Annotated in this window: 59 protein-coding genes, 1 rRNA gene and 2 pseudogenes (1 of these 62 only partly in view); 25 read left to right on the top strand and 37 right to left on the bottom strand. The window is 36.6% G+C overall.

Going from position 1 to position 51,665, the window contains the following annotated elements:
* A 16S ribosomal RNA gene (locus tag AC1DKZ_RS18025) occupies positions 1–71 on the bottom strand; the annotation flags it as partial.
* Between the two features lie 553 nt (positions 72–624).
* On the opposite strand from AC1DKZ_RS18025, the gene AC1DKZ_RS18020 reads away from it, so the two are divergent.
* Positions 625–1,305, top strand: a complete 681-nt coding sequence (locus AC1DKZ_RS18020) for an MgtC/SapB family protein (protein WP_002067957.1) — start codon at positions 625–627, stop codon at positions 1,303–1,305.
* A gap of 374 nt (positions 1,306–1,679) precedes the next feature.
* On the top strand, positions 1,680–2,675 hold the full coding sequence (locus tag AC1DKZ_RS18015; RefSeq protein ID WP_476996771.1) for a potassium channel family protein: 996 nt from the start codon (positions 1,680–1,682) through the stop codon (positions 2,673–2,675).
* Here AC1DKZ_RS18015 and AC1DKZ_RS18010 read toward each other — a convergent pair.
* Complete coding sequence (locus AC1DKZ_RS18010) at positions 2,662–3,075, bottom strand: YugN-like family protein (RefSeq protein ID WP_476996770.1); 414 nt, start codon at positions 3,073–3,075, stop codon at positions 2,662–2,664. The two genes, AC1DKZ_RS18015 and AC1DKZ_RS18010, sit on opposite strands and share 14 nt — an antisense overlap.
* Before the next feature lie 108 nt (positions 3,076–3,183).
* Positions 3,184–4,536, bottom strand: a complete 1,353-nt coding sequence (locus tag AC1DKZ_RS18005) for a glucose-6-phosphate isomerase (protein ID WP_002015845.1) — start codon at positions 4,534–4,536, stop codon at positions 3,184–3,186.
* A gap of 283 nt (positions 4,537–4,819) precedes the next feature.
* Here AC1DKZ_RS18005 and AC1DKZ_RS18000 point away from each other — a divergent pair, with 283 nt between their 5' ends.
* The gene (locus AC1DKZ_RS18000; RefSeq protein ID WP_002089278.1) at positions 4,820–5,053 is read left to right on the top strand and encodes a DUF378 domain-containing protein; all 234 of its coding nucleotides are present in this window, start codon (positions 4,820–4,822) and stop codon (positions 5,051–5,053) included.
* 112 nt (positions 5,054–5,165) lie between these two features.
* On the opposite strand, the gene yugI is transcribed toward AC1DKZ_RS18000, so the two are convergent.
* From yugI to AC1DKZ_RS17985, 3 genes are all read right to left on the bottom strand, one after another.
* Positions 5,166–5,510, bottom strand: coding sequence for a S1 domain-containing post-transcriptional regulator GSP13 (gene yugI / locus AC1DKZ_RS17995; protein ID WP_002015848.1), 345 nt, complete (start codon positions 5,508–5,510; stop codon positions 5,166–5,168).
* A gap of 252 nt (positions 5,511–5,762) precedes the next feature.
* Positions 5,763–6,953: an aminotransferase gene (locus AC1DKZ_RS17990; protein WP_476996769.1), complete on the bottom strand. Its 1,191-nt coding sequence runs from the start codon at positions 6,951–6,953 to the stop codon at positions 5,763–5,765.
* Complete coding sequence (locus AC1DKZ_RS17985; RefSeq protein ID WP_002067952.1) at positions 6,950–7,447, bottom strand: Lrp/AsnC family transcriptional regulator; 498 nt, start codon at positions 7,445–7,447, stop codon at positions 6,950–6,952. Before AC1DKZ_RS17985 ends, AC1DKZ_RS17990 begins: the two co-directional genes overlap by 4 nt.
* 118 nt (positions 7,448–7,565) lie before the next feature.
* On the opposite strand from AC1DKZ_RS17985, the gene AC1DKZ_RS17980 reads away from it, so the two are divergent.
* Positions 7,566–8,558 carry a 2-hydroxyacid dehydrogenase gene (locus AC1DKZ_RS17980; RefSeq protein WP_476996768.1) on the top strand — a complete coding sequence of 331 codons (993 nt, stop codon included), beginning with the start codon at positions 7,566–7,568 and terminating at the stop codon, positions 8,556–8,558.
* Between the two features lie 110 nt (positions 8,559–8,668).
* Positions 8,669–9,508, top strand: a complete 840-nt coding sequence (locus tag AC1DKZ_RS17975; RefSeq protein WP_476996767.1) for an alpha/beta fold hydrolase — start codon at positions 8,669–8,671, stop codon at positions 9,506–9,508.
* 178 nt (positions 9,509–9,686) lie between these two features.
* Here the strand turns inward: AC1DKZ_RS17975 and AC1DKZ_RS17970 are convergent, their stop codons facing one another.
* Complete coding sequence (locus AC1DKZ_RS17970; RefSeq protein WP_002015854.1) at positions 9,687–9,938, bottom strand: YugE family protein; 252 nt, start codon at positions 9,936–9,938, stop codon at positions 9,687–9,689.
* A gap of 117 nt (positions 9,939–10,055) precedes the next feature.
* Between AC1DKZ_RS17970 and AC1DKZ_RS17965 the strand changes: the two genes are divergently transcribed.
* The gene (locus tag AC1DKZ_RS17965; RefSeq protein WP_002139353.1) at positions 10,056–11,207 is read left to right on the top strand and encodes a MalY/PatB family protein; all 1,152 of its coding nucleotides are present in this window, start codon (positions 10,056–10,058) and stop codon (positions 11,205–11,207) included.
* Between the two features lie 118 nt (positions 11,208–11,325).
* On the opposite strand, the gene sodC is transcribed toward AC1DKZ_RS17965, so the two are convergent.
* Together sodC and AC1DKZ_RS17955 are read right to left on the bottom strand one after the other, a co-directional pair.
* The gene (gene sodC, locus AC1DKZ_RS17960) at positions 11,326–11,865 is read right to left on the bottom strand and encodes a superoxide dismutase [Cu-Zn] (RefSeq protein ID WP_431183237.1); all 540 of its coding nucleotides are present in this window, start codon (positions 11,863–11,865) and stop codon (positions 11,326–11,328) included.
* 68 nt (positions 11,866–11,933) lie between these two features.
* Positions 11,934–12,110 carry a hypothetical protein gene (locus AC1DKZ_RS17955; RefSeq protein WP_000982764.1) on the bottom strand — a complete coding sequence of 59 codons (177 nt, stop codon included), beginning with the start codon at positions 12,108–12,110 and terminating at the stop codon, positions 11,934–11,936.
* Positions 12,111–12,281: 171 nt separating this feature from the next.
* On the opposite strand from AC1DKZ_RS17955, the gene kapB reads away from it, so the two are divergent.
* A complete protein-coding gene (gene kapB, locus AC1DKZ_RS17950) occupies positions 12,282–12,665 on the top strand; it encodes a kinase-associated lipoprotein KapB (RefSeq protein ID WP_431183236.1) in 384 nt (127 codons plus the stop codon).
* A gap of 40 nt (positions 12,666–12,705) precedes the next feature.
* Here kapB and kapD read toward each other — a convergent pair whose 3' ends face one another.
* Entirely contained in the window at positions 12,706–13,329 is a 624-nt protein-coding gene (kapD, locus tag AC1DKZ_RS17945; protein ID WP_219301097.1) for a 3'-5' exonuclease KapD, read from the bottom strand.
* 290 nt (positions 13,330–13,619) lie between these two features.
* On the opposite strand from kapD, the gene AC1DKZ_RS17940 reads away from it, so the two are divergent.
* Entirely contained in the window at positions 13,620–14,945 is a 1,326-nt protein-coding gene (locus AC1DKZ_RS17940; protein WP_002145115.1) for an ArsB/NhaD family transporter, read from the top strand.
* Between the two features lie 103 nt (positions 14,946–15,048).
* Here the strand turns inward: AC1DKZ_RS17940 and AC1DKZ_RS17935 are convergent, their stop codons facing one another.
* Complete coding sequence (locus AC1DKZ_RS17935) at positions 15,049–15,516, bottom strand: hypothetical protein (protein ID WP_002034556.1); 468 nt, start codon at positions 15,514–15,516, stop codon at positions 15,049–15,051.
* Positions 15,517–15,613: 97 nt separating this feature from the next.
* Here AC1DKZ_RS17935 and AC1DKZ_RS17930 point away from each other — a divergent pair.
* Positions 15,614–16,271 (top strand): annotated as a pseudogene (locus AC1DKZ_RS17930) (DNA alkylation repair protein).
* A 345-nt stretch (positions 16,272–16,616) separates the two neighbouring features.
* Entirely contained in the window at positions 16,617–17,993 is a 1,377-nt protein-coding gene (locus AC1DKZ_RS17925) for a glycine--tRNA ligase (protein ID WP_113938358.1), read from the top strand.
* 39 nt (positions 17,994–18,032) lie between these two features.
* Here the strand turns inward: AC1DKZ_RS17925 and AC1DKZ_RS17920 are convergent, their stop codons facing one another.
* A complete protein-coding gene (locus AC1DKZ_RS17920; RefSeq protein ID WP_404441858.1) occupies positions 18,033–18,416 on the bottom strand; it encodes a hotdog fold thioesterase in 384 nt (127 codons plus the stop codon).
* 96 nt (positions 18,417–18,512) lie between these two features.
* Between AC1DKZ_RS17920 and AC1DKZ_RS17915 the strand changes: the two genes are divergently transcribed.
* Complete coding sequence (locus AC1DKZ_RS17915) at positions 18,513–19,256, top strand: DUF3298 and DUF4163 domain-containing protein (RefSeq protein ID WP_476996766.1); 744 nt, start codon at positions 18,513–18,515, stop codon at positions 19,254–19,256.
* A gap of 50 nt (positions 19,257–19,306) precedes the next feature.
* On the top strand, positions 19,307–19,900 hold the full coding sequence (locus AC1DKZ_RS17910; RefSeq protein WP_002015867.1) for a biotin transporter BioY: 594 nt from the start codon (positions 19,307–19,309) through the stop codon (positions 19,898–19,900).
* Between the two features lie 45 nt (positions 19,901–19,945).
* Here the strand turns inward: AC1DKZ_RS17910 and galU are convergent, their stop codons facing one another.
* Together galU and AC1DKZ_RS17900 are read right to left on the bottom strand one after the other, a co-directional pair.
* Complete coding sequence (galU, locus tag AC1DKZ_RS17905; protein WP_002015869.1) at positions 19,946–20,833, bottom strand: UTP--glucose-1-phosphate uridylyltransferase GalU; 888 nt, start codon at positions 20,831–20,833, stop codon at positions 19,946–19,948.
* Positions 20,834–20,985: 152 nt separating this feature from the next.
* The gene (locus tag AC1DKZ_RS17900; RefSeq protein WP_476996765.1) at positions 20,986–22,710 is read right to left on the bottom strand and encodes a phospho-sugar mutase; all 1,725 of its coding nucleotides are present in this window, start codon (positions 22,708–22,710) and stop codon (positions 20,986–20,988) included.
* A 143-nt stretch (positions 22,711–22,853) separates the two neighbouring features.
* On the opposite strand from AC1DKZ_RS17900, the gene cdaS reads away from it, so the two are divergent.
* On the top strand, positions 22,854–23,459 hold the full coding sequence (cdaS, locus tag AC1DKZ_RS17895; RefSeq protein WP_002067925.1) for a sporulation-specific diadenylate cyclase CdaS: 606 nt from the start codon (positions 22,854–22,856) through the stop codon (positions 23,457–23,459).
* A 188-nt stretch (positions 23,460–23,647) separates the two neighbouring features.
* Here cdaS and pepA read toward each other — a convergent pair whose 3' ends face one another.
* The 5 genes from pepA to AC1DKZ_RS17870 all read right to left on the bottom strand — a co-directional run bounded on the left by pepA (position 23,648) and on the right by AC1DKZ_RS17870 (position 28,270).
* Positions 23,648–25,132 (bottom strand): cytosol aminopeptidase, encoded by a 1,485-nt coding sequence (gene pepA, locus AC1DKZ_RS17890; protein ID WP_476996764.1) that lies wholly within the window; start codon positions 25,130–25,132, stop codon positions 23,648–23,650.
* Positions 25,133–25,408: 276 nt separating this feature from the next.
* On the bottom strand, positions 25,409–26,035 hold the full coding sequence (locus AC1DKZ_RS17885; protein ID WP_002143595.1) for a 3D domain-containing protein: 627 nt from the start codon (positions 26,033–26,035) through the stop codon (positions 25,409–25,411).
* An 86-nt stretch (positions 26,036–26,121) separates the two neighbouring features.
* Entirely contained in the window at positions 26,122–26,439 is a 318-nt protein-coding gene (locus AC1DKZ_RS17880; RefSeq protein ID WP_476996763.1) for a YuiB family protein, read from the bottom strand.
* Positions 26,436–26,942, bottom strand: a complete 507-nt coding sequence (locus AC1DKZ_RS17875; protein ID WP_476996762.1) for an NUDIX hydrolase — start codon at positions 26,940–26,942, stop codon at positions 26,436–26,438. Before AC1DKZ_RS17875 ends, AC1DKZ_RS17880 begins: the two co-directional genes overlap by 4 nt.
* 119 nt (positions 26,943–27,061) lie before the next feature.
* Positions 27,062–28,270 carry an NAD(P)/FAD-dependent oxidoreductase gene (locus AC1DKZ_RS17870; RefSeq protein WP_476996761.1) on the bottom strand — a complete coding sequence of 403 codons (1,209 nt, stop codon included), beginning with the start codon at positions 28,268–28,270 and terminating at the stop codon, positions 27,062–27,064.
* A 464-nt stretch (positions 28,271–28,734) separates the two neighbouring features.
* Between AC1DKZ_RS17870 and AC1DKZ_RS17865 the strand changes: the two genes are divergently transcribed.
* From AC1DKZ_RS17865 to AC1DKZ_RS17855, 3 genes are all read left to right on the top strand, one after another.
* Positions 28,735–29,724 (top strand): NAD(P)/FAD-dependent oxidoreductase, encoded by a 990-nt coding sequence (locus tag AC1DKZ_RS17865; protein WP_061690105.1) that lies wholly within the window; start codon positions 28,735–28,737, stop codon positions 29,722–29,724.
* A 178-nt stretch (positions 29,725–29,902) separates the two neighbouring features.
* On the top strand, positions 29,903–30,379 hold the full coding sequence (locus AC1DKZ_RS17860) for a GyrI-like domain-containing protein (protein ID WP_476996760.1): 477 nt from the start codon (positions 29,903–29,905) through the stop codon (positions 30,377–30,379).
* A gap of 329 nt (positions 30,380–30,708) precedes the next feature.
* Complete coding sequence (locus tag AC1DKZ_RS17855; protein WP_002015879.1) at positions 30,709–31,956, top strand: MFS transporter; 1,248 nt, start codon at positions 30,709–30,711, stop codon at positions 31,954–31,956.
* A 17-nt stretch (positions 31,957–31,973) separates the two neighbouring features.
* Here the strand turns inward: AC1DKZ_RS17855 and AC1DKZ_RS17850 are convergent, their stop codons facing one another.
* Positions 31,974–32,855: a helix-turn-helix domain-containing protein gene (locus AC1DKZ_RS17850; RefSeq protein WP_476996759.1), complete on the bottom strand. Its 882-nt coding sequence runs from the start codon at positions 32,853–32,855 to the stop codon at positions 31,974–31,976.
* A gap of 219 nt (positions 32,856–33,074) precedes the next feature.
* Between AC1DKZ_RS17850 and AC1DKZ_RS17845 the strand changes: the two genes are divergently transcribed.
* Positions 33,075–33,536 carry a 2-thiouracil desulfurase family protein gene (locus AC1DKZ_RS17845; protein ID WP_476996758.1) on the top strand — a complete coding sequence of 154 codons (462 nt, stop codon included), beginning with the start codon at positions 33,075–33,077 and terminating at the stop codon, positions 33,534–33,536.
* 30 nt (positions 33,537–33,566) lie between these two features.
* Here the strand turns inward: AC1DKZ_RS17845 and AC1DKZ_RS17840 are convergent, their stop codons facing one another.
* From AC1DKZ_RS17840 to AC1DKZ_RS17820, 5 genes are all read right to left on the bottom strand, one after another.
* Complete coding sequence (locus AC1DKZ_RS17840) at positions 33,567–33,920, bottom strand: YxeA family protein (RefSeq protein ID WP_061690102.1); 354 nt, start codon at positions 33,918–33,920, stop codon at positions 33,567–33,569.
* A 177-nt stretch (positions 33,921–34,097) separates the two neighbouring features.
* Positions 34,098–34,283, bottom strand: a complete 186-nt coding sequence (locus AC1DKZ_RS17835) for a hypothetical protein (RefSeq protein ID WP_242247796.1) — start codon at positions 34,281–34,283, stop codon at positions 34,098–34,100.
* A gap of 164 nt (positions 34,284–34,447) precedes the next feature.
* The gene (locus AC1DKZ_RS17830) at positions 34,448–34,801 is read right to left on the bottom strand and encodes a HesB/IscA family protein (RefSeq protein ID WP_002034566.1); all 354 of its coding nucleotides are present in this window, start codon (positions 34,799–34,801) and stop codon (positions 34,448–34,450) included.
* A 41-nt stretch (positions 34,802–34,842) separates the two neighbouring features.
* Positions 34,843–35,709, bottom strand: coding sequence for a diaminopimelate epimerase (gene dapF, locus AC1DKZ_RS17825; RefSeq protein ID WP_002015893.1), 867 nt, complete (start codon positions 35,707–35,709; stop codon positions 34,843–34,845).
* 328 nt (positions 35,710–36,037) lie between these two features.
* Complete coding sequence (locus AC1DKZ_RS17820; protein WP_002015892.1) at positions 36,038–36,277, bottom strand: YuzB family protein; 240 nt, start codon at positions 36,275–36,277, stop codon at positions 36,038–36,040.
* Positions 36,278–36,705: 428 nt separating this feature from the next.
* Between AC1DKZ_RS17820 and AC1DKZ_RS17815 the strand changes: the two genes are divergently transcribed.
* The 3 genes from AC1DKZ_RS17815 (at position 36,706) to AC1DKZ_RS17805 (ending at position 39,477) form a co-directional block, all read left to right on the top strand.
* On the top strand, positions 36,706–37,776 hold the full coding sequence (locus AC1DKZ_RS17815) for an NAD(P)/FAD-dependent oxidoreductase (RefSeq protein WP_002015890.1): 1,071 nt from the start codon (positions 36,706–36,708) through the stop codon (positions 37,774–37,776).
* 263 nt (positions 37,777–38,039) lie between these two features.
* A complete protein-coding gene (locus AC1DKZ_RS17810; RefSeq protein WP_002034567.1) occupies positions 38,040–38,699 on the top strand; it encodes an ABC transporter ATP-binding protein in 660 nt (219 codons plus the stop codon).
* Positions 38,683–39,477 (top strand): ABC transporter permease, encoded by a 795-nt coding sequence (locus AC1DKZ_RS17805; RefSeq protein WP_476996757.1) that lies wholly within the window; start codon positions 38,683–38,685, stop codon positions 39,475–39,477. The genes AC1DKZ_RS17810 and AC1DKZ_RS17805 overlap by 17 nt, the downstream gene beginning before the upstream one ends.
* 50 nt (positions 39,478–39,527) lie before the next feature.
* Here the strand turns inward: AC1DKZ_RS17805 and phnA are convergent, their stop codons facing one another.
* From phnA to AC1DKZ_RS17790, 3 genes are all read right to left on the bottom strand, one after another.
* Positions 39,528–39,869 carry an alkylphosphonate utilization operon protein PhnA gene (phnA, locus tag AC1DKZ_RS17800; protein WP_002089332.1) on the bottom strand — a complete coding sequence of 114 codons (342 nt, stop codon included), beginning with the start codon at positions 39,867–39,869 and terminating at the stop codon, positions 39,528–39,530.
* A gap of 281 nt (positions 39,870–40,150) precedes the next feature.
* Complete coding sequence (locus AC1DKZ_RS17795; protein WP_427279135.1) at positions 40,151–40,924, bottom strand: DUF2628 domain-containing protein; 774 nt, start codon at positions 40,922–40,924, stop codon at positions 40,151–40,153.
* 358 nt (positions 40,925–41,282) lie between these two features.
* A complete protein-coding gene (locus AC1DKZ_RS17790) occupies positions 41,283–41,657 on the bottom strand; it encodes a hypothetical protein (protein WP_219301056.1) in 375 nt (124 codons plus the stop codon).
* Between the two features lie 88 nt (positions 41,658–41,745).
* On the opposite strand from AC1DKZ_RS17790, the gene AC1DKZ_RS17785 reads away from it, so the two are divergent.
* Both AC1DKZ_RS17785 and AC1DKZ_RS17780 read left to right on the top strand, forming a co-directional pair.
* Positions 41,746–42,222, top strand: coding sequence for an SMI1/KNR4 family protein (locus AC1DKZ_RS17785; protein ID WP_219301055.1), 477 nt, complete (start codon positions 41,746–41,748; stop codon positions 42,220–42,222).
* A gap of 194 nt (positions 42,223–42,416) precedes the next feature.
* Positions 42,417–42,773, top strand: a pseudogene (locus AC1DKZ_RS17780) (DUF4304 domain-containing protein); the annotation flags it as partial.
* A 2-nt stretch (positions 42,774–42,775) separates the two neighbouring features.
* Here the strand turns inward: AC1DKZ_RS17780 and AC1DKZ_RS17775 are convergent.
* The 5 genes from AC1DKZ_RS17775 to AC1DKZ_RS17755 all read right to left on the bottom strand — a co-directional run bounded on the left by AC1DKZ_RS17775 (position 42,776) and on the right by AC1DKZ_RS17755 (position 46,302).
* Positions 42,776–43,579, bottom strand: a complete 804-nt coding sequence (locus AC1DKZ_RS17775) for a leucine-rich repeat domain-containing protein (RefSeq protein WP_476996756.1) — start codon at positions 43,577–43,579, stop codon at positions 42,776–42,778.
* Positions 43,580–43,590: 11 nt separating this feature from the next.
* Positions 43,591–44,259 carry a hypothetical protein gene (locus AC1DKZ_RS17770; protein WP_476996755.1) on the bottom strand — a complete coding sequence of 223 codons (669 nt, stop codon included), beginning with the start codon at positions 44,257–44,259 and terminating at the stop codon, positions 43,591–43,593.
* A gap of 113 nt (positions 44,260–44,372) precedes the next feature.
* Positions 44,373–45,050: a lysostaphin resistance A-like protein gene (locus AC1DKZ_RS17765; protein WP_476996754.1), complete on the bottom strand. Its 678-nt coding sequence runs from the start codon at positions 45,048–45,050 to the stop codon at positions 44,373–44,375.
* Positions 45,051–45,146: 96 nt separating this feature from the next.
* Positions 45,147–45,941 carry a nucleotidyltransferase domain-containing protein gene (locus AC1DKZ_RS17760; protein WP_476996753.1) on the bottom strand — a complete coding sequence of 265 codons (795 nt, stop codon included), beginning with the start codon at positions 45,939–45,941 and terminating at the stop codon, positions 45,147–45,149.
* Between the two features lie 52 nt (positions 45,942–45,993).
* Positions 45,994–46,302 (bottom strand): YuzD family protein, encoded by a 309-nt coding sequence (locus AC1DKZ_RS17755; protein WP_085312697.1) that lies wholly within the window; start codon positions 46,300–46,302, stop codon positions 45,994–45,996.
* A gap of 206 nt (positions 46,303–46,508) precedes the next feature.
* On the opposite strand from AC1DKZ_RS17755, the gene AC1DKZ_RS17750 reads away from it, so the two are divergent.
* Together AC1DKZ_RS17750 and AC1DKZ_RS17745 are read left to right on the top strand one after the other, a co-directional pair.
* On the top strand, positions 46,509–46,745 hold the full coding sequence (locus AC1DKZ_RS17750; RefSeq protein WP_000431159.1) for a NifU family protein: 237 nt from the start codon (positions 46,509–46,511) through the stop codon (positions 46,743–46,745).
* 315 nt (positions 46,746–47,060) lie between these two features.
* Positions 47,061–47,276 carry a hypothetical protein gene (locus AC1DKZ_RS17745; protein ID WP_001137788.1) on the top strand — a complete coding sequence of 72 codons (216 nt, stop codon included), beginning with the start codon at positions 47,061–47,063 and terminating at the stop codon, positions 47,274–47,276.
* Between the two features lie 59 nt (positions 47,277–47,335).
* Here the strand turns inward: AC1DKZ_RS17745 and yutH are convergent, their stop codons facing one another.
* Positions 47,336–48,337 carry a spore coat putative kinase YutH gene (gene yutH, locus AC1DKZ_RS17740; protein ID WP_476996752.1) on the bottom strand — a complete coding sequence of 334 codons (1,002 nt, stop codon included), beginning with the start codon at positions 48,335–48,337 and terminating at the stop codon, positions 47,336–47,338.
* A 120-nt stretch (positions 48,338–48,457) separates the two neighbouring features.
* Between yutH and AC1DKZ_RS17735 the strand changes: the two genes are divergently transcribed.
* The gene (locus tag AC1DKZ_RS17735; protein ID WP_002015902.1) at positions 48,458–48,949 is read left to right on the top strand and encodes a phosphatidylglycerophosphatase A family protein; all 492 of its coding nucleotides are present in this window, start codon (positions 48,458–48,460) and stop codon (positions 48,947–48,949) included.
* Positions 48,950–49,123: 174 nt separating this feature from the next.
* Here AC1DKZ_RS17735 and AC1DKZ_RS17730 read toward each other — a convergent pair whose 3' ends face one another.
* From AC1DKZ_RS17730 to AC1DKZ_RS17720, 3 genes are all read right to left on the bottom strand, one after another.
* On the bottom strand, positions 49,124–49,603 hold the full coding sequence (locus AC1DKZ_RS17730) for a GNAT family N-acetyltransferase (RefSeq protein WP_476996751.1): 480 nt from the start codon (positions 49,601–49,603) through the stop codon (positions 49,124–49,126).
* A gap of 583 nt (positions 49,604–50,186) precedes the next feature.
* The gene (locus tag AC1DKZ_RS17725; RefSeq protein ID WP_219301046.1) at positions 50,187–50,951 is read right to left on the bottom strand and encodes a TIGR01457 family HAD-type hydrolase; all 765 of its coding nucleotides are present in this window, start codon (positions 50,949–50,951) and stop codon (positions 50,187–50,189) included.
* 107 nt (positions 50,952–51,058) lie between these two features.
* Positions 51,059–51,665, bottom strand: the 3' portion of a protein-coding gene (locus tag AC1DKZ_RS17720; RefSeq protein WP_476996750.1) for a helix-turn-helix transcriptional regulator. It continues 26 nt past the right edge of the window; 607 of the gene's 633 nt are visible here — the last part of the coding sequence; its start codon lies beyond the right edge, outside the window — the gene reads right to left on this strand; it ends in the stop codon at positions 51,059–51,061.

Genomic DNA, 51,665 nt, shown 5'->3' with positions numbered 1-51,665 from the left:
ATTCGCTCGACTTGCATGTATTAGGCACGCCGCCAGCGTTCATCCTGAGCCAGGATCAAACTCTCCAATAAAGTTAGTTTGTCTAGCATCTAAAAATAAAAATTGACGTTCACGTTGTTTGTTTCGTTCAGTTTTCAAAGAACTTATCTGCCGCTTCAGAAGCGACTTCATCATATTAACATCTTCATCTTTCGATGTCAACTATGTTTTTCAATTTCTTTTTTGTCGTTTTCTGCGTTTCTGCATCAGCGACGTTTATTAATATATCATGTGAAAAAATGAAATGCAACACCTTTTGAAAACTTTTTTGAAACCAACTACATTTCTTTTTTAATATCATATACTTAAACGAAACATCCCTTTCATTTCTAAGTAATTCCTACATATATTCTATAGAAAGTCCCTCTGTCACAAAACGTTTCTTTCTATATAAAGTGAAACTTTAATCAGTGTGGGGGTGTTCATCCCCCACTGATTATTAGCCTTCACCAATCGGGCATTTACGGGCAGTTGTCTCCCACCTATCTTTCTCACATTCGGCGAATTTTGAGGCGGGGCTTACTGCCCGCAAATAGTGGGATAAACGTTTTATTCATATACCATATCATACAAGGAGGAATACACATGGACTACACCGACTTATTAATAAAACTAGGTCTCTCGGCTATTTTAGGATTCGCTATCGGTTTAGAGCGCGAATTAAAACGTAAACCACTCGGCTTAAAAACTTGTTTAGTTATTTCTATTATTAGTTGCCTCCTAACCATTGTTTCTATTAAAGCAGCTTACAACTTACCACATACCGATCATATGAATATGGATCCACTTCGACTTGCCGCTCAAATTGTATCAGGAATTGGTTTTTTAGGTGCCGGTGTAATTTTACGCAGAGGAAACGATAGTATTGCGGGATTAACGACCGCCGCTATGATTTGGGGTGCTTCTGGCATCGGCATTGCCGTTGGAGCTGGTTTCTATATCGAGGCTATTTTCGGAATGTGTTTCCTTATGATTAGTGTAGAACTTATACCATTAGCGATGAAATACGTCGGTCCTAGATCATTTCGCCAACGTGATATCGCAGTGAAACTCGTTGTACGAAATATGGACAATATCCCGACCGTAATTGAAGAAATAAAAGAAATGGATATAAAAGTTAAGAACATGAAGCTCAAAACATTGGAAAATGGTTCGCACTATTTACATTTGAAATTGTCTATCGATCAAAAAAGACATACCGCTGATGTTTATTATGCTCTTCAGCATCTTGAAAGTGTTCAACAAACCGAAGTGGAGAGTATGTAACATAAAGAAAAACGTTACTACTCAGCCATACCTTTCATTTAGAAGTTAGGTAAGGAGTATTACTCCCGCAAAAATACGTACCTTATTACCTATAGAAAGTTATTTTCATTTTTCAGCATATAGATTACTGCCATGGAGATAAAATGGTCCTCTACCTTTCTTTGTTTTAAAACTTCGCGCATGGCAGGAAAATACACTGACCGATCCTATACATAACCAGTCCCTCTCGGTCATTTTAAAAAATGCTTTTCTGGCGTTTTTTCATAGAGTGACTGAGTAGTTAAAGAAAAACTCTCTTTTTAATTAGAGAGTTTTTCTTTTTTCTATAATGGTAACAATGAATGTAGTCCTGAAAAGTAAGGAGGAATAGGAACTTGAAATCCCGTCCGAATTTAGTAGATACATTTCGTGATTCCATTATTTTTCGTTTAATTTGTTTTATTATTGTACTTACTGCCTTCTCCGGCTTTCTTATACATATATTAGAGCCATCTCACTTCACCACATGGTTCGACGGGGTTTGGTGGTCAATCGTTACCATTTTCACCGTTGGATACGGCGATTTCGCCCCCCATACAACGATAGGAAAACTTATTGGTATATGTATTATTTTATTAGGGACGGGATTTTGTTCTTATTATATGGTTCTATTCGCTACCGACATGATTAATAAACAATATATGAGAATTAAAGGTGAAGCAGCTGCTACCTCTAATGGTCATATGATTATCGTTGGCTGGAATGAGCGTGCAAAACATGTTGTAAAACAAATGCACATATTACAACCGAACCTTGATATCGTTTTAATTGATGAAACACTTTCTTTACTTCCAAAGCCATTTCATCATTTAGAATTTATAAAAGGTTGTCCGCATCACGATCAAACTTTATTAAAAGCTAACATTACAACAGCTCACACTATATTAATAACAGCGGATAAAGAGAAGAACGAAAGCTTAGCAGATACACAGTCCATTTTAAATATTTTAACTGCAAAAGGACTTAATCCAAACATTCACTGCATCGCTGAACTTCTTACTTCTGAACAAATCCAAAATGCAACGAGAGCTGGCGTATCAGAAATTATAGAAGGAAATAAATTAACGAGCTATGTATTTACCGCTTCTCTTTTATTCCCTTCCATTTCAGGTGTACTATTCTCACTTTACGATGAAATCTCTGATAACAAATTACAACTGATGGAGATTCCCCCGTCCTGCACCGGACAATCCTTTACAAATTGTAGCTATACTCTTTTAAAGCAAAACATTCTCTTACTAGGTGTAAAGCGCGACGAACAATATATGATCAATCCAGTTCATTCTTTCATTCTCATCGAAAGCGACATACTCATCGTTATTCACCATTAAAAAAATGATTTTCTAGTTCTTGTACCAATACTTTACCAATATTGACATACTTTTTTTTCACATCTCCATCTGGATCTTGCGGCTCCGCAAATTGATCCAATCCACTCGTTCCAGCTGTTAAAGCATTAACATTATCATCTAGTTCGTCTTGATATACGTGCGAAAGAATATACGGTGTTTCAAGACGGACTATTACACCAGGCACATCTAGTTCCCCATCCACCGCTGTAAATGGTACGCGTAAAAATTGATACCCTTCTTCTTCGTCGATTTTATAATCAAGGCATCCTTTATCATAATCCCAATTGCCGCCAATACTATATCCAAGTGGTTTCATAACCTCTTCTAACTTATATAACGCATATGTACATCCTTCTAATTTTGATTGAATCGGAATCAAGCCCATCCCTCCTAGACTTTTCCTTTAGCATACCCATTCTAGTTTGAATATACCGATGTACCTTTCAATAAAATAATAAAAAGCGACCGGAGACCCGATCGCTTTTCATTATTTTAAACGCTCTTCTAATTCTGCTTTTAATTCTTCAAATCCTGGTTTACCAAGTAAAGCAAACATGTTTTTCTTGTATGCTTCTACTCCTGGTTGGTCAAATGGATTTACGCCTAATAGGTAGCCGCTCATCGCACATGCTTTTTCGAAGAAGTATACAAGGTAACCGAATGTGTACTCATTTAATTCAGGGATGTTTACGATTAAGTTTGGTACTCCGCCATCGCTATGTGCAAGTAATGTACCTTCGTATGCTTTTGTGTTTACGAAGTCTATCGTTTCACCAGCAAGGTAGTTTAATCCATCTAAATCGTTGTCGTCTAATTCGATTTTTAGTTCGTGTGTAGATTTACCTACTTTAAGAACTGTTTCGAATAGGTCACGACGACCTTCTTGAATGTATTGACCTAATGAGTGTAAGTCAGTTGAGAAGTTTGCTGAAGATGGGAAAATACCTTTTTGATCTTTTCCTTCACTTTCACCAAATAACTGTTTCCACCACTCAGAGAAGTAGTGAAGTGCTGGCTCATAGTTAACAAGCATTTCAATTGTTTTCCCTTTATTATATAGAGCATTACGAACTACTGCGTATTGGTAAGCTGGGTTTTCTTCAAGTTCTGATTTCGCGAAATCATTATGACCAGCAGCTGCACCTTTCATCATCTCTTCAATGTTTAGGCCACTTACAGCGATTGGCAATAAACCTACTGGTGTTAATACAGAGAAACGACCGCCAACATCATCTGGAATAACGAACGTTTCGTAGCCTTCATTATCAGATAATGTTTTTAAAGCACCGCGCGCTTTATCTGTAGTCGCATAGATACGTTTGCGTGCTTCTTCTTTTCCATACTTTTCTTCTAATAATTTACGGAAAATACGGAATGCGATTGCAGGCTCTGTTGTTGTACCTGATTTGGAAATAACGTTAATAGAAAAGTCTTTACCTTCTAGTACGTCCATTAAATCTTTCATGTAAGTGGAGCTAATGTTTTGTCCAACAAATAGCACTTGTGGAGTTTTACGTTGTTCTTTAGAAAGCGTGTTATAGAAAGAATGGTTTAACATTTCAATTGCTGCGCGTGCTCCTAGGTAAGAACCACCAATACCTACAACAAGTAAAATATCAGAGTCATTTTTAATTTTTTCTGCGCATTTTTGAATACGAGCGAATTCTTCTTTATCATATTGAAGCGGAAGCTCTACCCACCCAAGGAAATCGTTCCCAGCTCCAGTTTTTTCGTGGATTGCATGATGTGTTACTTTTACTGCATCACGTAAATAAGTTAGTTCATTTTCACCGATGAAGGATAACGCTTTAGAATAGTCGAACGTTACATGTGTACTCATCTTTTTCCCTCCAATTATGTATATGTATTTCTGTATTCACTTTAGCGAAACTAAAGTTGTAAATCAAGCGATTCAGCAATTGTAAACGTAACCATTATTTATTTTTTAGAAAAAGTTCATTTTTTGCATAAAAATTCGAATTTTTCGGTATAGATGTATATACATCGTTTTTCGTACATTTTTCATGTATAAAAACAACAAAACTATACCATTCTATAAAGGAGTTAAATTTTCTTATTAACTCCTTGCTTGCTCACGCTTCACATTAAGGGGGGGACTTTTCATGAGTACCTTGCAACGTATCGCATTAGTCTTCACTGTAATCGGCGCTGTTAACTGGGGACTGATCGGGTTCTTCCAGTTTGACTTAGTAGCGGCTATTTTCGGGGGACAGAAATCAGCTCTTGCACGTATTATTTACGGCATCGTTGGTATTTCTGGGCTTATCAATCTCGGCTTACTATTTAAACCATCCGAGAATCTTGGTACTCACCCAGAAACACATGAAATTCAATAGTCAGTATGTCTTTTTCGCCTCCGACATACGAATATGATTGCATGCAATCATATTTGCAAATATATATATCATAAGTCACAGTAAAAGAGGAACGCTCATATGCGTTCCTCTTTTACTTTATTACCTCCGACTCTTCAATCCATTCCGCTAGCTTTTCTCGCAGTGTATTAAATCCGTTCTCTGATGGATTCGGTATAAGAATTCGTCCTTGCTTTCTTTTCGCCGCTTTTAACGATAAACTCATTTTTCTGTGTTCTTCATCAATTGAAAGTACTTTTACTTCTACTGTATCTCCGACCTTTAAAAAGTCATGAATGTCTTTTACATACCCATTTGTGATTTCAGATATATGCACAAGTCCTTGTGTTTCTGCATCCAAAGCTACAAATGCACCGTAATCTTGAATTCCAGTTACTTTCCCTGTTACAACCACTCCCGTTGTATATTGTTCTGACATGTGAAACACTCCCATACGTTTACCATTTTCTCTACAATTGTAAATAGCAAAGCAGATGTATTTATTGTTAAATATCCGATTAGTGGTAAGTATCCTAAGTAAAACACCGAGGATACTCCCACCTTATATTAGTAAATTATACCACTTTGATAGAACTCATTCAAAATTCACGAAAAAATTTCCTGTAATACGTATAATTCTCCAATATTAGGATAGAATACTAACACATGGCTTTCTAGTATTCCCCCCCTTTTATGGACAAAACGTATTGTGTTTTGTCCTTTTTTTATTCTCTATGAACCGTTCCATTCTCTTCATTGCTTCCATAAGTTGCTCAAGCGATGTTGCATATGAACAACGAATAAATCCTTCACCACTCCCGCCAAACACATTTCCAGGAACAACAGCCACTTTTTCTTCTAATAATAATTGTTCTGCAAATTCTGCTGAAGATAGTCCGGTTGAAGCTATAGAAGGGAAGACATAAAATGCCCCGCCTGGCACATGACATGTTAAGCCCATTTCATTGAAAGATGTCGTCATAAAGTTACGACGTTTTTTATAGCTATCTCTCATTCGAATTACTTCATCATTTCCTCCGCGTAATGCTTCAAGCGCTGCAAATTGAGACATCGTTGGTGCACACATCATTGAATACTGGTGGATTTTGAGCATTAATTCTGAAAATTGAACAGGGGCTGCAATCATCCCAAGACGCCATCCCGTCATGGCAAACCCTTTTGAAAACCCTGAAATTAAAATCGTATAGTCACGCATATTTTTAATACTCGCGAAACTCGTATATGCTTCGTCGTATACGAGCTCTGCATAAATTTCATCCGATAACACGATTAAATTATACTTCTCAACAATAACAGCTAGCTTTTCTAATTCGGATTTATTTAACATTGCGCCTGTTGGGTTATTGGGAGAACAAAGTAATATTGCCTTTGTTTTCGTTGTAATAGCTGCTTCAATTTGATCTGGCTGTACTTTAAATTCAGCTTCTAATGAAGTCGCCACTGGAACTGGGACCCCGCCCGCTAACGTAACAAGCGGTGCATACGAAACGAAACTTGGTTCAATAATAAGTATTTCATCATCAGGGTTTACAATAGCACGCATCGCTACATCTAGCGCTTGACTCGCTCCAACTGTAACAATGATTTCATCATTCGGATCATAAGATACTGCAAATTGTTTTTTTAGATACTTTGCTATTTCTTGACGGAGCTCCAATAATCCTGCATTTGCTGTATATGACGTATATCCTTGTTCTAAAGAACGAATACATGCTTGCCTTACATTCCAAGGTGTAACAAAGTCCGGCTCTCCCACTCCAAGTGAAATAACACCTTTCATACTTGCCGCTAAATCAAAAAACTTTCGTATACCGGACGGTTGTAAAGATTCTGCTACTCTAGATAGGTCAAATTGCTTCACGGTGTCACCACAATTCTCTTATCATCATCTGTCTTTTCATAAATAATCCCCTCATGTTTATACTTCTTCAAAATAAAATGAGTTGTCGTTGAAACGACAGATTCAATTGTTGCTAATTTCTCAGAAACAAACATCGCTACTTCTCCCATCGTCTTTCCTTCTAATGTAATAGAAAGGTCATATGTCCCAGACATTAAATAAACGGATTTCACTTCTGAATAGCGATAAATTTGTTCAGCTACTGCATCAAAACCGACACCACGCTTCGGTGTAACTTTCACATCAATCATCGCCGTTAAACCAGTATGTTCTTTCACTTTTGTCCAATCGATATGTGTTACATAGTCCACGATAATCTTTTCACTTTCTAATTTCGTAACCATTTTTTTCACTTCTTCTACTTCTATATTTAACAACTTCGCTAATGTATCTACAGATAAACGACTATTCTTTTCAAGACAAGCTAATAATTCCAATTCTTTCTCTGTCACCATATAAATCATCCTTCCTTTTAGTTTCTGTCTAAATTATACAAATACTCTTTCCAGTTTGAAAAGAAGATTTTTTTAGTGAATTATGTCAAAATAAAGTGAAACTTTAATCAGCGGAAAAATGYGTGATAAAGCGAAAGGGGATGGAACCGTGAAACCAAAAGTATATATTGCCGAACCAGTTCCAACATTTGTAGAAAACTATTTATCAGAACACTGTGATTTCGAAAAATGGGATCAAGATGAGAAGGTACCTCGTGATGTTCTATTAGAGAAAATACAAGATAAAGATGGTTTATTAAATTTTGGATCTGCTATTAATGAAGAATTATTAGAAGCGGCTCCTAACTTAAAAGTAGTAAGCAACATTTCTGTCGGTTACGATAATTTTGATTTACAAGCGATGGAAAAGCGAAATATCATCGGAACGAATACACCATACGTACTAGATGATACAGTAGCCGACCTTGTTTTCGCTCTTATGTTATCTGCCGGTCGCCGTGTTTGTGAACTCGACTCCTACGTGAAAAATGGTGAATGGAACGCTGAAATTGGAAAAGAACACTTCGGACTAGATGTACACCATAGTACAATCGGTATTATCGGAATGGGACGCATTGGTGAAGCTGTCGCAAAACGAGCGAAATTCGGATTTGATATGAATGTTCTTTATTATAACCGTCGCCGTAAAGAAGAAGCAGAGCAAAAATTCGATGCTACATATTGTGATTTACAGACGCTACTAAAACAATCTGACTTTATTGTCCTTCTTACTCCACTAACAGATGAAACATATCATCTTATTGGAGAAAAGGAATTTTCATTAATGAAAGAAACTGCAATCTTCATTAATGCTTCTCGCGGAAAAACAGTAGATGAAGAAGCGTTAATCCATGCATTAACAGAAAAGAAAATCTTTGCAGCGGGCATCGATACTTTTACACAAGAGCCGATTCAAAAAGATAATCCGCTCTTATCATTACAAAATGTTGTGACTTTACCGCACATTGGGTCTGCAACATTAAAAACTAGGCAGCAAATGGCAATGACAGCTGCTGAAAATTTAGTTGCAGGGTTACAAGGAGAAACACCGCCTAATATTGTGCGTGGGTAATTATAAATAAGCGAAAGGCAAGATGACGATGTCATCTTGCCTTTTTTTGTTAACATATTTTGTTTCTTGCCGGGAGATGATATGAACAAAAATCAATGGAGTGACAAAAAATGAACCATGAATGCAAATGCCCTTACTTCACTTTTTCCACTCGCGGGACTACTATTCATTACGAATTGTATGAACATAATACTAAAAAAGAACGACCTACTTTCGTACTCGTTCACGGCTTCCTCTCTTCCACATTTAGCTATCGACGACTCATTCCTTTACTGACAAAGGAAGGTACAGTAATTGCCCTTGATTTACCACCATTCGGAAAAAGTGATAAATCTCATCTCTTTAAATATTCTTATCACAATTTAGCAGCTATTATTATCGATTTAATCGAACATTTATCTCTCGCGAATATTGTATTAGTTGGCCATTCTATGGGCGGACAAATTTCACTCTTTGTAAACCGTTTACGCCCTGAATTAATTTCAAAGACGATTTTACTATGTAGCTCTAGTTATTTAGCACGCGCAAACTTACCTTTACTGTACTCCTCTTATTTACCATTCTTCCACTTATACGTGAAGAACTGGATTATTCGAAGGGGCATCGTCCATAACTTAATGAATGTCGTTCATGACCATTCATTAATTGACAATGAAATGATGGAAGGCTACGCTGCTCCTTTTTATGATGATCGTATATTCCCTGCTTTAACTCGAATGATAAGAGACCGTGAAGGTGACTTATCTTCAACTGAATTACAAAAAATCGAAACCCCAGTATTACTCATTTGGGGTGAAAAAGATCGCGTCGTCCCTGTACATGTAGGACACCGTCTCCATAAGGACCTACCTAATTCAACTTTCATTTCTTACGAAAATACAGGGCACTTACTACCTGAAGAAAAGCCCGATCATGTTTATGAAGAAATTATTACGTTTGCGACGCAATAAAGTGAAGCTTTAATCCGTGGGGGTTTTTACGGGCAGTTTGATTTCTCGCCTAACCTCTTTGCTTCAACCGAATTTTGAGGCTGGAGTCTTACTGCCCGCAAATAGCGGGATAAAGTGAAGCTTTAATCCATCCGCACAAATGAAAATAAACAAAAAGGCTGTCGTAAATTCCGACAGCCTATAATGAACAACTTCCGCCTTCTTTTAGTACGAGTAACTCTACTGCTAATTTTTCGCATTTTTCAAGTGCAGGTACTTCTTCAAAAGACATAAAGTATATATGTTGAATCTTCTTTGCGATGTATTTCGGATCATCAAACACACTTACGACGTTTACAACATCGCTCGCTTCTGTTTCATAAAACTCCGGTCCCATTTGAAACGGATCCCAATTTTTCACAACCTCAATCATTTTGTCATATGCACCCATCTGCTTCCCGCCTTTTCACTTTTTAATGCTTTTCTTTATCGTATCACATCAGCTATTCTATAAGAAGAGTGAGAATTTTCATAACTTAACAGTTTGACAGAAGAAAGGAGCAAACATATGCAACTATTTCATAAAACGGTAAATCGTCGCGGAACGCATAGTACAAAATGGGATACATATAAAAATGAAGAGCTCATCCACGCTTGGATTGCCGATATGGATTTTGAAGTACCAAAACCAATTCAAACTGCATTACAAAAACGCACAGAACATCCTATTTTCGGCTATACACTTCCTCCTGAAAATATTGGGAATATCATTTGTAATTGGACGAAAAGCCAATACAATTGGGAAATACAAAAAGAATGGATTGTATTTAGCGCAGGTATCGTCCCAGCTCTTAGTACGAGCATACAAGCTATAACGAAAGAAGGAGAAGCCGTACTCGTACAACCTCCTATTTATCCACCATTTTTTGAAATGGTCAAAACAAATAATAGACAATTATGTGAGAGTCCCTTGTTTAAACAAAATGGCATATATAAGATAGACTTCGAGCATCTAGAAACTCAATTTAAACAAGGTGTAAAACTAATGCTTCTTTGCAGCCCTCACAATCCTATCGGGCGCGTTTGGACGAAAGAGGAGCTAACAAAACTCGGTACGTTATGTACGCAATATAATGTAACCGTTGTCGCGGATGAAATTCACGCCGATATTATTTATAGAGGCCATACTCATACACCGTTTGCTTCTTTATCTGAAGAATTAGCAGCACGCACTATTACTTGTATGGCTCCGAGCAAAACATTTAATATCGCTGGATTACAAGCATCGATCATTATTATTCCGAATGAAAATCTCCGTAATGCCTTTATGTCTATCCAATATAGACAAGGATTCCACGGATTAAATACATTTGCTTATACAGCAATGCAAAGTGCCTATACAGAATGTAATGATTGGCTAAATGAAATTCGATTGTACGTTGAAGATAACGCTCAATTTGCTTGTGAGTATATTCAAAATCACATACCAGCTCTTTCTGTAATTAAACCAGAAGGCAGTTTTTTACTGTGGATTGATTGTTCCCACTTGGATCTTTCTCAAGATGAACGAACAGCATTGCTTGAAGAGAAAGGTAAAATCATCGTTGAGCCTGGTGAGAAATACGGAACAGGTGGAGAAGCTTATATCCGAATTAACATTGGCTGTCCTAGATCTGTTTTAGAAGAAATTTTAAACAGACTACATCATACATTCTCATAACAAAAAAGGAGGCTATCCCAAAATGATTTTGGGATAGCCTCCTTTTTTTCGATAAATCGATATAATTCCACTTACGATTATGCGGTTTTACACCAAAATCTATCATTCAAGGTAGCTTCTATTTTTTCTTCATATCCGACACTTTTTTTACGATAACACCGCAAGCAATTCGGCCACCAGATTTACCTGTTGGTTGTGTCATACCATCATCAGCGTTTTCTGTAATAATAATAGACGCTCCATCTTTTCTATGAATCGTCGTTTTTCCTTCTTCAAGCGTTATATGCGGAGCATCGATTTCTGCTTTAATCTTTCCCGAACCGTCTGCAATTACGTTCGGTAAATCACCATTTTCCGCACCTTTCGGATTGAGGAGTCCGTGCTTTTTATTATCCGGATTAAAATGATTCCCAGATGATTCGAAACGTGGCGCTTTACATTCTCCGATTTCATGCACATGTATCCCGTGTGGTCCTGGTGTAAAGCCTTCCGCTTTAATCGTAATTTTCACTCCACTTGTTTGCTGAACTACTTTTGCAGTCCCAACTTCATCACCTGAAGCATTATGTAATTTCACATCAATTTCTTTCGGCTTCCCTTGGTCACAACCCGCCATTAGAAATAATAAACAACAACTGAAAAAAAGCCGTCTTTTCATTCAATTCCCTCCAAAATGCTTTCTGCCCTTAGATTGTCCGAGCATAGAGGGAAACATACAAAAATGAATTACCGTTTCTTTTCAGCTAAAAGCTTTTCTTCTACTTTCTGTAATCGCTCTGCTTCTCGTTTTGATACACGAATAAACATACGCCACGTAGCAACCGCACCGATGATAAATAGAACGCAAACAATACCTGGAATAATATACTCCGTTTTATCTTCAGGAAAATATAAAGGCATCATATGAAACACTCCTTATCGGGGAATTTATAGCAAGAATAAACATCAGAATTTTCTGTTTTATCACCTTAAATTATAATTGAAGCCTGTCATATTCTCAAGGACATTCAAAAATCAACTAATTTCTTTGACTCCTTCTTATACTTTCCTTACTATAAACTTGAGGTGAAAAATATGAGAGAAACATTTGAAATTGGTGAAATCGTTACTGGTATTTATAAAACCGGAAAATACATCGGCGAAATTACAAATAGCCGTCCTGGCAGTTACGTCGTAAAAGTGTTAGCTGTTTTAAAACATCCGGTGCAAGGTGACTTACATAACGTAAAACAAGCTGACGTACCATTTTTCCATGAAAGACGTGCTTTAGCTTTTCGTGAACAGACGAACATTCCAGAGCAAATGGTGAAGAAATATGAAGGGGAAATTCCGGATTATACAGAGTCACTAAGATTAGCATTAGAAACTCAAATGAATTCATTTTCTGAAGATGATTCACCTTTTGCGGGGCGTAGTCTAGAAACACTTCAGCAATTGAAGCAAGATTACAAACTTTAAAAAACAAAACGACCAAATTACATATTTTGCAATTTGGTCGTTACTGTGTACTCACTTTCTTTAACACTTTCGAAAAATCAACAAGTTCCCCTAATGTCGGAGGTGCTGGTTTGACTAAATACTCTTTATCTTTTTCTACTAACTTAAAAATATTATATGTCGTCATCGCATCATCAAGTGCACAATGATGCTTTCCTGTTCCTGCTTTTCCATACGCCTCAATTGCCTTCCACAGCCCTGTTTGATTTCTCTCTCCAAAAAACTTCTTATACTCAAGCGATAAATCACGACACTGTCCAAAGAATGGAAATTCTACTCCCGCCATTTCACAGTTATGCTTTAAGACTTTCATATCCATATTTCCCCACGTTACAATTGTCGGTCTACCACTCTTTTCATATTCTGCAAGTTTCTCAACAAGTTCATGAAAAGAAATTCCTTTGTCCACTACTTCCTGTTTAATTCCTAAAAATTTTTTACATCGATCCGTTAAAGACGGAAATGTTTTCGGTCTAATATGCGATGAATACGTATCTTCCACCTTACAACCAACAACTGAAACGAGTCCGACCTCAATAATTTCTGGGAAAAAACCTTTTGGCTTTTTTCTATGCTGGGGCATCGTAAACTCAAAGTCTAAAAACAAAAATCGTTGTTCATCCATACGATCCCTTCCTTATCATATTTGTCATTCCTTTCTATTTGACACTCCTACACGAACAAGCTCGAATGCTGATTCGATTTTAAATATTCAGATTGGATGTATCTTATATATATGTCAGATGCCCACAAATATTTTTAAAAATAAGAAAAAATGACCTATGCAGAAAATATGACAAAATAAACCCTTTCATTTACATCCGCCATTTTTCTACTTTATAATGACGGTATGTGTGTTTCATCTAGTTAATTTTTTGACACACTAAGAAAAGTGAATGAAAGGAGATGAGAGTTTTGCACGAAACAACGCAAGAACTCGCAAACTGGCAGTATTATTTCGCTATCGCAGTCTTTTTAATTACATATGCCATTATTATTTCTGAAAAAATTAACCGTGCTGTCATCGCACTTCTTGGTGCAGCATTCATGGTAATTGCAGGGGTCGTTGACTTACACAATGCCTTTACGAAACATATTGAATGGGGAACAATTACATTACTCATCGGTATGATGATACTCGTAAACATTACAAGTAAGTCAGGTGTCTTCCAATACGTTGCCATTAAAGCCGCAAAAGGAGCACAAGGAAATCCAATTAAAATTTTAATTTCACTTTCCTTACTTACCGCGCTCGGTTCCGCATTTTTAGATAACGTTACAACAGTACTTCTTGTTGTTCCAGTTACTTTATCTATTACGCGCATCTTGCAAGTAAATCCTGTTCCATATTTACTTTCTGAAATTATTTTTTCAAATATCGGAGGAACAGCAACATTAATTGGTGATCCGCCAAATATTATGATTGGTTCTGCAAATAAGCATTTAGATTTCAATGCTTTCTTATTCAACTTAGCACCTATCGTAATCATCATTATTGCTGTTACAGCAACAATTCTTTACTTCATGTACCGTAAGCAATTAATTGCTGATCCTGTACAAATTAAAAAATTAATGAGCTTAGATGAAAAACAATACATTAAAGACCCAGTATTAATGAAGAAATCTTTAACAGTACTTGGCCTTACTATTTTAGGTTTCATGACTCATTCCATTTTCCATATTGATGCAGCTATCATCGCCTTAACTGGCGCTACTGTACTTATGCTAATCGGTGTGAAAGAGCATGAAATTGAAGAGGTATTCGCAAGTGTAGAGTGGGTAACAATCTTCTTCTTCGCGGGACTATTCGTACTCGTTGGAGGACTTATTGATATCGGGCTTATCAAAATGTTAGCTCAAAAAGTAATTGGAATAACAGGCGGAGATATTTCTCAGGCATCTATCCTTGTTCTATGGGTATCTGGTATCGCCTCTGCAACAATCGATAACATTCCATTCGTTGCAACAATGATTCCACTTATTAACGATATGGCAGTTGGGCTAGGGTTATCACCTTCTGACGCACAAATCGACGTACTATGGTGGGCATTAGCATTAGGGGCTTGCTTAGGTGGAAACGGAACATTAATCGGAGCTTCTGCTAACGTAATCGTAGCCGGAATCGCAAGTCGTGAAGGACATAAATTCAGCTACATGGAATTCCTTAAAGTCGGCTTCCCAATTATGATCGTTTCATTAATCATTTCTCATATTTACATTTACTTACGCTATCTTATGTAGTAGAAAAAAGCGCCCTGCTGAGCAGGGCGCTTTCGTTCTTTTTTCAGCATATCCGAATTATTATAGAACCAAATATATCGACCGCAGGGCAACTTTGATACGCCTACTCGTTATACCTCACCGGCTCATTCCGAATAATGAACAAATGAATCGGCAAGAAAACCGAAAACGTGATTGTATGAATGATCGTAAATAGTATGGAATTCGTTCCGTATCTATCCAAAATAGCATAGATAAGATAAATAGACAGTACAAGTGATACAGCTGTTGCTAATATATATAGAATTGGTACGAAATTAAAGATGAAGCATCCAACATATATGCCAAATACTTTCCACCCTGCTTCTTCTTTCAAGAAATCTGGTAATTTATCTTTCGCTAAATCACCCCATATCTTACTATTTATAAACGGAATAAAAGCAAGAACACCATCAGTTGCACCATCATTTTTCGCCATCGTATAAAGTGCAAAAGCCGTTAACAAATACGAAATAATTGCCCAAATTATTATAACAAGCATAAACGCAAAACTAAGAGCAAAGAAACCTGCTAGTACGCCTTGATCTTCCATCTTATCCTCTCCTCTCTCTTCTCAACATATTTCATTACAGTGCAAGTTATGTTTTAAAATTTAACCAAACTCTTTGTATAATAAGAAGAGAAAGATAATGAGAGAGGAGCACATACCTATGCATCCATTTGTAAAGGCATTACAAGAGCATTTTACAGCTCATCAAAATCCCGAAAAAGCAGAACCGATGGCACGTTATATGAAAAATCACTTCCCGTTTCTCGGTATTCAAACTCCTGAGAGAAGACAGTTATTGAAAGACGTCATTCAAATACATACTCTCCCAGATAAAAAGGACTTCCAAATTATCGTGCGTGAACTTTGGGACCTACCAGAACGTGAATTTCAAGCTGCCGCACTCGATATCATGCAAAAATATAAAAAACACATAAATGAAACTCACATCCCATTTTTAGAAGAACTTATTGTCACAAAATCTTGGTGGGATTCTGTGGATTGCATCAGAAAACATATGGTTACAACGTGCCGCTATTTTATTCCAGCTGAAATATAAACAAAAAATGGATGAAGAACTCCTTTTCTGGATTATCGGTCAACTACATTCCTCAAAAGAATTTTTCATTCAAAAAGCAATTGGCTGGGTCCTTCGCGAATATGCAAAAACAAAACCAGATGTAGTATGGGAATACGTTCAAAACAACGAACTCGCTCCATTAAGTAAACGCGAAGCAATTAAGCACATTAAGCAAAATTACGGAATAAATAACGAAAAAATAGGCGAGACTCTATCCTAGATGGGCACGTTCCTCTATTGAGATTTAAAAAAGAACGTGTTAAAATATGTTCATTATTATTAATATAAGTAGCGATGACGGACTTATAAGTACTTGCATAAAAAGCGATTCAGGGATAGTGAAAGCCTGAAGCTGCGAGGAAACGGCAGTCTCGAGCAATACGTGATAAAGTGGATGCACATTTTGTGTATCAACTAGGGTGGAACCGCGGGCAAACGCTCGTCCCTAGGCGATTAAGCCTTGGGACGAGCGTTTTTTTATGTTTTTTAAAGCATATATTGCTCGTTTCCAAAGTACCCATCACGTCATCGCAAATACGTTAACTTTCAAAAGGAGGATTTTATTATGTATTCAATGGAACAAGTTGTAAACTTAGCGAAACATCGCGGTTTCGTTTTCCCTGGTTCTGAAATTTACGGTGGTCTTGCAAACACATGGGATTACGGTCCACTTGGAATCGAATTAAAAAATAACGTCAAAAAAGCTTGGTGGAAAAAATTCATTCAAGAATCTCCACACAACGTTGGTTTAGATGCTGCTATTTTAATGAACCCAAAAACTTGGATCGCTTCTGGTCACGTTGGTAACTTTAATGATCCAATGATCGACTGTAAAAAATGTAAAGCTCGTCACCGTGCTGACAAATTAATTGAAGATGCATTAGACGCAAAAGGTATCGAAATGGTCGTTGACGGTCTTACTTTCGACCAAATGGCTGACTTAATGAAAGAACATGAAGTAAAATGCCCAGATTGCGGTAGCCAAGAATTCACGGAAATCCGTCAGTTCAACTTAATGTTCAAAACATTCCAAGGTGTTACAGAGTCTAGCACAAACGAAATCTTCCTTCGTCCTGAAACTGCACAAGGTATTTTCGTAAACTTTAAAAACGTACAACGCTCTATGCGTAAGAAACTTCCATTTGGTATCGGCCAAATCGGTAAAAGTTTCCGTAACGAAATCACACCTGGTAACTTCACATTCCGTACACGTGAATTCGAACAAATGGAACTTGAATTCTTCTGTAAGCCTGGTGAAGATTTAGAGTGGTTCGCATTCTGGCGTGAAACTTGTAAAAACTGGTTACTTTCACTTGGTATGACTGAAGAAAGCATGCGTCTTCGTGACCACGGTGAAGACGAATTATCTCACTATAGTAACGCGACAACTGATATTGAATTCAGATTCCCATTCGGTTGGGGCGAACTATGGGGCGTTGCATCTCGTACAGATTTCGATTTAAAACGTCATATGGAACACTCTAACGAAGACTTTAACTATATCGATCCACAAACGAATGAGCGTTACGTACCTTACTGCATCGAGCCATCTCTAGGTGCAGACCGTGTAACATTAGCATTCTTATGTGATGCATATGAAGAAGAGCAATTAGAAAACGATTCTCGTACAGTTCTTCGTTTCCACCCTGCTTTAGCACCATATAAAGCAGCTATCTTACCATTATCTAAAAAGCTATCTGAAGGTGCTACTGAAGTATTCGCAGAACTAGCTCAAGACTTCATGGTAGACTTTGATGAAACTGGTTCTATCGGTAAACGTTACCGTCGTCAAGACGAAATCGGTACTCCATTCTGTATCACATACGACTTCGACTCTGTTGAAGACAAAGCTGTTACAGTACGTGACCGTGACACAATGGAACAAGTTCGTATGCCAATTAGCGAACTAAAAGGTTTCTTAGAGAAGAAAATCCAGTTCTAATTATAAAAAAAGAGGCAGCTCATCAGAGCTGCCTCTTTTCTATTTTTCACGTTTTTCTTTAATTGCTACTGTACATCTTGATATGCATAGTAAATCATCATTTTCATCAATGATGCGAATATCCCAAACCATTGTCGATTGTCCTCTATGTATCGGTGTTCCAATTGCTGTTACAATTCCATCTTTCTTTGAGCGAATATGATTTGCATTAATTTCTAATCCGAAACAAATACATTTTTCTTGATCAATTAAATTGTATGAACCAACACTTGCCACAGTTTCTGCTAATGCAACAGATGCACCGCCATGTAAAAATCCAAACGGCTGATGCGTACGTTCATCAACAGGCATTGTAGCAACTACTTTATCCTCTGTCATTTCTAACAACTCAATTCCAAGCGAATCCATTAAAGTTTTTGACATATCGTTTTCAACCTCTCTCCCTTTAGATCAAATGTATAATTTTACCTGTTTAATTTCAAACTACCTATAACACTTATATAAGGAGGTTTCACCTAAATGAAACAGAAATTTTGTATACTATTGCTTATGTTCTCCTTGCTGACTATTGTACCAAATTGTGCAATAGCAGCCAAAGCATCCAACCTGACAATCAATGTTAAGACTGTAACGCAAAAAGGTAAGAAACCTTATATAGAATATCAAATTAATAGGCCTTCCTTTCACAACTTTTCTGATTCGAAATTTCAAAATAAGCTGAATTCCTATTACAAAAACTCTACTACTAAATTTAAAAGTAAATTAGAAAAAGAAGCGAAGAAATATTATGAAGAAACAGAAGGATCTAGCAAACCTTTTCATCCATACGTTGCAAATGTTGACTATAAAGTAGCTTTAAACAAACCACCTTTCCTAAGTCTATATGTGAATTACTATCAATATACAGGCGGAGCGCACGGACTGTATACGTGGAAGGCAAATACATTTGATTTAAACGAAAAAAAATTATTACACTTAGACGATTTATTTCAACAAGAGGATACATATAAAGAAATAATTCGCACAGAGATTGTAAGACAAATTAAACAAAATGAAAGCATTTATTTTCCTGATGCAGTCGAAAAAGTAACGAGCACTAAAAAGTTTCACTACTTTTTAGAACCCGATAATCTTGTGATTTATTTCCCTTTATATGAAATTGCTCCTTATTCAAGCGGAATTCCGCAGTTTCGTATTCCATACACATTGCTTAGAGACTATTTAAAGCCTTCTTATCAAAATATTTTGATTGACAACAAGTAAATATTTTCGCTACGATAATGTTAACCTAAACACAACTGGAGGTTAACATTATGAAGAAGCTTCATGTTTTAGATTTAGCATTAGCTGCCATGTTCGTCGCTCTTATGGCTATTGGTGCAAATATTGTATCGTGGGCACCATTCTTACAAATAGCGGGCATTCCATTATCTATGCAACCGTTTTTCGCAATTTTAGCAGGTCTTCTTCTCGGGAGTAGACTTGGGGCATTATCAATGACTGTTTACATGCTTGTTGGAGTAGCAGGTGCGCCAATCTTCGCTAACTTCAAAGCTGGATTTGGAGCACTTTTAGATCCTACTGGTGGTTTTATTATCGCATTTATTATCGTTGCTTACGTATCAGGAAAACTAGTAGAACAAAAAGAACGACCAACATTCAGCACCTTTGCAATTTCTTCTTTCGTCGGAATCATTTTAACGTATATTATCGGTACTACTTATATGTACGGGGCAGTCAATATTTTCATGGGTGGTAATATGAGTTATAAAGCTGCCTGGATGATTATGATGTGGTTCGCAGTAAAGGATATTGCGTTTACAATTATCGGCGCTATTATCGCACCTCGCATATACTATGCTGTACGTCGTTCCGCTTATCAGCATTCTCATTCGACGATTTCATAATAAACAAGGAGCTGTTCCTATAGGAACAGCTCCTTGTTTATTATATTAAGACTCTTGCTTCATTTGCTCGTCTAAAACTTTCTTCATCATTACTAGCATATCATCACGTAATTCTGGGTGCTGCAATGCCATTTCAATTGTCGTTTGAACGAATCCTAATTTTTCACCAACGTCATAACGCTTTCCTTCAAAATCATATGCAAATACACGTTGAATTTCATTTAAGCTTTGAATTGCGTCCGTTAACTGAATTTCGCCACCCGCTCCAACTTGTTGCTGTTCCAAGAACATAAAGATTTCAGGAGTTAAAATGTAACGTCCCATAATCGCTAAGTTTGAAGGCGCAGTACCTTGCGCTGGTTTTTCAACGAATTTACGAACTTGATAACGACGTCCCTCTTGCTCTAACGGATCAATAATTCCGTAGCGATGTGTTTCTGCTTCAGGAACAGTTTGTACACCAATAACAGAAGAAAGTGTTTTGTCATACTCGTCCATTAATTGACGTAAACATGGTTTTTCAGCTTGAACGATATCATCGCCTAATAATACTGCAAACGGCTCATCACCAATGAATTTACGTGCGCACCAAACAGCATGTCCTAATCCTTTTGGTTCTTTTTGTCGAATGTAATGGATATCTACCATTTTAGAAGAAGCTTGTACTTTTTCAAGTAACTCATACTTTTTCTTCTCTAATAAGTTTTGCTCTAATTCAAATGCGTTATCAAAATGATCTTCGATAGAGCGCTTTCCTTTACCAGTAACGATAATAATATCTTCGATGCCTGATTTTACTGCTTCTTCTACGATGTATTGAATTGTTGGTTTATCTACAATTGGAAGCATTTCTTTTGGCATTGCTTTCGTTGCTGGTAAAAAGCGTGTTCCTAATCCCGCTGCCGGGATAATTGCTTTTCTCACTTTTTTCATGACAAATACCCTCGCTTTTCATTCTAATTCTCTTAGTAAAGTGCAAATTTATATCACTCGCTCGTAATAATCCTCTACATCAAACAAAACTACATGAAAAGAGGAGGCCGTTCTCCGTTCTCCTCTTTTCCTATCAGTAGCATTCTATTCTATTATAAACGATTCATAATATCTTCTTTAATAGTAAATAACTTTTGTTCACTATTTTGTAAGGAATCATCTTGTACACCAAAGTAGAATTTAATTTTCGGCTCTGTTCCAGATGGACGTAAGCAGAACCAAGAACCATCTTCTAATTGATATTTTAACACATTTGATTTCGGTAAGTGAATCTCTTCCTTATTTCCATCTTGTAACGTTGTAATGATGCTTTCTTTATAATCCTCCACTGCAACGACTGTTAAACCAGCTACTTCTTTCGGAGGATTCTCACGGAATGTTGCCATCATCTTTTGAATCTGTTCGGCACCATCTTTTCCTTTTAACGTTAACGATACAAGGTCCTCACGGAAGAACCCATACTTCTTAAATACTTCTAGCAGACCATCGTATAACGTTTTACCTTGTGATTTGTAGTATGCAGCTACTTCACATGCAAATAGGACGGATTGCACCGCATCTTTATCACGGCAGAATGGACGGATTAAATAACCGTAGCTTTCCTCATAACCGAATTGGAATTCATATTGTCCGCTTTCTTCATACTGTTTAATTTTTTCACCGATAAATTTAAATCCAGTTAACGTATCAACTGTATCTAAACCGTATGCTTTTGCGATTGTACGGCCAATTTCAGACGTTACGATTGTTTTTAAAACAACACCGTTTTCTGGAAGCGTTCCGTTTTCCTTCTTTTGTGATAATAAGTAATCAAGCATTAACGCACCTGTTTGGTTACCAGTTAATACTTGGAACTCACCAACGTGATTGCGAACTGCTACACCTAGACGGTCTGCATCAGGATCTGTTGCGATTAAAACGTCTGCGCCTACTTTTTCACCGTCGCGAATTGCATACTCAAACGCTGCATGCTCTTCTGGGTTTGGTGATTTTACTGTAGAGAAGTTTGGATCTGGTAACTCTTGCTCTTTTACAACAGTTACATCTGTAAATCCAACTTCTTCTAAACCACGGCGTACCGAAATATTTGATGTTCCATGCAATGGTGTAAAGACGATTTTTAAATCTTTTCCTACTTCTTTCACCATCTCTTTATTAATAATGACATTGTTCAATTCTGCTGCATAAGCATCATCTACTTCTTGTCCAATTATATGTAATAAACCGTCAGCTTTTAATTGCTCAACATCAGCAACTTCAACTGTTAATTCATTCTCTACTGCATTTACGTAGCTAATTAACTCATCAGCTTCCTTTGGAGGCAACTGGCCACCATCTTCACCATATACTTTATAACCATTATATTCGGGCGGATTATGGCTTGCCGTAAGAACGATTCCACTTGCTGTATGTAAATGACGAACTGCGAAAGAAAGCACTGGTGTTGGACGTAAGCTTTCAAATACATATGTTGTAATACCGTGTGCACCAAGAGTAGCAGCTACTTCCATTGCGAATTCAGGTGATTTATGACGAGAATCATACGCGACAACAACACCGCGTTTTTTCGCTTCTTCACCTAATTTTTCAATAAACATAGCTAATCCTTTTGTTGCTTTACGAACTGTATATACATTTAAACGGTTCGTACCAGCACCAAGTTCACCACGCATACCACCTGTTCCGAACTCTAGATTTTTATAAAAGCTATCCTCGATTTTCTTCTCATCTTGCTTCATGTTTTCTAGCTGTTCTTTTAATTCTGCGTCTAATTCTGCATATGAAAGCCAGCGACTAAATTCTTGTTTCCAATTCATACTTCCATCTCCTCTCGCCTGTCGTACCTTCATTATATGAAAAAAACAACCTGAATCTCAATATTTTTTAAAATCTAGCAGGATTTTACTATAAATATTTGTATACACTATGGTTAAATACTCCACCAAAGGGAATGAGGATTATGCAAGAATGGGGCTTGTCAGAAGAGCTCAAAATAAAAACAAAGCAGATGATTGAAATTGCTGAAAAAGAATTATCAAACATGAAGCATGCAATCGATAAAGAAGATGAATGTATTTTATGTAAAATGGAAGATATTCATCATATGTTAACAAATGTCCAGACGTTAGCAGCTACATATTATATTCAAGCATATTTATCACCTTATACAGAAAGTTCACATTTCATCACTACAGCTGTCCAACATTTAAGCGCTCGAAAACACGGTGCTCTTATTATTGTGGAACGAAGTGACGCTCTTGATTCTTTCATTCAAACTGGAACGACATTAAACGCACACTTAACCGCACCACTACTTGAATCGATTTTTTATCCAGGGAACCCTCTTCATGACGGAGCCGTTCTCATTAAAAATAATCATATTGTCTCAGCAGCTAATATTCTTCCATTAACAAAAAGCATGGAAATCAATCCTGAGCTAGGAACACGTCATAGGGCTGCAATTGGCTTATCCGAGAAAATTGATGCACTTATATTAGTTGTCTCTGAGGAAACAGGGCGTACTTCATTCGCTTTAGGCGGGACGTTATATACGATTTCTTTATAGGACGAATCTTTCACTATGTAGCACTTTTTGGAACGGTAAAATAATAATGAAATTATATCAACCGTAACTCCAAATATATCGACGTTTCGACAAGGAGTATCGACTTACCGACAAAAACTTACAATAGTCATACCATATCAATAAGAAAAGGCTATCCCAAAAATTTGAGACAGCCTTTTCTTCAAAAATTATTCTTCTCCGAAACGCTCAACAAGTGTTGCAAGTGTACGCACCATTGCACCTGTTGCTCCAGATGGTCCTAAATCATGTGCTCCTGATGTTTCAGATGTTCCAGCGATGTCTAAGTGTACCCATGGTGTTTCTTCTGCAAATTCACCAATGAATGTCCCAGCCATAACCGCATGTCCTTCACGGCCTGGTGAGTTATTTAAATCAGCAAATTTACTGCTTTTGACACGTTCTTTATCACGTTCAAAAATCGGCAATTGCCAAATTGGCTCATCCGTTTCCATAGAAGCCTCTAACACTTGTTCAAACAATTCTTCATTATTTGTCATCGCGCCTGTTGTATGATTTCCAAGTGCAACAATTACACCGCCTGTTAATGTTGCAACATCAACTAAGTAATTTGCGCCAAGTTTCTTCGCATACGTAATACCGTCAGCTAACGCTAGGCGACCTTCTGCATCTGTATTTAATACTTCAATTGTTTTTCCGCTCATAGATGTAATCACATCATCTGGCTTAAATGCTGTACCACTTACAACGTTGTCAGTTGATGGAATAACAGCAATTACATTTTGCTCAGGGCGAAGTTCACCGATAATCTCCATCGCGCCAAGAACAGCTGCAGCGCCGCCCATATCACCTTTCATACCAACCATGCCTTCACGTGGTTTTAAAGAATAACCGCCTGTATCATATGTAATCCCTTTTCCAACAAATCCAATTACATCTTTCCACTCTTCTTTTCCTTTATAAATAAGAGCGATCATTTTTGGAGGTTCAGTAGATCCTTGGTTTACTGCAAGTAATGCACCCATACCAAGCTCTTCCATCTCTTCTTTCTCAAGAACCTTATAATCCATATCGTATTTTTCTGCTAATTCAACTGCATACTCAGCAAGCTTTGTCGCTGTTAATACGTTTGGCGGCATATTTACAAGCGTACGAGCTGAATTCGTTGCACGTCCATGTACGTATCCTACCGTTAATGCTGCTTCAATTTCTTGTGCATCTTCTGCTGTAATAGCCGTAAACTTCTCTAATTCTACACGATCCTTTTTATCTGTTTTATACGTTTGTAATTCATATGTACCAAGACCTTGTACTTCTGCCGCAATATGAGCTACATCAATCACATCTAATTTATCTGTCACGAAAGAATCAAGTAAGATTGCTGCATCTTGTACTTTTGCTGCTTGTAACGCTTTAAACGCCTTACCAAGAGCCGCACGTAACGTTTCTGTTGTATATGACTCTTTCTTACCTAAACCAACAAAATAATAACGTTTAACATTTGTTTTTCCTAAGCTATGTACTTTTGAAATGGCTTTCTTCTTAGTTGAAAGTTCTTTTTCTTCTAATAAAACTTGTAATTGTCCTTCAAACGCTTTATCCAGTTCTTGTACAAAGCTACTCGTTTTATCTTCTTCAAATAAGGCAACAATTACCGCTTCATGACTTACTAATTCTTTTTGTACTTGAAACATGTTCAGACCCCCTAAATTTCTCTACGTCCATTATAACTTTATTTTCGATAAAATGCGACAATTCTAAATTCTGTTATTTCATATAAAGTGAAACTTTAATCAGCCCGCACCAATCGGGCGTTTACGGGCAGCAGGGCTCCCCCCTAACTTCTTTGCCCCAGCTGAATTTTTAGGTGGGAGTTTTACCGGCCGCAAATAGCAGGATAAAGATACTATCTCCAATATCTTCTATGGTGAAATAAGACAAGAAAAAAGTCTAGCGTTATTGCCACTAGACTATCTTTGTTTTAAATATTGTCCACGAAACACTTGCATCGTTTCGTCTTGATTTAACATCGTTAACTCTTCTTCCGAAAACTTACCATTTCCTATTTTCACTATATACACATTTACTTTTTTCTTACCCCATTGGCTATAAACATCTTTCACCGTATCATAATATAAATCGAGACGATTTCCTTTTATAGCACCGCCCTTATCAGCTACAACACCATATCCGTAACCTGGCACGAATAGAATTGTCCCAAGCGGGAATACGCGTAAATCGGCAGCGATTGTGGAATATAAATCCCTTTTTGCTTTAACACCTGAATATGTAATGCCATACTCTGGATGCCCCGGCCTCTTTCCAGTTGACTCTATACCTGATGTATAACCAGTTGCAGTCATTTCTATAACACGATATTTAGACCAGTCATTTGCCTGTTCTAAAGCATTTATCACTTCTTTACTCGGAGCAACTTTTTTCTCAATTTCTGCTGCATGTACTTCTTTTACACTTGTTCCTTCATATGATCTTATAATCTCTAATAAAGAAACTCCTGTGAAAGCCTGCCATGTTACGCATAATGCGAATGCAAGTAAACAAGTCATCATAATGCGAATACAATATCGTTTTAACATTTTTATATTCCACACTCCTTCATCGTTAATCATTCCCTATACGATGAAGGAATATGCAAAAAAATAATCTCCAAATTGATTGGAGATTAAAACATTTGATATCCACTTTTTCGAAGTTTTTTAATTATGATTCCTGCTAAAGTAGCACCTACTAATCCAGTAGATAGAATAAACACATCTGCGTGTCCTAAATGCGATACACTTGTCCCAAATGAAGAAAATGTTTCTTTTGGCTTTGAAAAATAGTCCCATACACTCGCTTTATTAATAATAAGCATACAAATAATTGGATATACAATAACCATTACCCACGTAGCTCGCAAAATCATGTTGAGTAAAAATCCAATTCCAAAAAATAAAATAAAGAACAACATCATTGAAATAAGTAGTACCGGTATACTCACTTCTTCTCCCTCTCCTTCGCATACGCCGTAAACACATGATAAGCCGTATAACCAAATTGCTCTCCTGGATTTAATGTTTTGTCCATTTCAAAATGCGACTCTGCTCTTCCTTCTAATAAATATTTGATGAGTACAGAAGTATTTTGATCATCTGCAATATTTTCCGGATGTAAAAAAGCTACTTCCGACAATTCTTTCTCCTGTACGATAACTTCTTCTCCCTCTGGCTCTAGAAGAAAAATAATCATATTATCACTAATTTCATTATGAATAACACCTGAGCGAATACCAATGATCCCCTTTACATGAGCAACAATGCCTGTCTCTTCCAATATTTCACGTTTCACAGCTTCATCAACAGTCTCGCCTTCATTAACAAAACCAGCAGGTAAAGACCATTGCCCTTTCAATCCACCGTATTTTTTCTTAACGAATAGCCATCTCCCATCTTCTGTAGCTACTAAGCCACTGACAGCTAACCACACTTTCCCTCGCTTCCCCATGATGTAACCTCCTCCATCAAAACGAACAGAATATTCTTTCTTTTTGTTTATTATACTATATTTTCAATACGAAAAAAGCAGAAACAGCTCATAGCCGTTTCTGCTTTTTCTACTATATATTAAAAGAACTTCAATTTACCTTTTTTAAGAACTAATAAAGGTCCGCCTAGTAAGAATAAGTAACGGTTGTCAATTACTTTCTTCATGAATGAAGCTTTCCAACCTGTTAACTTTTTGCCCATAACAACGCCCATTGCATCGTCATGACCTAATGAACATACAGATCCTTTATTATCAAATGCGAACTTTTTCATTTCACCTTTGCTGCGAACTAACACAGTTAAATTGTGTGCAATATTATAACCTTCTTGAATTGCAATCTGTGCTGTTGGTGGGTATGGACGGTTAATTTCTTCGTTGATGATTAACGCTGCATCACCAACCATGAATACATCTTCATGACCTGGAGCGTGCATGTACTCATCCACTTTAATACGTCCGCGCATTGCTTCAAATCCAGACTCTTCCACAATACCATTACCACGAACACCTGCAGCCCAAACTACAGTTTCAGACTTAAGAAGTTCAGCATCATCACCGTTGGCAACGATAATACCTTCTTCAGTTGCTTCCTTAATTGCTGTACCGATGCGGAATTCTACACCTTTTTTCTCAAGTTGTTTTACAGCGTACTCTACTAATGCTGGATCGAAACCAGGAAGTGCTGTTGGAGCAGCTTCTACACAGATGATACGTGCTTTTTCACGTGGAACATCATACTCTTTGCAAAGTTCAGGAATACGGTTTGCAAGCTCACCTACGTACTCGATACCAGTAAATCCAGCGCCACCAACAACGATTGTTACTAACTCATCACGTTTTTCAGTCGCATATTGAGCGAATTTTTCTTCCATATGCTCACGAATTTGACGAGTTGCATTAATGTTAGTGATTGAGAATGCATGCTCTTTTAATCCTTTAATTCCGAACGTTTCTGATTCGAAACCAAGACCGATTACTAAGTAATCATACTCTAATTCACCATCTTTTAAGATAATACGTTTTTCAGCAGCTTTAATCTCTACTACTGTATCTTGTACAAAGTTCACTTTATTTGTATCGATAACGTCTTGAATATCTAGACAGATTTTATCATCTTGTAATGTACCAGCTGCACTCTCATGTAACCAAGTTGCTTGGTAGTGATAGCTGTTGTTGTTTACTAACGTAATTTCAGCTTCACTTACAGATAATGTTTTTTGCAGACGAACAGTCGTAATCATCCCGCCATAACCTGCACCTAAAACTACGATTTTTGGAGTCTTCACTAAATCACAACCCTTTTCTTTATATAATAGTAATAAAAAATAATACCAAGTACTAAAAACTCTATTTGTCAAGAATGTGGAATTTATCACATTCTATATCATAACAAAACGCAGTCAAAAAATCGTACGAAATTTGTCATAGAAATTTAACATAATACTTCCCTATATTAGTCGGTTTCATTCCATAATTCAAGCACCTAGAGAATTATCAATATTTTAAAATAACATAGCGTTTTCAAGGGTTTTTCAGCCTTTTTTTCATGTATTTTCCTTTCGCTATATTTTATACAATTCTAAAACATCTATGCGCAAACTTACTTATTATTCAGTCGTTTCCAGAAGTATTATTAACTGAAATATGCTATCATTTATTTGAAAGTGTCATCATTTGCAGGATTTTCATGTACATATGAACAATATATGAAATCAATATTAAAATTCCATCATCTATAGGGGGAATGAAAATGACAGAAAATCAAAAAGTTTACGACATAACGATTATTGGTGGTGGCCCAACAGGACTATTCACCGCATTTTATGGCGGAATGAGACAAGCAAGTGTAAAAATTATTGAAAGCTTACCTCAACTTGGAGGGCAATTATCCGCACTATATCCCGAAAAATATATTTATGATGTAGCTGGATTCCCAAAAGTGCGCGCACAAGAGTTAGTTGATAACTTAAAAGAACAAATGAAAAAGTTCGATCCAACTGTTTGCTTAGAAGAAGCTGTTGATACGCTTGAAAAACAAGCTGACGGTATATTTAAACTTGTTACAAATAAACAAACTCACTACTCTAAATCTGTCATTATTACTGCTGGTAATGGTGCTTTCCAACCACGCCGCTTAGAATTAGAAGGCACAGCAAAATACGAAAAGAAAAACTTACATTATTTCGTTGATGATATGAATAAATTTGCTGGAAAACGCGTCGTTGTATTCGGCGGTGGTGACTCAGCAGTAGATTGGACAATGATGTTAGAACCGATTGCGGACAAAGTTACAATTGCTCATCGCCGCGATAAATTCCGTGCACATGAACATAGCGTAGAAAGCTTAATGAATTCCCGTGCAGAAGTAAGCACACCTTACGTTCCAGTTGAACTTATCGGTGATGATACTATTGAACAAGTTGTTCTTCAGCACGTAAAAACAGAAGAAAAAATTATCATCGATGTTGATGACGTAATCGTAAACTACGGCTTCGTTTCTTCACTTGGTCCAATTAAAAATTGGGGCTTAGATATTCAAAAGAACAGCATCCTCGTGAACTCAAAAATGGAAACAAATATTCCTGGCATTTACGCTGCTGGTGACATTTGTACATATGAAGGAAAAGTAAAACTCATTGCTTGCGGCTTTGGTGAAGCACCGACAGCAGTAAACAATGCAAAAGCTTACTTCGATCCAAACGCAAAACTTCAACCAATGCATAGCTCAAGTATGTTTTAATATAGAAATGAAAAGAGCTCCTTTTACGTGAAAGGAGTTCTTTTGTTATAAAGATCCCTAATCCAAATTACCTCTCTTTCTTCACAGCTATGTACTTTAGAAAAAAATACCACATACTCCTAAAATATGTTACAATAAAACAGAACGTACGTTTCATTCAATGGAGGGGAATTTTATAATGAAAGAACCTATTATCATTAAGAAAGAAGCTTTCCAAGCAATCGGCGTTTCTATTACGACGACAAATGAGAAAGAAGCATCTACTGAAGGAAAAATCCCACAACTTTGGAACCAATACTTCCAAGAACAAATCATGCATCACATCCCAAATCAACAAACAAAAGAAACATTCGCTTTCTACTCAAACTACGAATCAGATGAAACTGGTACATATCAATTTACTATTGGCATGCCTGTTTCTTCATTAGAAGACGTTCCTGAAAATATGATAACTTTAACAATACCTACTGCTACGTATGCGGTATTTACAACGAGAAAAGGTCCTGTGTCTGAAGTCGTTTGTGAAGCTTGGGAATATATTTGGCAATGGTCGAAAGAAAACAAGCGTGCTTTTACAACAGACTTTGAGCTTTATGACGAAAATGCAGTAGATCCAAATAACGTACAAGTGGATATTTATATTGCCTTAGCGTGAATGACAAAAAAGAAGATACCCTTTGGTATCTTCTTTTTTGTCGTTAAATAGCCACTGTGCAAATTCATTATTATTGTCTACAATGAGAAAGTGCAGTATAGAAATATTAGAAACTGTATAAAGTGAAACTATACTCAGTGGGGGTTTTTGTTCATCCCCCACTGAGTATTAGCCTTCACCAATCGGGCGTTTACGGGCAGTTGGTCTCCCACCTAACTTCTTTGCCCTATCCCAATTTTGAGGTGGGAGTTTTACTGCCCGTTAACGCGGGATAAAACGATTGTTAATAGGTTTTTTAGTCTAAATTTGGTACATAGAAAGGAAGCAATATGGAGGAACTACAACAAAATAAATCTGCTTTAGAAGGAAGCGGAAAACCGTTATTAAAAAATACGAACTTCCTTTTTCTTTGGGCAGCTACTCTCTTTTCAAGTTTTGCTTTAGCCTTTTTTACTTTTTCACAAACATGGTACATAGCAAAAACATTAAACCTTGAGGCTTCACTCGGTATTGTTTTCGTGGCTCTTAGTGTTCCAAGACTCATCTTTATGATTATCGGCGGAGCATTAGCTGATAAATTCCCGAAAAAAAATATTATGTTTTACTCTAATATTATTCGCGCTATTCTTGTCGCAACCATTCTCACCTGGTTCATCGTCGGTGATGTAACACTATATACATTTGCTTTGTTCGCTTTATTCTTCGGACTTGCTGACGCTTTCTTCTGGTCAGCAGATGGATCTATTCTGCCTGAACTTGTAGAAAAAAGCCGTTTAACACAAGCAAATTCACTTACTCAAATGACAAACCAAGCATCTGTCATTTTAGGACCTGTACTTGGCGGTATTCTCATTAAATTTACGAACTATGAAACGATTTTTTCAATTACAATCCTGCTACTCATTATCGCTGCGATACTCGTTCAAAAAATACAATTTACAGTACCCGAAAAAAATGAAACAGATAAAGGCATGTTTACTTCTATTAAAGAGGGAATTTCATATGTAAAAGAATCACCATTTCTTTCAACTTTCCTTATATGTAGCGCCTTTTTAAACTTATTTTTAATCGGCCCAATGCAAGTAGGCTTCCCGCTCTTCGTCAAAAACGTCCTGCACGGTGATTCACTTCAGTTTAGTTACTTAGAAGCGTCTGTTGGCGGCGGGATGGCGATAGGAGCTGTCATTGTCGGATTAAAAAACATTAACCGCAGACGTGGTCTATTTTGTATTATCATGATGCTACTGTCTGGTGTATTCTTCCTAGCCATCAACTTTAGCACCGTACTTTGGCAAGCGTTATTAGCTGGAATGTTTTACGGTATTACAATTGCGATGGCTATCGTTCCACTTATGGCAATGATTCAATCAACAGTAAAAGAAGAGATGATGGGACGCGTGATGAGCTTACTCATGCTTTCATCGATGGGATTCATTCCGCTCTCTTACGCATTTACATCGCTTGCACTTGGGATAGGCATTCCAATTGTAACGGTTATGAAAAGCGGTGCAATCGCTGTTATCGTCTTTGTACTATTTGTAGCAATTCGTGTTCCAGTTGTAAGAAAGTTCGATTAGCTACTTGGAGTCATGTATTATACGCATGGCTCCTTTTTAAATGGATCGAATAACGATATCCCCTTACTCCGCCTCAAAGCCGCTCCCCACTCTAATCCAATTTCTAAAAATAAATCTCGCATCGTACTATACAATAATGCTCCAACATCTTTACGAATTTCTCCGTACTTATACGCTCTCACAACACTTTTCACCCTCCAAATTAAATTTCCACACACTTCTTCATCAGCTAATATTCCCTCTAATAAAGCACCTTGCTCTAGTAATCCGCTCTTTTTATAAGCAAGTTCCACCTTACTCCAAAATATATTAATCTTCTTCGGATTACTCGTCATCGGCACCAGTGCGTATATAAAAGGCTTCGGTATATCGTGACGACAATACGTTTCATCAAGCTCGTACGTTACTTTTCTTTTCTCTTTTATTTGTGGAATGTTTTTAGAAAGAATTGTTTCCCCCTCATTTTTTTGCTCATTTCCACTACAGCCATCTGTACGATCATCACTTTCACATGCGGACATTTTCATACGGTCATCCATGCGGTCAATTGCAGATTTAAGAAATACATATAAGTTTGCACTATATCCCCCGCGCTTATATCTTTCTTTTGTCGCAACACGTTTTATAATTCCTAGTTCCTCTAACTTTGCAATCGAGCGGCGTACCGTACGAATACTCTTTCCAACATTTGTAGCAATCGTCTCCATTAACGGACAAGCAACTCCCACTGTTTTCTGTTTCTCATTCACTGCATACTTTCCTAAAAAATGAATAATGATAGCATCCGTTTTATTCAATTGAAATCGATAGCACTTCAAAACTTGTTTTTGATATGTATTAAACTCTTCTTTACTTCGAAATTGACTATATGGTTTCATTAAATTATATAAGCTTCCCATTTTTATCACCTCACTTATAGGTAAGAAATAGGAAGAGAAATTGGCGTGATATTTAATATTTTTTATCCCGCATTAACGGACAGTAAGACTCCCACCTCCAGATTCGGCGAATGCGAGGAGGTTACTGCCCGTAAAAGCCCGATTGGTGAAGGCTAATAATCAGTGGGGGATGGACAAAACCCCCACTGATTAAAATTTAACTTTATTGGAGATGAAAATATGATTGTAATTAGTGCTTGTTTAGGTGGTATTACTTGTCGGTATGACGGTAACGATAATCTCGTTTCAAAAATAGAAGAGTTATTACAAAGGGAAGATACCATCCTCGTTTGTCCCGAAGTATTAGGCGGTTTACCAACACCACGCCCTTCTGCTGAAATTATCGGCGGTAATGGCGATGATGTTTTAGATGGAAAAGCAAAAGTAATGACGAAAGAAGGACAAGATGTCACGGAAGCTTTCGTGCGTGGTGCTTATAAAGCATTAGAACAAATAAAAGATTTAAACCCAGAATATATAATTTTAAAAGAACGCAGTCCATCTTGTGGTAGTTCTACTATTTACACAGGGGAATTTAACGGCAATAAACAAACTGGTTACGGAGTGACAACTGCTTTATTTAAAAGAAACGGATTTAAAGTCATTTCAGAAGAGGATTTTGAAAGTAAAAAAAGGAATTGACCCTGTTCRTCAATTCCTTTTCCATCTGTCTTATTTCACACCTAATTTTTCTTTCACTTTCGCAGGAAGCTCGTCTTTCTTCACTTCTTCCCAAGCAGATACACCCTTTTTATCTGAATGATATACACGTAGGAATGCTTCTTTACGAAGATTTTTTTGCGCTATGAATTCTAATTCTTTCTCTTTACCGTCTTTATCAAAACCAGTTAGTTTATATTCGTAATCTTTAAACTTCTCACCATTATCAGCTTTACTATGATATTCTTTTCCATCTACTGTAATTTGAACGTAATACTCATCTTTACCCATACGGTTTAAATCACAGCCAACTAATAGGCTTGCAAATACGACTAAAATACTAAAAAGTGCAATATATCTTTTCAATTCCTTCACCTCATATGTTTTTCTTATATTGTTATCTTAAGGCCTTCGCTTTAAAGAAGAAATTCAAAAACATGACATAAACATTACACTTTTGTAAGATAGTAAATTAAAACTTTAATCAGTGTTTTTTCATTGAAAACGTTATTGACACTCATCTAGCCTAGTCATGACAATCTATTAACGCCAATAACGTCTTCCACGCCAATTTTTCCACTTGTCACGAATCTTATCACGTAATTTCCTTATACCGCTTATTACACCTTCTATTACGCACTCTATTATGATATCTATTACAATGTAACTTACAAATCTAGTTATAGGTTTAATCACATATCTTCCTACGAATTCAAAAATATCGTCGATCTTGCATCCCCTTCTTCTTGCATATATTCGTTATCTTTGTCATGCTCTTTTTCTTTTTAGCGCAAAAGAAAAGACCTTCCTAACGATTTGGCTTCATCGCTAAGAAGGTCTTTATATGCAACCTACCCATTCAATTTCCACTTAGAATAAAGGGATGAAAAAACTTAGCAATCTTCTGGCTTACCAGCATTCGACGCTGTACGGAAAGATGATCCGCATCCACATGATGCGATCGCGTTTGGATTGTCGATTGTGAATCCGCCGCCAAGCATAGATTGCTTATAGTCAACTTTCACTCCCTTTACAATCGGAGCACTTTCTTTATCGATAACAAATTCAACACCGAAAAACTCAAGAACTGTGTCGTCTTCTTTTGGTTCTACTTCAAATCCTAAGCCGTAAGAAAGACCACTACATCCGCCGCCATGTACAGCAAGGCGCACGTACTTCTCTCCATCTTCAGCATCTTTTAACATATCTTTAATTTGAAAAGCTGCTTGTTCTGTTACTTCAATCATGAAATACACCATCCTTTCTGTTCTCATTCTATTATACATCTTTACGCTTCTATCTTGTACTCATACACTCCGCGGCAAATTATTTCCGCAGGTCCTTTCATTAATACATTTCCTTCTTCTGTCCATGCGATCATTAAGTCGCCGCCTGCTAAGTGAACCGTAATTTCTTTACCGTGTTCCATTTTCCCATTTAAAATTGCCGCAACGACAGCTGCGCATGCTCCTGTCCCGCAAGCTTGTGTTACACCAGATCCTCGTTCCCAAACGCGGAAATTCATCTCTTCATCATTCAAAATCTCGATGAATTCAACATTCACTCGCTCTGGGAACATTTCATGCGTCTCAAGAACCGGTCCTAACGTTGTAAGAGGCGCTTTTTCTACATCATCAACAAAAATAACCGCATGTGGATTCCCCATTGAAACAGCTGTAAATGCATAACGGTGATTATTGTATAAGAAGTTTTCACGAATAAATGGTGTTTCTCCTTCACCAAGCATCGGTATCTCTTCACGTGTTAAACGAGGTGCTCCCATATCGATTTTCGCTAATGTAACTTTGTCATCTTCTACCGTTACTTCTGCCGTAACAATACCAGCTAACGTTTCAATTGTGAAAACTTTACCTTCTACTAGTTTATGCTCATACGCATATTTCGCTACGCAGCGTAAACCATTTCCACAGCTCTTTCCTTCTGAGCCATCGTTATTAAACATGCGCATTTTTACTGGTGCCACGTCAGAAGGACAAATTAAAATCATTCCATCTGCACCAATACCAGTATTAATATTTGAAACCTTTTCCGCTACAATTGCTAAATCTTCTTCTCTAATTTGTTCCTCAAACATATTTACATATATATAACTATTTCCAAGACCATGCATTTTTGTAAAAGAAAATTGGCTCATTTTTATTCACTCCAAAAGTAATTTATTATTTCAAGTATAAAATGCATGCTTTTAGAACACAATATGAATGTCCCCCGTTTCTCATATTTGACAGTGTTTTGGCAATAGGCCGTTCTTACACAAATCGTGTAAGAAAAAAGCCCTTCTAAAAGGGCTTTTTTTTTTCGAAATAAACACTCCTAATAAAGTGAAACTTTAATCAGTGTGGGACGGGCAACAGGGCTTCAACCTAACTTCTTTGCTTCAGCTGAATTTTGAGGTGGGAGCCTTACTGCCCGCAAATAGCGGGATAAATGAAAAAAGAAAAACGTTGCCTGTTTGCAACGCTTTAAAACATTGGATTTTCATCCATATAATCATATACATTATTTACAAGTTCTTCTACTGTTGCACCTTGTACAACTTCACCATTTACAAGTGCAAATGGACCTTCAAAACAGATGCCACAATATCCTAAACAACCATATTCCATTACGTCTAAATTAGGATCTTTTTCTAATTTTTCTAAAGCTGCTTGCGAACCGCTTGCAAGGTTACCTACACAAAATTCGATTAATGGTTTAATCAAAACTCTCTCCCCCCTGTATCTCTAAACAAATTACCATTTACTTTATATGGTATGTGCATACCTAATTTGCGAAACGGATAAGTAACCCTCTCTACTTGTTACCATTCCACTTTATTTATAAGAAGAAAACTAAGCTGTTTCTTGTTGTTTTCGTTATATATTCTAAACTATTTAGTTACTTCACTATTTCACTTCATAATAGATGGTCTTCTTTATATAACATACTACTCATAATGAAATAGTAAATAGTAACTAGAAAATGAAAACCATTTACTTTACTTTTCTTCTTATTGTACAACAGAGTATTCATTCATGCATTGTTATTTGTTCACAAATTCGATATAATTTGATTGTGTAAAGTCAAAATATTTTATTAATATAAAATTGTATGATTAGGGGATATTTCAACAGAAAAGGGGTAATCCATCATGAAACACCTCGTACTACTAGGTGGTGGCTACGGTGGAATGAGAATTCTGCAGCGGCTACTTCCAAGCAACCAACTTCCAGATGATGTACAAGTGACATTAATCGACAAAGTACCATATCATTGCTTTAAAACTGAATATTATGCATTAGTTGCGGGTACAATTTCAGAAACGCATATTCGCATACCGTTTCCTGAGCACCCACGTCTCAATATTCAATACGGAACAGTAACAAATATTGACCTCGAAACGAAAGCCGTTCATCTCGATGGCGGTGAAACGATTCAATATGATGATTTAATTATCGGGCTTGGCTGTGAAGATAAATATCATAACGTTCCTGGGGCAAAGGAATATACACATAGCCTACAATCAATTGAACAAACACGTAAGACATATGAACAATTAAATAGCTTAGAACCAAATGCAACAGTAGCTGTCGTTGGGGCTGGTTTAAGCGGCGTTGAAGTGGCAAGTGAACTTCGCGAAAGCCGTTCAGATTTAAAAATCTATTTATTTGATCGAAAAGATAGAATTTTATTCCCATATCCAGAGAAATTAAGTAGATACGTAGAAGAATGGTTTGTAAAACATAAAGTTACCATTATACGAAACTCTAACATTACAAAAGTGGAACCAAACATTGTATACAACCATGATGAACCACTTGAATGTGATGCAATCGTCTGGACAGCTGGTATTCAAGCAAATGAAGTTGTTCGAAACCTTCCAGTTGAACAAGATGGTAGCGGACGGGTTGTTTTAACGAAATATCACAATATTCCAAACAATGAGCACGTTTATGTCGTAGGAGATTGTGCAGCACTTCCACACGCACCATCTGCTCAACTTGCTGAAGGTCAAGGAGAACAAATTGTCCAAATATTATTAAAACGTTGGAATAATGAACCCCTTCCTGATGAACTGCCTGTTATTAAATTAAAAGGTGTTCTCGGTTCTCTCGGTAAAAAACACGGATTTGGTTTACTAGCAAACCAACCATTAATGGGACGTGTACCGAGATTATTAAAATCCGGTCTTCTTTGGATGTACAAATATCATAACGGTTAATACTTTAAAGGCTGCCTACATAGTAGACAGCCTTTTTCTATTCATTTTTTGTAACTACTCAGTCATTCTATGAAAAACCGAAAGAAAAGCATTTTTTTAAATGGTCGAGAGGGACTGGCTATGTATAGGATCCGTCAGTGCCTTTTCCTGCCACGCGCAAAGTTTTAAAACAAAGAAAAAAGATGTTCCTTCTAAAGAGACTTTATTTTTCTATTTCTCTCCCTTTTTGATACGATATAACTAGAATCAGAAAGGAGCAATTTATGTTTATATTAAAAGACATCACATATAAAGATATTCTACACATTCCTTATTTACAGATTCAAAAAGAAAAAACAACTTGTATTATCGGTGAAAGTGGTAGTGGTAAAAGCACATTACTTCGCATGTTAAACGATTTACAATCACCAACATCTGGCACAATTGAGTATAACGGAAAATCTATTTTAGATTATCCTCCCATTCAATTACGCCGTGAAGTTGTCATGCTCGGACAAACTCCGCCTATTTTTGATGGAACAATCAAAGATAATTTATTAATGGGACTTAGATTTTCTGAAAAGCCATTTCCAAATGACGACGCCCTGCAAGGCGCATTAACGACTGTTAGCCTAGATAAAAAATTAGAAGATAACGCCTCTTCTTTATCAGGCGGCGAAAAACAAAGACTTGCTTTCGCTCGTATTATACTAATGGATCCGCCCGTCTATTTATTAGATGAACCAACTTCGGCACTAGATGGTGACACAGAACGCCGCGTTATGAAACAATTCACTCTACTGGCAAGAGAAAAGAAAAAAACAGTTATCTTCATCACGCACTCGCAACAACTTCCGGAAGAAATTGCAGACGATATTATTGAAATTAGTAAAACAAACGGTGCAACTAGAAAGGAAGTGCTATCAATTGAAGGGCGTTATTGAACTACAAATTTGGCAACTTGCAGCTGCATATATTTTCATCCTTATTTTAATCGGGCTTGTGAAATTAAAAGGAATACCGCGTGAGAAACAAATTACAATTGCTACATTACGTATGACGATTCAGCTTGTACTAGTTGCATATGTTCTTACATACATATTTGAAAATAGTAATCCGTTTTATACAATAGCTCTCATTACTTCTATTACTACATTTGCTATTTTGAACATTTATAAACGAATAAACCTTCCTATGTCAAAAGAATTAAAAAGAGTTGCTGCCATTTCCATGATTGCTGGATCAATTGGCCCTCTTCTACTATTTATCTTTGTCATTATTCGACACGATCCTTGGTATGCTCCGCAGTATATCGTTCCTATTGCCGGCATGCTAATCGGTAACGCTATGACAGGTATTTGCCTCGGGGCAAACACCTTTTTAAACAGTATGAAATCACAAAGAGACCATATTGAAGGTGCACTTATGCTTGGCGCAACTCCAAAACAAGCAGCTGCTCCGCTCATACGGGACGCTTTCGATTCTGCTATTTTACCAACAATTAATTCCATGGTCGGAATGGGAATTATAAGTCTTCCAGGCATGATGACAGGACAAATTTTATCCGGTGTATCACCATTTACAGCTATCCAATATCAAATTGCGATTATACTTGGCATTTCTGGAAGTACAGCTTTCTCTGTTATTATCTTCTTACAGCTTGGGTATAAAACGTTCTTTAATAAGCGGTGCCAGTTGAAAGAAGTTGAAGTACAATCATAAAAAAAACGCTCTGCAAGTTACTTACAGAGCGTCTTTTTTCTTTGCTAATCTTACGCTTTCTTAACGAACTGTGATTTTAACTTCATAGCTCCGAAACCATCGATTTTACAATCAATATCGTGATCTCCCTCAACTAGACGGATACTCTTTACTTTCGTACCAATCTTTACAACTGAAGAAGTTCCTTTTACTTTTAAATCTTTAATTACAGTAACAGCATCGCCATCTTGAAGAACGTTTCCGTTCGCATCTTTTACAACTTTTGCACCATCATTACTTTCAGCTTCCGCTTCTTGCCCCCACTCATGGGCACATTCTGGACATACGAAAAGAGCGCCATCCTCATACGTATATTCTGAATTACATTTTGGACAATTTGGTAAAGTAGCCATAAATTCATTTCCTCCGTTCATTATTTATACGTAAAAATCAAATCGAATTTTTACATGTCGATAAATAAAATTTGTATAGCATTTCTTTATACTGCCATAGTCTCACGTTATTGACAAGCCTACCTCAAATTCTCACTTTTTATTGTATTTTACAAAATTTCAATTAGTATGGCGTTTGTTTACTAATGTTTTTCTCTTCTTGTTACATATCCTTTCTCATAAATAAAAAGAAGAATCTTCATTAGACTCTTCTTTTTGCGATACATCATTATCTATTTATATTAATACCAGGCATTTTCTTCAATATAAAATTGATACTCTTCTGCTTCTTCTTCATTTAACTTTTTATCGTTTAAATAAATTTCTTTCCATTCAAATCTCTGTTTATCTAAATACACAGCGAACTTAACCTTTACATCCTTTTTTTCCTCATAATCATAACCAGTAAATTCTACTATATCAAAACGTCCTTCTTTTTTTACATACGTCCATTTTGGATCATCAGTAAAAACTTCCAATGTAATCCCTTCATCACTTAAACGAATTACATCTTTTATATTCGGTTCCGTCGGTAAATACGATAACCCGTAACCAGCTGCACCAAATACTACAAATAATAACGCATTTAATCCAAGCATACTCCCAACATGAGTGCCACCCTTTGTTTGGAAGTAATAATTGTGTTGTGCATCAGATAACTCTTTTGCCTTATGTAAAACGCGAACTGTATGCTTGTAATATAAACGATTCCCTTGCCATCCAGTAAATAGCATAGTTCCGAAATAAACAATAAAATCGATCCACATCGGGATATCTATAAAAACAGAGGTAATTAAAGTAGGAACTCCTACTAATGCAATAATAATAAATAATTTATACATCTTGCGATAAGCTAACCACAATAATGGGAAGAAAAAGGCTATCCAGTTCCAACTATTTCCCTTCTCGGGATCTTTTGCTTTCCCCCACTTAAAGTCGTAATATGCAGTATTATTTCTCACAACTTTATGTAACTCTTTAGGAGCTATCGCTTCTTGTAAAACAGTGTCCTTCACGTACATCATCCTTCTCTTATTTCTATATAATTTTTATTGTAAAGAAATAAAACAAAGGAATCTAACAAAAAGTAGTTATATTTCATAAAAATGAACAAAAATCGAATACATTCCGACAATTATCCATTCTATATTCCATTTTACTATTAAATATATTAGAATACTCATATATAAGACATTTAATACACTATGTTAAACATTTCGTGTATTCGCAAAAAAAGATGTATCAAAATCATTTTGACACACCCTTCTCCTATTATATAAACTACTATTGTAATATGACCTAGCCTAAAACCTCGACTTAAGAGACTTCACAAATTAGCTTTCTACTATTTCAAACATATTTCCACTTACACAACTATCCCACATTCCCCTTCACTTTCTCAATAACATCTTCTATACGCTTAGCTATACATTCCGGCTCCCAATCTCCCTCACCGTGCATTGCCGTATAAACTGGACAATTCTCATCATTACTATCTACAAAGATTGGGTCCCCAAGATATGAATCTATTCCAATTACAATCCATCCTTCTTTCCAATCTCCTTCTTCATTCCCGATTAAACTTTGACCTTCATCATCAACGCTATAACCAAGTTGTCCTTCTTCTATTTCTTCACTATTAAATAGTTCTATTGTCATTGGTTCAAATTCATACTCTAACTCAATTTCATTATCCTCAGCACGATCTACATATGCTAACAGTTGTTTAATTTTATTGTGGTTAATCATGATATCTTCCCTCTCTATTGCGCAATATTTTAATTAACTATAATATACAAAATAAAGTTTATAAAACTATTATTTGAGGTGACCAAATATGAAGACTACACTTTGGACAGAAGATGACTATTTAAAATTAGCACCTATTAACGACGAACTAATAAAAAAAGCAGAAGAAGTACTAAACGTAAAGCTCCCAGAATCGTACATAAATCTTCTAAAAGAACAAAACGGAGGAACTCTTCGATTAGATGCTCATCCTACTTCAGAGCCAAATTCTTGGGCAGACGATCACGTTAATGTTTCTGGATTATATGGCATTTCTTTTGATGAAAATGAGTCTAGTATTTTAGAGAGCCATTATTTAATTCAGGAATGGGACATGCCTGAGAATATCGTGCTTTTATCTGGTGACGGACATACGTGGATTGCACTAGACTATCGAAACGTAGCTGAAAATCCTCCAGTTATATTTATCGATAATGAGTTTGAGGAAATTATTGAATTAGCACCTAATTTTGAAAGCTTCTTACAAAACTTAACTACATACAATTATGATGAAGATGAAGAGTAAACCTATCTCTAAAGGAGTGCGCAATGGTGTAAGATTTCATTATAAAGTGAAACTTTAATCAGTGGGGGTTTTGTTCATCCCCCACTGATTATCAGCCCGAACCAATCGGACTTTTACGGGCAGCCCGACTCCCATCTAACTTCTTTGCTCCAGCCAGATTTTGAAGTGAGAGTCTTACTGCCCGTTAATGCGGGATAAACATCAAAAAGAATAGTCTATTGCATAATGTTTCACATGAAACTATCCATATTCCGGATTATCTTTCTAGCATTTTCGACTGGTTTCAAACATGGGCTTCATATGAAAATTTAATACAAACAACTATCCATTCCATGACTCCTGTACTAGCTGTCGTTCCAATATTACAAGAAAAAGCATTTTTGCTTCTTACCTGTTTCTCTTTCTACAAATTAAAACAGTACGAACAAGCTAATCGCTACTTACAGCAATACTTGCATTGTGCTGTGTATCTTAATAACGAAGAAAGAGAACCGGTTTTCTTTCATGAAGTTGATATGTATATGAAAAAACTAGTAGAAAACGCAATGTAACTTCACATTTTGCTTTCTACTAGTGCTTTATATTCCTCTTGTAACTTTTTAAATTGTTCTTCATACTTTTGCATCTTCACCGCATCCGTTTTCGAATTAAGGAATGGTCTTCTTCTCCCAATCACCATTATATTTTTCCCTTCTATTGCATCGTTCATATATACGTAAGGTTTAAAAAACTTACATTCCGTATATGGCAATGCTACAGATAATTTTGCATACTCTTCCACTTTAAATTGATTAGATAAACTTAACTCTCGCAAATTTTTTAATTGTATTAAAGATTCTAACGAATCATCTTTAACCTTTAAGTTCATAAGAGTAAGCTTTTTCAAATGTTGTAATGCAGCGAGTGGTTGTAAAGTTTGTACTTTCATCGTTGTATTTATCCCACCACCCATGTAAAAGGTATTGAGTTGCGGACACTTACTTAAAGCAGTTAAATCTTCTAGCTTAGAAAAATCATCAATTAGTAAGGATTTGAGTTTTTTATTATACGCAATATCCCATAACGTCTTCGCTTTTGTATTCCAGCACATATACAACTGTTGTAAATCAGATAATTTTTGAAGGCTACTTAAATCCTCGATCCTCATTTCGTAAACGTACAATATATTTGGACGAGCGTACGTAAGAATATGCTCAAATTGCTTTTGATTTACTGCGAAAACCCATAACTTCTTAACTTGTAAAGATGCTAATCGTTCTATATTTTTTGTTTTCCCCTCAATCGCTAATTCTTCTAAACTAGCAGTAACATTTTCCAAGTCCTTTATAATCCTCGGCTGCTCACCAATTGGAAACATTATATCCCCTCCTACAACGCCCAAGTAATATTCATTTCTTCAAACGACTCCTTACTCACTTCCAACCCTTCGCCATCATTCGTTTCAATCATCGCTACCTCTTCTTTAGACAACATAATTTTCTCGTTTGGATTTTTGATTTTTCTCTCATACACGAGTTGTAAAAGATCGATTTGCTCCTCTGTCAGTTCATACTCTTCTTCCAATCTTTCTATTGCAGATTCCGTATCAAGTAATGGAATTTCTAATAAGAATCCACCGTGCTCTTCCATCTCTTCAAATGAATCAATTGAATATGCACCGCTATCCTCAATCCAAAATGCCGTCGTAATGAAAGGAACTGTTTCCCCCTCTACCTCTTCTAATACGTATTGGAGTGCTTCCTCTTTAGCGATTTCTATCACTTCCGAAGATGCCCCTTCAAAATAATTTACCGCATCAATCCACTCATCAATTCTCTCACTATTCACATCTTGAAGACATACGATTGTGTACTTCGAATCAAAAGTAATTGTCCCTCTTCCGCCTTGACTATCTTGCATACTATAGTTAAATCCATCCCATGAACTTTCATGTGAGAAATCAGGAGCATGTGCTACAAAAATTGCATCTGCAATCGACTTTAAGATGCAACCTCTCCATAATTGTTCTTTGTCTATATGTAATTTATATTTACTCATCGTCTTCCCCCATACACATATTTTTTCTATTATCTTTCCTCTACATAATACTTGTAAAGCCTTTTCTACCTACTGCAAAATAGGAAAGACGCCCTTTTCAAAAAGGCGTCTTTTTACATTTTAAAATTTACTAATATAAAAAATGAATTATTTAATAAATGAATTCCCCATGGAACGAGTAAATTATTTGTTTTCTTATATGTGTAGGCTAAACATACACCTATACCAAAAATATATAACATACTACCTAAAGTAAGGGGATGACCTAAAGTAAATATAAAAGCACTTATAACAATACTAGTAAGTGTAGAGAAGCGCTGAGATAATTTCGTGAAAAATATCCCCCGAAATAAAAGTTCTTCCCAAATCGGTGCAAAAATGGTGAGTACAACTACGTATAAAATGATTTCACTTATAGTAGGCTCTATTACTATATTTGACTCATCCACACTAAGCCCATGTGGTAAAACTAAATTTAATACCGCAAGATATATAAGCAGTATGATCATCGTCATTACTATTGTTACATAATGTTTAAAATTATTGAACTGTAGTGATTTTACTAGCTGTGAACAATACTTTCTTGCTGGTGCATACATTACAATAATCGTACAAAACGTAAAGGGTGGAATAAGATGGTCTACATACCATGGATATAATGAGGAGTCATATAAAAAGTTCAAAAAACCCATTCCATGCATTACCCCAAAAGTAATTATTATAATGCTAATTACTTCGAGCATACTCATTTGTATATTCTTTTCTTCATATGTAGCTAATTCTGTGTTCATCCTATCTCCTCCAGTATAATTAAACCTTTTAACCATTATATACCAATTTTAACACAAAAACAGACGATACAATTTACTGTATCGTCTGTTTTTCCCCTACCACTTCCCCCTACACTCTTCAATTACATACAGCAAATACCGCTTCGTCATATCAGCCCGTCTCCACCTAGAGAGCTTTCGCTTTCCTTCTGGATTCTGCCGCATTCGCTCTACTTCCCTTAATAAAGGCTCCCACTTATGAGAGTAAAGTTCCAACATGTATTGCAATCCTCTATCTTTTGAAACGATTGTTTTATGATCCAGTGTATATAAAATACGTCCCATTGTAACGACAGCTGATTCTACCCATTCTTCTATGAAAAATAAATAAGGACGCTTCGCTTTTTCAAGCCAGTAATGTTCTACGTTGTATTTCATTGTATTTACTACATCGTCCCACTTTATTTGAAAGGAAAGGTCTTCTACTTCTTTCCCGCTAACTGTAATACCTTGATTTTTCAATGTCCACCATGTGACCGCGTTAATATCCCAATGACCAATATCAGCCTTACCATCTGCACAATACACGTACTCATTTATTTCATGATTGTATTTCCCCAAGTCAGCAAGCGGAATATACATACCGTCCATTCTTTTACCTAACGTACTTTTACTATTTTTTTTATGCAGTTCTATAATTTGTTGTTTTTCAGCTTCATTCACGGAATCACTTATTACCGTAACAAAGTCAACATCGCTCGTTTCTATATGAAATGCTCCTAGCGCGATTGATCCGTAAATATATACCCCGACTATTTTTTCATCCGAAAAAATTTCTTTTAATTCTACTATGTACTGCTCCATTAATTGCTTTACTTCTTCTGGTAAAGCATGTTTTATTCCATTCTCCACATCTATCCCTCCATAAAAAAAAGCCTTCGCAAATTCGCAAAGGCTTCATGCTTTATAAATATTTCTCGATTTCTTCATAAACATCCTTCAAACGTGGATTTCCTTCTCCAACGATTTCACCATTTACAAGAACGACTGGATAAAATAGATCTTCCTCCACTACTCGCTCTGCGAATACTTTTTTATCTTCATCTTCTTGTTCTTCTTGAAAATCAATATACTCGAAATTAAATTTATTTTCTTGTCCTTCATATTTACGACCAATCGCCGCTTGTAACCACTCAAACGTTTCTGTTGAAGATGGCATTCCAACGCAGCTCGCACAAATTACTTTCGTCCCATACACTTGCACATTAACCATTTCTTCTCCCCCACTTCTTGTTTCAACAGCATATTCAGATGTCTTAGTACATAAGCACATCATTTTACAAACTTATTCCCTACCCCTATACTGAAAAAACACGTTGTACACACGATATAATATTTTGACAATAAAACAAGAAGAGAAAAAATAGATTTTCCCCTCTATCTTGATTATAATAAAACTGATGAAAGGAGTCGATAAAAATGGAAAACCCACATATGCAAGAACAAGTACTAGAGGTATTAGATAAATTACGTCCATTCTTACTTCGCGATGGCGGAGACGTTGAATTAGTAGACATTGAAGAAGGTATCGTAAAATTACGCCTTATGGGTGCATGCGGAAGCTGCCCAAGTTCTACAATCACACTAAAAGCTGGTATCGAACGTGCACTACTTGAAGAAGTACCAGGCGTTATTGAAGTAGAACAAGTATTTTAATTTAAAAGCGGCGGTGGCTCGTTCAGCTCTGACTGGCTAAGGTTCTTTCGCATAGAAGGCGCTTTTTGCCTTCTTATGCGTAAGGTTCTTAGACACGAAGAGCTAGCCACCAGAGCTAGATAACATCTAAAAGCGGAAGCGGCTCGTTCAAAATCCCTTCCTAGAAAGAGACCCAAATGGGTCTCTTTTTTTATTCAAATAACACTTCCCCTTTAACATCATAAAACAAAATTGGAAATCCTTCTCAAAAAGTGCGATAATTAATACTATAGAATCGTTCACACATATACAGAAAAAAACATAGGGGGACGACACATGCCAAGAATGGGGAACACTTTCTTAACAATTCAAGAACTAGAAAAGAAAAAAGAGTATTTATTAGACCTTTCATCCGTTATACCAACATGGAATGCAAGTTATCAATTTTTATTTAAAGAAATCCAGCAAGAATTATTGAGTAAAGTAAATGAAAAAATCGAAAGACATCAATTCATTTTAAATATATGTGCAGATCAACAGGTAGGGGCATAATGTATTACATACAATTGTGATATATAAAAAAGAGACCTCACCCGGTCTCTTTTTTCATTTTAAGATAGCCAATCTAATTTCCTAATGCCTAACTTATCAACAGGTAAACGAAATGACTCGTAAAAATGATTCATAAATTGCTCAGTGCGCTTCACATCATGTAAAATGATTTCTAAACGGGCTCTATATATGCCTTTTTGTTCTTCGTTTCCTGTTTGATAATATCGTTCAATCGTTTCAAAGTAGTGAAGCGGGAACAGAAGCCTTGCGAATAATAAGCGCCAACCAAATGAAGAGAGCGAATAATTATGTTCATAATCTGTAATGAATTGAACTACCGTTTGCTCCCAATCTTTCTTTTTTTCTATCATCATATAGCGAATACATTCTGCTATATCTCTACTTGGGTGATCATATACCCAATCAAAAGGAAGTTTTAAACGCTTCGTTTGCTGCCATAATAAAGGTGTAAATCGTTCTTGGCAAATTGTTGCTGCGTCAGTTATTTGTGGTGTATCGTCCATTTCTGTATCGACAACATATTGAATTGCATTTTCTGCAACTCCTAAGTAATACGGGAAGGATTCAATAAACAATTGATCGAATACGTCTGAAGGATGGTTCATCACTTGCGATTGCCAAAACCTTTCTAATTGGTCGAGCCTTTTTTCCCATAATGCTTTCCATTCACCAATGCGGCTTAATTGCTCAACTTCTTCTGGAAAGAATGCGCCACGTTTATGGAATATAGAAAGCTCACTTCCTAATGATGTAGCATGTCGCTCTAACATACGCATACCTTTTAATAAGCAGTAATTTTTTTCTTCTATCTCACTTACATAGTAGCCGTGTATAGTCGGAACGAAAGTCGAAACAGTTATATCCCCTTGCTGGTTCATATAATCACTGAGCTTTTTCATCTCTACAAGTACTTCTTCCTCCATTTCTCCAATTGGAACAAGTACATAAATTTTGTTGCGAATCCAAAAGCTTTTATAGGGGCCAAGGGGGATTAATTCTTTAATATGCATGTGATAATGCTCATAAATATGCTGAATCATCGCAGTCGCCACCTATGGTTTTTCTTTATATATATGAGCTTGTGCTCGCCTTTCATTCCTATGCACATGATAAAGCAACGAAACGTATACAAATACTAAAAAGAAAAAAAGGTGATAAACATGAAAGACTCAAATCAACTACAAGAAAGAGCATTACAACTATTACAAGAGCGCGGTGTAACAATTGACGATATTGCTGATCTTGTTCATTTTCTTCAAAAGAAATACCATGCAAATTTAGAGATGTCAGAATGTCGCTATAACGTTGAGCGTGTACTATCAAAACGAGAAGTACAAAACGCTCTTATTACAGGCATTGAACTTGATGTCCTCGCTGAAAAAGGAATGTTAAGTCAGCCGTTACAAGATATCGTAAAACGCGATGAAGGACTATATGGAATTGATGAAGTCATCGCACTTTCAATCGTTAACGTGTACGGGTCAATTGGCTTCACGAACTTTGGATATATCGATAAATTAAAACCAGGTATTTTAGAATACTTAAATGATAAATCAACTGGAAAGGTGCACACATTCCTTGATGATATCGTTGGCGGAATCGCTGCCGCTGCTTCAAGTCGTTTAGCGCACCGTGCTGAGCATTCGGAATAAAGTGAAACTTTAATCAGTGGGGATTTTGTCCATTCCCCACTGATTATTAGTTGAACCAATCGGGCTTTTACGGGCAGTTATCTCCCGCCTAACTGACTCGCATCCGCCGAATTTTGAGGTGGGAGGGAGTCTTACTGCCCGTTAATGCGGGATAAGGGGTCTAGGCCGTCAGTTTCATACTGACGGCCTTTCATATTCCATAAGCATGAACTCTCTTCCACGGCTCCAAAAAACAGGTCCTACTTGAAATCCAATATTTTTATATAGCCTAATCGCTCTCTCATTAAATGTCGCTACACTCAGTCGAAACATTTTCGAATTCAATTCCTCAGTAGCAAATGCTATTCCCGCTTGAAAAAATATTTCCCCCATCCCTTTCCCTGTTAACTCCGGCTTCATTCCAAGCCCAATATCTACTACATCTTCTCCCCTATATAAATTAGCATCTCTTCCCCCTGGCACTTGTGCATTTTCTCCAAAACAAAAATAGCCGATGAATTCTCCATTCTCTCCGCAACAACCGTAATACGTTCCATCTAGCAACTCTTCTATTACTTCAGCATCTCCCGAAAAGCTATATAACATATAGGGATTTTCATACTTCCACGTATTTATTTCTTTCGCTTCTTCTTCTGTTAACTTATGTATATCCATTCATCTCGCTCCTTATCAAATACTCTACTAATCTATATGTATTTACTCATTCATTTTCCAAACTTGATTCTCCTCTAATCGTAATATGCATAGTTACATACGCACACCCCTTTAAAAAATGCTAAAATTTATTTGAATCGCTGTTGTTACACTTCTTGATTAAGAAAGACTGTTAACCGGAAAATTAACGTCTTATCAAACTCAAGCAATTGGCACATGTTGTCATCATGAAAGATACTCGAAAGAGTGTCTTTTTTTTATACCCGAGCAGGACCTGCTCATTTACAAAATTAATGCATAAATTAATATAACTCTTAAACACATTATTCCCTTTCTATATGTTGCAGCGTTCGTTGCGACAGATTCGGATAATAAAAAGCACTCCAGCCAGAGTGCTTTTTACTTTCAAACAAGGAGGTTACATATATGGATAGTACTCTTGTATTTAACTTTGGCATTGGTATTGTTATCATTTTATTCGTCTTCTTTGTACTTTGTATGAGCGGGATATAGAACGGCTATTTTTAGCGTCTTTATTTTAGAAATAAAAAACAGGCAACCTCTTCCGGTTACCTGCCTTTCATTACATCTTCTCAATCCACTCCGTCAAGTTGTGCACAACTTGCGTCGGTTGTACTTCATATTCTGTTAACTTGTCCACAGTTGTTACTCCAGTGTGGACAAGAAGGGTATGCATACTAGCATTTATCCCCGCTAAAATATCTGTATCGTAGTTATCCCCAACCATTAAAGCTTCTTCTTTTCCTATGCCAAGCACTTTTAACGCTTGTTCCATAATGATTGATTCTGGTTTACCAATAAAGATTGGGTCCACACCTGTTGATACTGCAACAACTGATGTTAATGAACCGTTACCTGGTAATAATCCGCGCTCAGTTGGAATTGCGATATCCCCATTTGTTGAAATAAACGTTGCACCGTTACGCACAGCAAGACATGCTTTTGCTAATTTTTCATATGTGATATCACGATCTAAACCAACAACAACGAAATCAGGATTTTCATCCACAAGTTCAAAGCCTTTTTCCACAAGTGCAGCGTGTAAGCCCTCTTCACCAATCATATATACAGTTGCATCTTGTTTGCGCTCATAAATAAAGCTCGCTGTAGCCATACTCGTTGTGAATACTTGCTCCGCTTTCGCTGGAATATCGAAACGAACAAGCTTTTCTGCAACTTGTTCTGGTTTACGAGTTGAGTTATTTGTAACGAATAAATATGGAATACCGCGCTCTCCTAACGCTTTTACGAAGTCGCTTGCTTCTTCAATTTGCTCTTCACCGCGATACATTGTACCGTCTAAGTCAATTAAATAGCCTTTATACATCTGTTTGTCTCTCCTTCTATGCTAACGTTCTCATCTATCATACCACTCTTATATTAACCCCTTTTTCAAAAGAAAAAAACGCTTTACCTTAAAGCGTCCCATAACGTTCATTTTTTCTCTTTTATTTGGTACGAACAATTACAATCGCCCACGCACATGTTCGTTAACGCTTTCACATTTGCACCTGCTAATAACCGCTTGTACATATCTTTTTCATCTTCACACACTTGCGGGAATTTCTCTGCTATTTCCTTTAACGGACAGTTTTGCTTTTCAAGTATGAAAGAGCGTTCCCCATCTCTCTTTATTTGAACCATATAACCATTTTTCTCTTGCATAGCAGCTATTTCTTGTACTTTATACGCTAAATTACTTTGGTTACTTATCTTCTTTTTTAACTGTTCTTCCATTCGTTTCGTTCTAGCTTGTAAAACGTAACGAAGTATTTTTTCATCGCCCATTCGAGCTAAATCATCTAATATTTCAATAGCAAACTGCTTATATTCTTTCGGGAATGTATCTTCTCCCTTTTGACTTAATCCATACAAATATGTTGGGCGTCCAACATGCTGCCTTACCATCTTTGAATAAATTAGCTCATCATTTTCTAGTTTACTTAAATGTCGACGAATCGCCATCTCTGTAATTTCTAAAGCTTCGGCTAATTCTGCTACAGTATGCTCTCCTTTTATCTTCAGTAATTGTACAACCTCT

Source organism: Bacillus sp. 05T21 (assembly GCF_056396785.1).
This window is presented reverse-complemented; position numbering and strand designations above follow the sequence as displayed.

Excerpts from the sequence above, each read along its gene's own strand:
- AC1DKZ_RS17770 (WP_476996755.1), bottom strand. The coding sequence starts at position 44,259 with ATGAGTAAATATAAATTACATATAGACAAAGAACAATTATGGAGAGGT.
- AC1DKZ_RS17765 (WP_476996754.1), bottom strand. The coding sequence starts at position 45,050 with ATGAACACAGAATTAGCTACATATGAAGAAAAGAATATACAAATGAGT.
- AC1DKZ_RS17785 (WP_219301055.1), top strand. The coding sequence starts at position 41,746 with ATGAAGACTACACTTTGGACAGAAGATGACTATTTAAAATTAGCACCT.
- galU (WP_002015869.1), bottom strand. The coding sequence starts at position 20,833 with ATGAAAAAAGTGAGAAAAGCAATTATCCCGGCAGCGGGATTAGGAACA.
- AC1DKZ_RS17955 (WP_000982764.1), bottom strand. The coding sequence starts at position 12,110 with ATGATGCCTTTATATTTTCCTGAAGATAAAACGGAGTATATTATTCCA.
- AC1DKZ_RS17875 (WP_476996762.1), bottom strand. The coding sequence starts at position 26,942 with ATGGGGAAGCGAGGGAAAGTGTGGTTAGCTGTCAGTGGCTTAGTAGCT.
- AC1DKZ_RS17910 (WP_002015867.1), top strand. The coding sequence starts at position 19,307 with ATGAAGAAGCTTCATGTTTTAGATTTAGCATTAGCTGCCATGTTCGTC.
- AC1DKZ_RS17860 (WP_476996760.1), top strand. The coding sequence starts at position 29,903 with ATGAAAGAACCTATTATCATTAAGAAAGAAGCTTTCCAAGCAATCGGC.
- kapB (WP_431183236.1), top strand. The coding sequence starts at position 12,282 with ATGAGAGAAACATTTGAAATTGGTGAAATCGTTACTGGTATTTATAAA.
- yugI (WP_002015848.1), bottom strand. The coding sequence starts at position 5,510 with ATGTCAGAACAATATACAACGGGAGTGGTTGTAACAGGGAAAGTAACT.
- yutH (WP_476996752.1), bottom strand. The coding sequence starts at position 48,337 with ATGATTCAGCATATTTATGAGCATTATCACATGCATATTAAAGAATTA.
- AC1DKZ_RS17920 (WP_404441858.1), bottom strand. The coding sequence starts at position 18,416 with ATGTCAAAAACTTTAATGGATTCGCTTGGAATTGAGTTGTTAGAAATG.
- AC1DKZ_RS17815 (WP_002015890.1), top strand. The coding sequence starts at position 36,706 with ATGAAACACCTCGTACTACTAGGTGGTGGCTACGGTGGAATGAGAATT.
- AC1DKZ_RS18020 (WP_002067957.1), top strand. The coding sequence starts at position 625 with ATGGACTACACCGACTTATTAATAAAACTAGGTCTCTCGGCTATTTTA.
- phnA (WP_002089332.1), bottom strand. The coding sequence starts at position 39,869 with ATGGCTACTTTACCAAATTGTCCAAAATGTAATTCAGAATATACGTAT.
- AC1DKZ_RS17735 (WP_002015902.1), top strand. The coding sequence starts at position 48,458 with ATGAAAGACTCAAATCAACTACAAGAAAGAGCATTACAACTATTACAA.
- AC1DKZ_RS17755 (WP_085312697.1), bottom strand. The coding sequence starts at position 46,302 with ATGGTTAATGTGCAAGTGTATGGGACGAAAGTAATTTGTGCGAGCTGC.
- AC1DKZ_RS17975 (WP_476996767.1), top strand. The coding sequence starts at position 8,669 with ATGAACCATGAATGCAAATGCCCTTACTTCACTTTTTCCACTCGCGGG.
- AC1DKZ_RS17925 (WP_113938358.1), top strand. The coding sequence starts at position 16,617 with ATGTATTCAATGGAACAAGTTGTAAACTTAGCGAAACATCGCGGTTTC.
- sodC (WP_431183237.1), bottom strand. The coding sequence starts at position 11,865 with ATGAAAAGACGGCTTTTTTTCAGTTGTTGTTTATTATTTCTAATGGCG.
- cdaS (WP_002067925.1), top strand. The coding sequence starts at position 22,854 with ATGCAAGAATGGGGCTTGTCAGAAGAGCTCAAAATAAAAACAAAGCAG.
- AC1DKZ_RS17745 (WP_001137788.1), top strand. The coding sequence starts at position 47,061 with ATGCCAAGAATGGGGAACACTTTCTTAACAATTCAAGAACTAGAAAAG.
- AC1DKZ_RS17750 (WP_000431159.1), top strand. The coding sequence starts at position 46,509 with ATGGAAAACCCACATATGCAAGAACAAGTACTAGAGGTATTAGATAAA.
- AC1DKZ_RS17885 (WP_002143595.1), bottom strand. The coding sequence starts at position 26,035 with ATGTTAAAACGATATTGTATTCGCATTATGATGACTTGTTTACTTGCA.
- AC1DKZ_RS17730 (WP_476996751.1), bottom strand. The coding sequence starts at position 49,603 with ATGGATATACATAAGTTAACAGAAGAAGAAGCGAAAGAAATAAATACG.
- pepA (WP_476996764.1), bottom strand. The coding sequence starts at position 25,132 with ATGTTTCAAGTACAAAAAGAATTAGTAAGTCATGAAGCGGTAATTGTT.
- AC1DKZ_RS17985 (WP_002067952.1), bottom strand. The coding sequence starts at position 7,447 with ATGGTGACAGAGAAAGAATTGGAATTATTAGCTTGTCTTGAAAAGAAT.
- AC1DKZ_RS17900 (WP_476996765.1), bottom strand. The coding sequence starts at position 22,710 with ATGAATTGGAAACAAGAATTTAGTCGCTGGCTTTCATATGCAGAATTA.
- AC1DKZ_RS17915 (WP_476996766.1), top strand. The coding sequence starts at position 18,513 with ATGAAACAGAAATTTTGTATACTATTGCTTATGTTCTCCTTGCTGACT.
- AC1DKZ_RS17725 (WP_219301046.1), bottom strand. The coding sequence starts at position 50,951 with ATGTATAAAGGCTATTTAATTGACTTAGACGGTACAATGTATCGCGGT.
- AC1DKZ_RS17935 (WP_002034556.1), bottom strand. The coding sequence starts at position 15,516 with ATGGAAGATCAAGGCGTACTAGCAGGTTTCTTTGCTCTTAGTTTTGCG.
- AC1DKZ_RS18005 (WP_002015845.1), bottom strand. The coding sequence starts at position 4,536 with ATGAGTACACATGTAACGTTCGACTATTCTAAAGCGTTATCCTTCATC.
- AC1DKZ_RS17775 (WP_476996756.1), bottom strand. The coding sequence starts at position 43,579 with ATGTTTCCAATTGGTGAGCAGCCGAGGATTATAAAGGACTTGGAAAAT.
- AC1DKZ_RS17830 (WP_002034566.1), bottom strand. The coding sequence starts at position 34,801 with ATGATTGAAGTAACAGAACAAGCAGCTTTTCAAATTAAAGATATGTTA.
- kapD (WP_219301097.1), bottom strand. The coding sequence starts at position 13,329 with ATGGATGAACAACGATTTTTGTTTTTAGACTTTGAGTTTACGATGCCC.
- AC1DKZ_RS17865 (WP_061690105.1), top strand. The coding sequence starts at position 28,735 with ATGACAGAAAATCAAAAAGTTTACGACATAACGATTATTGGTGGTGGC.
- AC1DKZ_RS17850 (WP_476996759.1), bottom strand. The coding sequence starts at position 32,855 with ATGGGAAGCTTATATAATTTAATGAAACCATATAGTCAATTTCGAAGT.
- AC1DKZ_RS17855 (WP_002015879.1), top strand. The coding sequence starts at position 30,709 with ATGGAGGAACTACAACAAAATAAATCTGCTTTAGAAGGAAGCGGAAAA.
- AC1DKZ_RS17810 (WP_002034567.1), top strand. The coding sequence starts at position 38,040 with ATGTTTATATTAAAAGACATCACATATAAAGATATTCTACACATTCCT.
- AC1DKZ_RS17845 (WP_476996758.1), top strand. The coding sequence starts at position 33,075 with ATGATTGTAATTAGTGCTTGTTTAGGTGGTATTACTTGTCGGTATGAC.
- AC1DKZ_RS17965 (WP_002139353.1), top strand. The coding sequence starts at position 10,056 with ATGCAACTATTTCATAAAACGGTAAATCGTCGCGGAACGCATAGTACA.
- AC1DKZ_RS17970 (WP_002015854.1), bottom strand. The coding sequence starts at position 9,938 with ATGGGTGCATATGACAAAATGATTGAGGTTGTGAAAAATTGGGATCCG.
- AC1DKZ_RS18000 (WP_002089278.1), top strand. The coding sequence starts at position 4,820 with ATGAGTACCTTGCAACGTATCGCATTAGTCTTCACTGTAATCGGCGCT.
- dapF (WP_002015893.1), bottom strand. The coding sequence starts at position 35,709 with ATGAGCCAATTTTCTTTTACAAAAATGCATGGTCTTGGAAATAGTTAT.
- AC1DKZ_RS17790 (WP_219301056.1), bottom strand. The coding sequence starts at position 41,657 with ATGATTAACCACAATAAAATTAAACAACTGTTAGCATATGTAGATCGT.